At 68.8% G+C, this 57,671-nt stretch carries 44 protein-coding genes, 3 pseudogenes and 1 riboswitch (1 of these 48 running past the window's edge); of the genes and pseudogenes, 23 read left to right on the top strand and 24 right to left on the bottom strand.

The window, feature by feature from the left end:
* Positions 1-306: part of a wax ester/triacylglycerol synthase domain-containing protein coding region (locus A5704_RS01495; RefSeq protein ID WP_067887048.1), annotated on the bottom strand (this coding region is incomplete at its 3' end). Its footprint begins 1,003 nt before the window's first position; the window shows 306 of its 1,309 annotated nt.
* A 164-nt stretch (positions 307-470) separates the two neighbouring features.
* On the opposite strand from A5704_RS01495, the gene A5704_RS01490 reads away from it, so the two are divergent.
* The 3 genes from A5704_RS01490 to A5704_RS01480 all read left to right on the top strand — a co-directional run bounded on the left by A5704_RS01490 (position 471) and on the right by A5704_RS01480 (position 4,982).
* Positions 471-3,749 (top strand): error-prone DNA polymerase, encoded by a 3,279-nt coding sequence (locus A5704_RS01490; protein WP_067759995.1) that lies wholly within the window; start codon positions 471-473, stop codon positions 3,747-3,749.
* A gap of 77 nt (positions 3,750-3,826) precedes the next feature.
* Complete coding sequence (locus tag A5704_RS01485; RefSeq protein ID WP_067759992.1) at positions 3,827-4,174, top strand: hypothetical protein; 348 nt, start codon at positions 3,827-3,829, stop codon at positions 4,172-4,174.
* A gap of 163 nt (positions 4,175-4,337) precedes the next feature.
* Positions 4,338-4,982 (top strand): nitroreductase family protein, encoded by a 645-nt coding sequence (locus A5704_RS01480; RefSeq protein WP_067759988.1) that lies wholly within the window; start codon positions 4,338-4,340, stop codon positions 4,980-4,982.
* Here A5704_RS01480 and A5704_RS01475 read toward each other — a convergent pair whose 3' ends face one another.
* Positions 4,983-5,309: a YciI family protein gene (locus tag A5704_RS01475; protein ID WP_067759985.1), complete on the bottom strand. Its 327-nt coding sequence runs from the start codon at positions 5,307-5,309 to the stop codon at positions 4,983-4,985.
* Between the two features lie 36 nt (positions 5,310-5,345).
* Positions 5,346-5,810, bottom strand: coding sequence for a tRNA (cytidine(34)-2'-O)-methyltransferase (locus tag A5704_RS01470; RefSeq protein WP_067759982.1), 465 nt, complete (start codon positions 5,808-5,810; stop codon positions 5,346-5,348).
* A gap of 17 nt (positions 5,811-5,827) precedes the next feature.
* Between A5704_RS01470 and A5704_RS01465 the strand changes: the two genes are divergently transcribed.
* The 6 genes from A5704_RS01465 to A5704_RS01440 all read left to right on the top strand — a co-directional run bounded on the left by A5704_RS01465 (position 5,828) and on the right by A5704_RS01440 (position 11,336).
* Positions 5,828-6,433, top strand: coding sequence for a bifunctional 2-polyprenyl-6-hydroxyphenol methylase/3-demethylubiquinol 3-O-methyltransferase UbiG (locus A5704_RS01465; protein WP_067759979.1), 606 nt, complete (start codon positions 5,828-5,830; stop codon positions 6,431-6,433).
* 239 nt (positions 6,434-6,672) lie between these two features.
* Positions 6,673-9,423, top strand: a complete 2,751-nt coding sequence (locus A5704_RS01460; protein WP_067759998.1) for a sensor histidine kinase — start codon at positions 6,673-6,675, stop codon at positions 9,421-9,423.
* Complete coding sequence (locus A5704_RS01455) at positions 9,420-9,818, top strand: serine protease inhibitor (RefSeq protein WP_067887045.1); 399 nt, start codon at positions 9,420-9,422, stop codon at positions 9,816-9,818. The genes A5704_RS01460 and A5704_RS01455 overlap by 4 nt, the downstream gene beginning before the upstream one ends.
* 6 nt (positions 9,819-9,824) lie before the next feature.
* The gene (locus tag A5704_RS01450; RefSeq protein WP_067760337.1) at positions 9,825-10,211 is read left to right on the top strand and encodes a DUF742 domain-containing protein; all 387 of its coding nucleotides are present in this window, start codon (positions 9,825-9,827) and stop codon (positions 10,209-10,211) included.
* On the top strand, positions 10,192-10,788 hold the full coding sequence (locus tag A5704_RS01445; RefSeq protein ID WP_067760335.1) for an ATP/GTP-binding protein: 597 nt from the start codon (positions 10,192-10,194) through the stop codon (positions 10,786-10,788). Before A5704_RS01450 ends, A5704_RS01445 begins: the two co-directional genes overlap by 20 nt.
* Positions 10,785-11,336 (top strand): pentapeptide repeat-containing protein, encoded by a 552-nt coding sequence (locus tag A5704_RS01440; RefSeq protein WP_067760333.1) that lies wholly within the window; start codon positions 10,785-10,787, stop codon positions 11,334-11,336. The genes A5704_RS01445 and A5704_RS01440 overlap by 4 nt, the downstream gene beginning before the upstream one ends.
* A gap of 2 nt (positions 11,337-11,338) precedes the next feature.
* On the opposite strand, the gene A5704_RS01435 is transcribed toward A5704_RS01440, so the two are convergent.
* The 3 genes and pseudogenes from A5704_RS01435 to A5704_RS01420 form a co-directional block, all read right to left on the bottom strand.
* Positions 11,339-13,900, bottom strand: a complete 2,562-nt coding sequence (locus A5704_RS01435; protein ID WP_067887043.1) for an ATP-binding cassette domain-containing protein — start codon at positions 13,898-13,900, stop codon at positions 11,339-11,341.
* A gap of 1 nt (position 13,901) precedes the next feature.
* Positions 13,902-16,459 (bottom strand): annotated as a pseudogene (locus A5704_RS01430) (FHA domain-containing protein).
* 128 nt (positions 16,460-16,587) lie between these two features.
* Positions 16,588-17,796 carry an NADH:flavin oxidoreductase gene (locus A5704_RS01420; protein WP_067760327.1) on the bottom strand — a complete coding sequence of 403 codons (1,209 nt, stop codon included), beginning with the start codon at positions 17,794-17,796 and terminating at the stop codon, positions 16,588-16,590.
* 173 nt (positions 17,797-17,969) lie between these two features.
* Here A5704_RS01420 and A5704_RS01415 point away from each other — a divergent pair, with 173 nt between their 5' ends.
* Positions 17,970-18,815 (top strand): bifunctional methylenetetrahydrofolate dehydrogenase/methenyltetrahydrofolate cyclohydrolase, encoded by an 846-nt coding sequence (locus A5704_RS01415; RefSeq protein ID WP_067760324.1) that lies wholly within the window; start codon positions 17,970-17,972, stop codon positions 18,813-18,815.
* Positions 18,812-19,093, top strand: coding sequence for a DUF3017 domain-containing protein (locus tag A5704_RS01410; protein WP_067760322.1), 282 nt, complete (start codon positions 18,812-18,814; stop codon positions 19,091-19,093). Before A5704_RS01415 ends, A5704_RS01410 begins: the two co-directional genes overlap by 4 nt.
* On the opposite strand, the gene A5704_RS01405 is transcribed toward A5704_RS01410, so the two are convergent.
* Positions 19,090-19,596, bottom strand: a complete 507-nt coding sequence (locus A5704_RS01405; protein ID WP_067783514.1) for a DUF732 domain-containing protein — start codon at positions 19,594-19,596, stop codon at positions 19,090-19,092. The genes A5704_RS01410 and A5704_RS01405 overlap by 4 nt on opposite strands.
* Before the next feature lie 294 nt (positions 19,597-19,890).
* Here A5704_RS01405 and A5704_RS01400 point away from each other — a divergent pair, with 294 nt between their 5' ends.
* Positions 19,891-21,321, top strand: coding sequence for an FAD-binding oxidoreductase (locus tag A5704_RS01400; RefSeq protein WP_067887037.1), 1,431 nt, complete (start codon positions 19,891-19,893; stop codon positions 21,319-21,321).
* A gap of 4 nt (positions 21,322-21,325) precedes the next feature.
* On the opposite strand, the gene A5704_RS01395 is transcribed toward A5704_RS01400, so the two are convergent.
* Complete coding sequence (locus A5704_RS01395; protein WP_067887035.1) at positions 21,326-22,621, bottom strand: PPE domain-containing protein; 1,296 nt, start codon at positions 22,619-22,621, stop codon at positions 21,326-21,328.
* A gap of 172 nt (positions 22,622-22,793) precedes the next feature.
* The gene (locus A5704_RS01390) at positions 22,794-24,626 is read right to left on the bottom strand and encodes an NAD-binding protein (RefSeq protein ID WP_082954741.1); all 1,833 of its coding nucleotides are present in this window, start codon (positions 24,624-24,626) and stop codon (positions 22,794-22,796) included.
* Positions 24,627-25,336: 710 nt separating this feature from the next.
* Here A5704_RS01390 and A5704_RS01385 point away from each other — a divergent pair.
* The 3 genes from A5704_RS01385 (at position 25,337) to A5704_RS01375 (ending at position 30,795) form a co-directional block, all read left to right on the top strand.
* Positions 25,337-27,286, top strand: coding sequence for an APC family permease (locus tag A5704_RS01385; RefSeq protein WP_369827079.1), 1,950 nt, complete (start codon positions 25,337-25,339; stop codon positions 27,284-27,286).
* A gap of 28 nt (positions 27,287-27,314) precedes the next feature.
* Positions 27,315-29,306, top strand: a complete 1,992-nt coding sequence (locus A5704_RS01380; protein ID WP_082954740.1) for an APC family permease — start codon at positions 27,315-27,317, stop codon at positions 29,304-29,306.
* 121 nt (positions 29,307-29,427) lie between these two features.
* Positions 29,428-30,795: an HNH endonuclease signature motif containing protein gene (locus A5704_RS01375; protein WP_067887031.1), complete on the top strand. Its 1,368-nt coding sequence runs from the start codon at positions 29,428-29,430 to the stop codon at positions 30,793-30,795.
* Here the strand turns inward: A5704_RS01375 and A5704_RS01370 are convergent, their stop codons facing one another.
* Genes A5704_RS01370 through A5704_RS01360 form a run of 3 tightly spaced genes read right to left on the bottom strand, consistent with a single transcriptional unit; the run spans position 30,796 to position 34,024 of the window.
* Positions 30,796-31,530 (bottom strand): class I SAM-dependent methyltransferase, encoded by a 735-nt coding sequence (locus A5704_RS01370; protein ID WP_067751971.1) that lies wholly within the window; start codon positions 31,528-31,530, stop codon positions 30,796-30,798.
* 5 nt (positions 31,531-31,535) lie between these two features.
* Positions 31,536-32,654, bottom strand: coding sequence for a homoserine O-acetyltransferase (locus tag A5704_RS01365; protein WP_067751956.1), 1,119 nt, complete (start codon positions 32,652-32,654; stop codon positions 31,536-31,538).
* Positions 32,655-32,665: 11 nt separating this feature from the next.
* Complete coding sequence (locus tag A5704_RS01360; protein ID WP_067751953.1) at positions 32,666-34,024, bottom strand: bifunctional o-acetylhomoserine/o-acetylserine sulfhydrylase; 1,359 nt, start codon at positions 34,022-34,024, stop codon at positions 32,666-32,668.
* A 40-nt stretch (positions 34,025-34,064) separates the two neighbouring features.
* A riboswitch (SAM riboswitch) is annotated at positions 34,065-34,185 on the bottom strand.
* 148 nt (positions 34,186-34,333) lie between these two features.
* Between A5704_RS01360 and A5704_RS01355 the strand changes: the two genes are divergently transcribed.
* Together A5704_RS01355 and A5704_RS01350 are read left to right on the top strand one after the other, a co-directional pair.
* Positions 34,334-36,571, top strand: a complete 2,238-nt coding sequence (locus tag A5704_RS01355) for an NADP-dependent isocitrate dehydrogenase (RefSeq protein WP_067751951.1) — start codon at positions 34,334-34,336, stop codon at positions 36,569-36,571.
* 33 nt (positions 36,572-36,604) lie between these two features.
* Positions 36,605-37,831 carry an NADP-dependent isocitrate dehydrogenase gene (locus A5704_RS01350; RefSeq protein ID WP_067751948.1) on the top strand — a complete coding sequence of 409 codons (1,227 nt, stop codon included), beginning with the start codon at positions 36,605-36,607 and terminating at the stop codon, positions 37,829-37,831.
* Here A5704_RS01350 and A5704_RS01345 read toward each other — a convergent pair.
* Positions 37,824-38,621, bottom strand: a complete 798-nt coding sequence (locus tag A5704_RS01345) for an alpha/beta fold hydrolase (protein WP_067751968.1) — start codon at positions 38,619-38,621, stop codon at positions 37,824-37,826. The genes A5704_RS01350 and A5704_RS01345 overlap by 8 nt on opposite strands.
* A gap of 246 nt (positions 38,622-38,867) precedes the next feature.
* Between A5704_RS01345 and trpS the strand changes: the two genes are divergently transcribed.
* Genes trpS through yhjD (A5704_RS01330) form a run of 3 tightly spaced genes read left to right on the top strand, consistent with a single transcriptional unit; the run spans position 38,868 to position 41,906 of the window.
* A complete protein-coding gene (gene trpS / locus A5704_RS01340; protein ID WP_067751945.1) occupies positions 38,868-39,887 on the top strand; it encodes a tryptophan--tRNA ligase in 1,020 nt (339 codons plus the stop codon).
* Positions 39,888-39,894: 7 nt separating this feature from the next.
* The gene (gene yhjD, locus A5704_RS01335; RefSeq protein WP_067778837.1) at positions 39,895-40,881 is read left to right on the top strand and encodes an inner membrane protein YhjD; all 987 of its coding nucleotides are present in this window, start codon (positions 39,895-39,897) and stop codon (positions 40,879-40,881) included.
* A complete protein-coding gene (gene yhjD / locus A5704_RS01330) occupies positions 40,878-41,906 on the top strand; it encodes an inner membrane protein YhjD (RefSeq protein ID WP_067751939.1) in 1,029 nt (342 codons plus the stop codon). The genes yhjD (A5704_RS01335) and yhjD (A5704_RS01330) overlap by 4 nt, the downstream gene beginning before the upstream one ends.
* Here the strand turns inward: yhjD (A5704_RS01330) and nagA are convergent.
* The 4 genes from nagA to A5704_RS01310 form a co-directional block, all read right to left on the bottom strand.
* On the bottom strand, positions 41,903-43,036 hold the full coding sequence (gene nagA / locus A5704_RS01325; protein ID WP_067778839.1) for an N-acetylglucosamine-6-phosphate deacetylase: 1,134 nt from the start codon (positions 43,034-43,036) through the stop codon (positions 41,903-41,905). The genes yhjD (A5704_RS01330) and nagA overlap by 4 nt on opposite strands.
* Positions 43,027-44,376, bottom strand: a complete 1,350-nt coding sequence (locus A5704_RS01320) for a sugar porter family MFS transporter (protein WP_067778842.1) — start codon at positions 44,374-44,376, stop codon at positions 43,027-43,029. The genes nagA and A5704_RS01320 overlap by 10 nt, the downstream gene beginning before the upstream one ends.
* 66 nt (positions 44,377-44,442) lie before the next feature.
* Positions 44,443-44,781: a hypothetical protein gene (locus tag A5704_RS01315; RefSeq protein ID WP_067751930.1), complete on the bottom strand. Its 339-nt coding sequence runs from the start codon at positions 44,779-44,781 to the stop codon at positions 44,443-44,445.
* 32 nt (positions 44,782-44,813) lie between these two features.
* Positions 44,814-46,055 carry a D-alanyl-D-alanine carboxypeptidase family protein gene (locus A5704_RS01310; RefSeq protein WP_067751927.1) on the bottom strand — a complete coding sequence of 414 codons (1,242 nt, stop codon included), beginning with the start codon at positions 46,053-46,055 and terminating at the stop codon, positions 44,814-44,816.
* A gap of 227 nt (positions 46,056-46,282) precedes the next feature.
* Here A5704_RS01310 and A5704_RS01305 point away from each other — a divergent pair, with 227 nt between their 5' ends.
* Entirely contained in the window at positions 46,283-46,507 is a 225-nt protein-coding gene (locus A5704_RS01305) for a hypothetical protein (RefSeq protein ID WP_067751965.1), read from the top strand.
* Here A5704_RS01305 and A5704_RS01300 read toward each other — a convergent pair.
* Positions 46,504-47,865 (bottom strand): annotated as a pseudogene (locus A5704_RS01300) (aspartate aminotransferase family protein); the annotation flags it as partial. The gene A5704_RS01305 and the pseudogene A5704_RS01300 sit on opposite strands and share 4 nt — an antisense overlap.
* Before the next feature lie 120 nt (positions 47,866-47,985).
* Between A5704_RS01300 and A5704_RS01295 the strand changes: the two are divergent.
* Positions 47,986-48,888: a sigma-70 family RNA polymerase sigma factor gene (locus A5704_RS01295; protein ID WP_067887028.1), complete on the top strand. Its 903-nt coding sequence runs from the start codon at positions 47,986-47,988 to the stop codon at positions 48,886-48,888.
* A 20-nt stretch (positions 48,889-48,908) separates the two neighbouring features.
* Here A5704_RS01295 and A5704_RS01290 read toward each other — a convergent pair whose 3' ends face one another.
* From A5704_RS01290 to A5704_RS28140, 4 genes and pseudogenes are all read right to left on the bottom strand, one after another.
* Entirely contained in the window at positions 48,909-51,512 is a 2,604-nt protein-coding gene (locus tag A5704_RS01290; RefSeq protein ID WP_067887025.1) for a bifunctional lysylphosphatidylglycerol flippase/synthetase MprF, read from the bottom strand.
* Entirely contained in the window at positions 51,509-52,813 is a 1,305-nt protein-coding gene (locus A5704_RS01285) for an esterase family protein (protein WP_067887022.1), read from the bottom strand. The genes A5704_RS01290 and A5704_RS01285 overlap by 4 nt, the downstream gene beginning before the upstream one ends.
* 329 nt (positions 52,814-53,142) lie before the next feature.
* Positions 53,143-53,784, bottom strand: a complete 642-nt coding sequence (locus A5704_RS28675) for an aspartate/glutamate racemase family protein (RefSeq protein WP_255396401.1) — start codon at positions 53,782-53,784, stop codon at positions 53,143-53,145.
* Positions 53,781-54,405, bottom strand: a pseudogene (locus A5704_RS28140) (carboxymuconolactone decarboxylase family protein); the annotation flags it as partial. The gene A5704_RS28675 and the pseudogene A5704_RS28140, both read right to left, overlap by 4 nt.
* A gap of 92 nt (positions 54,406-54,497) precedes the next feature.
* Between A5704_RS28140 and A5704_RS01270 the strand changes: the two are divergent.
* Positions 54,498-55,574: a diguanylate cyclase gene (locus tag A5704_RS01270; RefSeq protein WP_067783896.1), complete on the top strand. Its 1,077-nt coding sequence runs from the start codon at positions 54,498-54,500 to the stop codon at positions 55,572-55,574.
* On the opposite strand, the gene A5704_RS01265 is transcribed toward A5704_RS01270, so the two are convergent.
* A complete protein-coding gene (locus A5704_RS01265; RefSeq protein ID WP_067752035.1) occupies positions 55,575-56,375 on the bottom strand; it encodes a succinate dehydrogenase iron-sulfur subunit in 801 nt (266 codons plus the stop codon).
* Positions 56,375-57,671 (bottom strand): FAD-binding protein (locus tag A5704_RS01260; RefSeq protein WP_067887019.1); only part of this gene is annotated, 1,297 nt, incomplete at its 5' end. The genes A5704_RS01265 and A5704_RS01260, both read right to left, overlap by 1 nt.

The following is a 57,671-nucleotide window of genomic DNA, read 5'->3' as shown; positions in this document are numbered from 1 at the left end:
TTCGAGGGCGTGGGCGATGGCCCGGGACAGCTCGGTGTCGTCACCCGGTCGGTTGATCGCCACCCGGCGCACGTGCTGGGCGAGGTCGAAGTCCCGGCAGTCGACCCAGCCCGGGTGCGTCGGGTGCGGCCGCAGCACCTGCGTGCAGCGGGGAATCGATCGAATGCGTTCCGCCAGAAGGGCTTGGAGGCGCTGATGGTCGGGTGCGCCGTCGACGATGGCCACCGCGCCGATCGCCAGGCCGGCGTGCTGGTCGGGGTGGTGGGTCTTCAGGAAAGCCGTATCCAGTGCCCTCACCTGCGCCATGCTCGCCCCCGCCTCATTTTCGCCCTGATACCAGTGTCTGTCGGTCCTTGTTGCCCGCGGTAGGCCCGCGGCGTTAAGAGCGTGTTTAGGAGTTGAAGATCGGTTTAACAACGGTTGTCCTGCACCGGAGGTAATTCGAACAAACTTTCGATATGCTTTCAGGTGTGGGCTGGTTTAATGGCCCGCCGAGCTGGGCGGAAATGGAGCGGGTGCTCGACAGCAAACCGCGCCATGCCGGCGTGCCGGTGGTGCCCGGGGAGGACGCCCCCCTCTCGCCCAAGCGCGGAACGTACCGGCCGCCGGCCGGCGCCCGGGCGGCTCGCTCGTCCGTCCCCTATGCCGAGCTGCACGCGCATTCGGCGTTCAGCTTCCTCGACGGTGCCAGCACGCCGGAGGAGCTGGTCGAGGAGGCTTCCCGGCTGGGGCTGCGCGCGCTGGCGCTCACCGACCACGACGGGCTGTACGGGGCGGTGCGGTTTGCCGAGGCGGCCGCCGAGCTCGAGCTGCGCACCGTGTTCGGCGCCGAACTGTCGCTGGGGCCGGGCGCGCGCACCGAGACGCCGGATCCGCCGGGCCCGCACCTGCTGGTGCTGGCCCGCGGCCCGGAAGGTTACCGGCGGCTGTCGCGGCAGCTGGCCGCGGCGCACCTGGCCGGCGGCGAGAAGGGCAAGCCGCGCTACGACTTCGACGCGCTGACCGAGGCCGCAGGGGGGCACTGGCACATCCTGACCGGATGCCGCAAAGGCCATGTCCGCCAAGCGTTGTCACAAGGGCCGGAGGCCGCGGAGCGGGCGCTGGCCGACCTGGTAGACCGGTTCGGTGCGGACCGGGTCAGCATCGAGCTGACCCACCACGGCCACCCGCTCGACGACGAGCGCAACGCGGTGCTGGCCGGGCTGGCGCCCCGCTTCGGCGTCGGCGTCGTCGCCACCACCGGCGCGCATTTCGCGGGTCCGCCGCGGCGCCGGTTGGCCATGGCCATGGGCGCCATCCGGGCGCGGCAGTCCCTGGACGCCGCCGCCGGATGGCTGGCCCCGCTGGGCGGTTCGCACCTGCGGTCCGGCGAGGAGATGGCCCGGCTGTTCGGGCAGCGGCCCGACGCGGTGACCGCCGCCGCCGAGCTCGGCGAGCAATGCGCGTTCGGGCTGGCGCTGATCGCCCCGCAGCTGCCGCCCTTCGACGTGCCCGCCGGGCACACCGAGGACAGCTGGCTGCGGCAGCTGACCATGGCGGGGGCACGCGACCGCTACGGGCCGGCCGACACCGCGCCGCGCGCGTATGCGCAAATCGAGCATGAGCTGAAAGTCATTGAGCGGCTTACTTTTCCGGGCTATTTCCTGGTGGTGCACGACATCGCCCGGTTCTGCCGGGAGAACAACATCCTGTGTCAGGGCAGGGGATCGGCGGCCAACTCCGCGGTCTGTTATGCCCTCGGTGTCACCGCGGTGGACCCGGTGGCCAACGAGCTGCTGTTCGAGCGGTTTTTGTCGCCCGCCCGCGACGGGCCGCCCGACATCGACATGGACATCGAGTCCGACCAGCGCGAGAAGGTCATTCAGTACGTCTACGACAAATACGGCCGCGACTACGCCGCTCAGGTCGCCAACGTCATCACCTACCGGGGCCGGATCGCGGTGCGCGACATGGCCCGCGCGCTGGGCTTCTCCCAGGGTCAGCAGGACGCGTGGAGCAAGCAGATCAGCCACTGGAACGGGCTCGCCGATTCGCCCGACGTCGAGGGCATCCCCGAGCAGGTGGTCGACCTGGCCAACCAGATCCGGAACCTGCCGCGGCACATGGGCATTCACTCCGGTGGCATGGTGATCTGCGACCGCCCGATCGCCGACGTCTGCCCGGTGGAGTGGGCACGCATGGAGAACCGCAGCGTGTTGCAGTGGGACAAGGACGACTGCGCGGCAATCGGTTTGGTGAAGTTCGACCTGCTCGGGCTGGGCATGCTCTCGGCGCTGCACTACGCCATCGACCTGGTGGCCGAGCACAAGGGCATCGAGGTGGACCTGGCCCGGCTCGACCTCTCCGAGCCGGCGGTGTACGAGATGCTGGCCCGCGCCGATTCCGTCGGCGTGTTCCAGGTGGAGTCACGCGCGCAGATGGCCACGTTGCCCAGGCTCAAGCCGCGGATCTTCTACGACCTGGTGGTGGAGGTCGCGCTGATCCGCCCCGGGCCCATCCAGGGCGGCTCGGTGCACCCCTACATCCGGCGGCGCAACGGGCTGGACCCGGTGGTCTACGACCACCCGTCGATGGAGCCCGCCCTGCGAAAGACGCTGGGGGTGCCACTGTTTCAGGAGCAGCTGATGCAGCTGGCGGTCGACTGCGCCGGCTTCTCCGCCGCCGAGGCCGACCAGTTGCGCCGAGCGATGGGCTCCAAGCGCTCGACCGAGCGCATGCGCCGGCTGCGCGGCCGGTTCTACGAGGGCATGCGTGCGCTGCACGGCGCGCCCGACGAGGTGATCGACCGGACCTACGAAAAGCTGGAGGCGTTCGCCAATTTCGGCTTCCCGGAAAGCCACGCGCTGTCCTTCGCGTCGCTGGTGTTCTATTCGTCGTGGTTCAAGCTGCACCACCCGGCTGCGTTCTGCGCGGCGCTGCTGCGCGCGCAGCCGATGGGCTTCTATTCGCCGCAGTCGCTGGTGGCCGACGCGCGCCGGCACGGCGTGACCGTGCACGGCCCGGACGTCAACGCCAGCCTGGCCCACGCCACCCTCGAGAACGCGGGCACCGAGGTCCGCCTCGGGCTGGGCGCGGTGCGCCACATCGGTGACGACCTCGCCGAGCGGCTGGTCGGCGAACGAAAAGCCAACGGCCCGTTCGCTTCTCTGCTGGACCTGACCACCCGGCTACCGCTGTCGGTGCCGCAGACAGAGGCGCTGGCGACGGCCGGGGCGCTCGGCTGCTTTGCCATGTCGCGGCGCGAGGCGCTGTGGGCGGCCGGGGCGGCCGCCACCCAACGCCCGGACCGCCTGCCCGGCGTCGGCTCGTCGTCGCATGTCCCCGCGCTGCCCGGGATGAGCGAACTGGAGCTGGCCGCCGCCGACGTGTGGGCCACCGGAGTCTCCCCGGACAGCTATCCGACGCAATTCCTGCGGGCGGACCTGGACGCGATGGGCGTGGTGCCCGCCGAGAAGCTGCTCGGCGTGCCCGACGGCGACCGCGTGCTGATCGCCGGCGCGGTGACCCACCGGCAGCGCCCGGGCACGGCACAGGGGGTGACGTTTCTCAACCTCGAGGACGAGACCGGGATGGTCAACGTGCTGTGCACGCCGGCGGTGTGGGCGCGGCACCGCAAACTGGCCAACTCCGCGCCGGCGATGCTGGTGCGCGGCCAGGTCCAAAACGCCAGCGGCGCAGTCACCGTCGTCGCCGAGCGGCTGGGGCGCATCACCCTGGCGGTCGGCTCGAAGTCGCGCGATTTCCGCTAGAAAGCGACATCACCCATCCGTTTGCGTCGTAAACTATCGCCTCATCGCCGCGGGTCAGCCAGAAGCAGGGAGTCGAGATGAGATTCAAACGTAGTCGGCTTGGCGCTGCGATGCTGGGTTGTGTTGCGGCGCTTGCTCTTCCAACCGCGATTGCCAGCGCCGACCCGCCCGACCCGCACCAGCCCGACATGACGAAGGGCTTCTGCCCGGGCGGCCGATGGGGGTACGGCAACTTGGCCGTGTGCGACGGCGAGAAGTACCCCGACGGGTCGTTTTGGCACCAATGGATGAAGACCTGGATCGTCGGCCCACAGTTCTACTACGACTGCGTCGGTGGCGACGAACCCCTGCCTGGCCCGCCCCCGCCCGGTGGTTGCGGTGGGGCGATTCCGCCCGACCAGCCGGCCCCGCCGCCCCCGTCCTGACCTGACCGAGCGCGACGGAGACGACGGCGCCGCACGTGCACTCCGCTGCGGGATTTCGACCCAATTCCCACCGTGGATTCACGCTCGGTGCCTGAGGCGCCGGCCCGTCGGAAACCTCTTGCGCCAGTTCGCCGCTCATGGGCCCGCAGGTAGTCTCCAGCACATGACCCTCAACCTGTCCGTCGACGAAGTCCTCACCACCACCCGCTCGGTCCGCAAACGCCTGGACTTCGACAAGCCGGTCGAACGCGATGTGCTGATGGAATGCCTCGACCTGGCGCTGCAGGCGCCCACCGGATCCAATTCGCAGGGTTGGCAGTGGGTGTTCGTCGAGGACGCGGACAAGAAGAAGGCGATCGCCGACGTCTACCTGAAGAACGCCCGGGCCTACCTGAGCTCACCCGCGCCCGAATACGCCGACGGGGACACCCGCGGGGAGCGGATGGGCAAGGTGCGCGACTCCGCGACCTACCTCGCCGAGCACATGCACGAGGCGCCGGTGTTGTTGATTCCCTGCATCTTCGGCCGGGAGGAGAAGCAGCCGCTGGGCGGCGTGTCGTTCTGGGCGTCGCTGTTCCCGGCGGTGTGGAGCTTCTGCCTGGCGCTGCGCTCCCGCGGGCTGGGGTCGTGCTGGACGACGCTGCACCTGCTCGGTGACGGTGAAAAGCAGGTCGCAGACGTGGTGGGCATCCCGTACGACGAGTACAGCCAGGGCGGGCTGTTCCCGATCGCCTACACCAAGGGCACCGACTTCCGCCCGGCCAAGCGGCTGCCCGCCGAGCAGCTCACCCACTGGAACACCTGGTAGTCAGGTCTGCAGAGGCCAAACCTCGACGACCCCGTGCGCGACCGCACACGGCGTCTGGCTGACGCGCTCGATCGCCGTGTCGAGATCGTCGGCCTCGATGACCGCGAATCCCGCGATCGGCAGAGCCGATCGGAGGAAGGGGCCCGGCTCGATCCGCACGCCCGCGCCGTCCGGGTTGCGCACCTGCACGGGGTTTCCGGCCCGGGCGACGAGCGCGCCGGACGCGCTGAGTTCGTCGTCGCGGGTGTGCGCGGCGTGTCTGCGGTGCGCGCTCAACTGGTGGTATCCGGCCTCGTCGCCGTAACCGATGGTGATGAAGGTAGGCATATCAATGCTGACTCCCGTCGGTCGCAGAACTCATCGCTAGAACGCGCCCGGGTAACCCTGCTGTCGCCAGGCCTCGTAGACGGCGACGGCCGCGGCGTTGGACAGGTTCAGCGAGCGCCGCCCCGCCAGCATCGGGATGCGCACCTGCTCGGTGATGTGCTCGTCGGCCAGCGTCGCCGCGTCCAGTCCGGTCGGCTCGGGACCGAACAACAGGACGTCGCCCGGCCGGTAGCGGACGTCGGCGAACGAGGTGGGCGCGTGCGAGGTGAAGGCGATCACCCGCTCCGGCGACAGCGCCTCCCACGCGGCCGGCAGCGACGGATGCACCGTCACCGACGCCAGGTCGTGATAGTCCAGACCGGCCCGCCGCAGCTTGGGTTCGGACATGTCGAAGCCCATCGGCTCGACCAGGTGCAATTCGCATCCGGTCGCCGCCGCCGTCCGGATGGCGTTGCCGGTGTTGGGGGCGATGCGTGGGGAGAAGAACATCAGCTTGAACACAACGCGATAATGGTCGCATGGTCGAGCAGAGCCTCTGGATGCGGAAAGTCGCTGCCGATCCGGGACATTCGCACTGGTACATCGAGCGGTTCCGCGCCATGGCCCGCGCCGGTGACGATCTGGCCGGCGAGGCGCGCTTCGTGGACGCGATGGCCCCGCGCGGCGCCCGCATCCTCGACGCCGGCTGCGGCCCCGGCCGGCTGGGCGGGTACCTGGCCGCCGCCGGTCACCAGGTCGTCGGCGTCGACGTCGACCCGGCGCTGATCGAAGCGGCCGAGCAGGATCACCCCGGGCCGCGCTGGCTCGTCGGCGACCTCGCCGAGCTCGACCTGCCCGCCCGCGGCATCGCCGAGCCGTTCGACGTGATCGTGTCGGCCGGCAACGTGATGACGTTCCTGGCGCCGAGCACGCGGCGCCGGGTGCTGGGCCGGCTGCGGGCCCACCTCGGGGACGACGGTCGGGCGGCGATCGGCTTCGGCGCGGGCCGCGACTACGGATTCGCCGAGTTCCTCGACGACGCGGCGGCCGCCGGGCTCGAGCCCGACCTGCTGCTGTCCACCTGGGACCTGCGCCCGTTCACCGATGAGTCGGATTTCCTCGTCGCCGTCCTGCGCCACGCCTAGCGGGTTTGCCAGGATCGTCGGCCCGCGCGCCGGTGCACCTTGGAGAGGCCTGTCTGCTCAGTACGGATTCTGGTGACCTGGGCCGCGGGCTGTCATACTCGTCGGATTGCCACGTTGACGCGCTCGCGCCCATCTGGCGTGGCACGGGTGGATAAAGCAGGAAGTCTCATGAGCCTCTCGTTTTCTCGAGCGCTGAGCATCAGCGCAGCGGCCGGTCGCGCGGCCGTGCCGACGTGACCATGTTCGCCCGCCCGGCCACCCCTGCCGAGGCGGTCCCCGAGTCCCCGCCGCCCGGCGCCGCCGAGTCGGCGCCGGCCAAACGCCCACCGGCCTGGTCGCTCAGCAACTGGCCGGTCCGGTGGAAGGTCCTGGCGATCGTGCTGGTGCCGCTGGTGCTGGCAACGGTCTTCGGCGGGCTGCGCATCCAGGGTGCAATGGCGAACTCGGCCGGGCTGCGGCTGGCCGCGGCCCGCGCCGACGTGGTCCCCGTGATCACCAAATACATGTCGGCCCTCGACGTCGCCCTGCTGGCGGGCAGCACCGGGCGCGACGTGGAGGGGGCCAAGAAGAACTTCGAGGCGCGCAAATACGAACTGGACACCCGGCTGCGCGACACCGACGTCAGCCCCGAAGTCCGGTCGGGGGTGACCAACCTGCTCGACGGCGGTCAGATGCTGGTGAACAAGGCGACCGACAACGGCCTGGGTTTGCGGGAGCGGGTGACCCTCTACGCCCCGATCCTGCTGACGGCCGAGGACGTCATCAACGCGTCGGTCCGCGTCGACGACGAGAAGGTCCGCGCCCAGACCCAGGGCCTGAGCCGTGCCGTCGGGGCCCGCGGGCAGATGACGATGCAGAAGATCCTCGTCACCCGGGGCGCCGACCTGCCCGAGCCGCAATTGCGGACCTCGATGATCACCCTGGCCGGAACCGAGCCGTCGACCCTGTTCGGGATGAGCGAGGTCCTCGGCGCCGGCTCGCCCGAAGCCAAGACGCTGCAGCAGCAGCTGGTGACCCGGATGGCGATCATGTCCGACCCGGCCAGCGTCCTCGTCGACAACGCCGACCTGCTGCGCTCGATACAGACCACCGACGACATCGCCGACCAGATCGTCAAGGACGCCACCGCGGCGGTGACGAAAACCGTGCACGCCCAGGCCGCAGACAGGCGCAATGCCGCCATCCTCGACGCCGTCCTGGTGCTGTCCGCCATTGTGATCGCGCTGATCGTGGTGCTGTTGGTGGCCCGCGCGCTGGTGCGGCCCCTGCGCGTCCTGCGCGACGGAGCCCTCAAGGTGGCCCACACCGACCTCGAGGAGGAGATCGCCCGGGTCAAGGCGGGCGGCGCCGAGCCGACGCCGCAGCCGCTGCCGGTGTACACCACGGAGGAGATCGGCCAGGTCGCCCACGCGGTCGACGAATTGCACACCCAGGCCCTGCTGCTCGCCGGCGACGAGGCCCGGTTGCGGCTGCTGGTCAACGACATGTTCGAGACCATGTCGCGGCGCAGCCGCTCGCTGGTCGACCAGCAGCTGTCACTCATCGATCGGCTGGAGCGCAACGAGGAGGATCCCGAGCGCCTGGACAGCCTGTTCCGGCTGGACCACCTCGCCGCCCGGCTGCGCCGCAACAGCGCCAACCTGCTGGTGCTGGCGGGCGCGCAGCTCGCGCGCGACCAGCGCGACCCGGTGCCGCTGTCGACGGTGCTGGGCGCCGCGGTCTCCGAGGTCGAGGACTACCGCCGCGTCGAGATCGCCGGGCTGCCCGACAACAGCACGCTGATCGGCGCCGCCGCCGGCGGCGCCATCCACCTGTTCGCCGAGCTGATCGACAACGCCCTGCGTTATTCGCCACCCGCGACGCCCGTGCGCGTCTCGGCGGCCCGCGGCGGCGACGGCGGAGTCGTGGTGCGGATCGCCGACTCCGGCCTGGGCATGAACGACACCGATCGGCGCATCGCCAACATGCGGCTGCAGGCCGGCGGCGAGGTCAGCCCCGACAACGCCCGCCACATGGGCCTGTTCGTCGTCGGCCGGCTCGCGGACCGGCACGGCATCCGGGTGGGGCTGCGCGGCCCGGCGGCCAACGAGGAAGGCTCGGGCACCACCGCCGAGATCTACCTGCCCCCAACGATTCTCGAGGGCTCGGCGCCGCAGGCCCGAGTCGCCCGGATCCGGGCGGTTTCGGCGCCCGGCGCGCAGCCCGCCGCCGCGGTCGCCGCGCCCGAGGAGGAACGCCGGCCCGAGCCGGCCCGCAACGCCCCCGCCGCGGCGCCGCCGGTCACGTTGCTGCCGCGCCGCAATCCCGGTTCCAGCGGCATCACCGTGGTGCCCGCCGAACCCGCCGAGCCGCTGCCGCAGCGGCGCGAACTGCCCACACCGTGGTGGGAGGGCGGGACCCCGGCGAGCGCCCCGGACGCCAAACCGGAGCCGAAGCCCGTCCGCGCTTCGGACACGTCGGCGTTCTTCGCCGCGCGGTCGCGGGAGGCGGACGAGCCGGCCGCGGCCGCCGACAAGCCGCCGAGCCCGGCGCCGAGCGCGCCCGCCCCGTCGATCCCGGCCGCGCCGAAGAGCGCAGCCGCTCCCGCTGACGACGACGTGATCTACCGGCGGATGCTGTCGGAGATGCTCGGTGATCCGCACGACCTGGTCAACAGCCCCGACCTGGACTGGCAGTCGGTGTGGGACCGCGGCTGGACGCTGGCCGCGGCGGCCGAGGACACGCCCGTCGAGTCGCGCACCGCCGAGCACGGCCTGCCGGTCCGTACGCCCGGTGCCCGGCTGGTGCCCGGCGCCGCCAATGGGACGGCCCGGCCCGACGAGGACGAGAGCCAAGAGCCCAACGGCGGCCTGCACTCCGGCCGCGAACCGCAGCACGCGGCCGCCGCCCGCGATCCCGAGGCGGTGCGAGCCTCGTTCAGCAGCCACTTCGGCGGCGTGCGCACTGGCCGGGTGCACGCCCGCGACACCCAGGGGCCAGAGCAGGAATGACCGCACCCGACAACTCCCTGGACTGGCTGGTGACGCGGTTCGCCCGCGAGGTCCCGGGCGTGGCGCATGCGCTGCTGGTCTCCGTGGACGGGCTGCCCATCGCCGCCAGCGAACATCTCCCGCGCGAGCGCGCCGACCAGCTGGCCGCGGTCGCCTCCGGCCTGGCCAGTTTGGCGACCGGCGCCGCGCAGCTGTTCGAGGGTGGCCAGGTGCTGCAGTCGGTGGTGGAGATGCAGAACGGCTACCTGCTGCTGATGCGCGTCGGCGACGGCTCGCACCTGGCCACGCTCGCCGCGACGTCGTGTGACATCGGTCAGATCGGTTACGAGATGGCCATCCTGGTCGAACGGGTCGGGGGCGTGGTGCAGTCCACCCGCCGGTCCGGCGTCTCGTGAGCCGCGATGGACGAACGCGAGCCCCGGCACCTTGCTGAGCCGACCGCACGCCGAGGGAACCTGGTCCGCCCGTACACCCTGACGTCCGGGCGGACCGGCACCGACGTCGACCTTCCCGTGGAAGCCCCGATCCAGACGCTGCAGGCCGGGCTGGCTCACCGGTGGCCGCCCGACGACGCGAAAGGCAAGATCATTCAACTGTGCGTCGGCAGCCCGTCGGTCGCCGAGATCTCCGCACGGCTTGATCTGCCGCTCGGTGTCACGCGCGTCCTGGTCGGCGATCTGGTTTTGTCCGGCTACCTTCGGGTGCATAGGACGTTGTCCGAGCGTTCGACCAGAGATGAGCGCCACGAACTGATAGGAAGGACGCTGCGTGGCCTTAAGGCACTCTGAGGCGCACTCCGAGGTGTACTCCGATCCCGCCCACGCCTCGACGAAGATCGTCATCGCCGGCGGATTCGGTGCAGGCAAGACGACGTTCGTCGGCGCGGTGTCGGAGATCATGCCGTTGCGCACCGAGGCGATGCTCACCGACGCCTCGACCGCCGTCGACGCGCTGGAGGCCACCCCGGACAAGCGGACCACCACCGTCGCGATGGACTTCGGCCGGATCACCCTGGACGAGGACCTGGTGCTCTACCTGTTCGGCACGCCGGGTCAGCGCCGGTTCTGGTTCATGTGGGACGACCTGGTGCGCGGGGCCATCGGGGCGATCGTGCTGGTGGACTGCCGGCGCCTGGAGGACAGCTTCGCCGCAGTCGACTTCTTCGAGCACCGCAACCTGCCGTTCCTGATCGCGGTCAACGAATTCGACGGCGCGCCGCGCTATCCCGTCGCCGAGGTGCGCGAGGCGCTCACCCTGCCGGCGCACATCCCGGTGATCACGGTCGATGCACGGGATCGCCGGTCGGCGACCGACGCGCTGATCGCGGTGAGCGAATACGCACTGGCCAGCCTGACGGCGAATTGACCGAGCGGTGGGCCGACAAGGAACTCACCGGCCACGACTTCACCGACGAGGACCTCAGCCGGCTGGACACCGAGCGGGCCGTGTTCGACGAGTGCGACTTCAGCGGCGCCAACCTGGCCGAGTCCCGACACCGCGGGTCGGCGTTTCGCAATTGCACCTTCCGGCGAACCTCGTTGTGGCACAGCACCTTTGCGCAGTGCAGCATGCTGGGTTCGGTGTTCGTGCAGTGCCGGATGCGGCCGATCTCCTTCGACGAGGTCGACTTCACGCTCGCGGTGCTGGGCGGTAACGACCTGCGGGGCGTCGACCTGAGTGGCTGCCGGCTGCGAGAGGCCAGCCTGGTGGAGGCCGACCTGCGCAAGGCGGTGCTACGCGGTGCCGACCTGTCCGGTGCGCGGGCGACGGGCGCGCGGCTGGACGACGCCGACCTGCGCGGCGCGACCGTGGATCCCGCGTTGTGGCGGACCGCCTCGCTGACGGGTGCCCGCGTCGACGTCGGGCAGGCGGTGGCCTTCGCGGCGGCGCAAGGCCTGCGCCTGGACGGCTGACGTCACTGCTTGAGCCGGATGCGCCAGCGCACCACGGCGGCGTAGGTGACCGACAGCAGCGCGAGCATCCCCATGTCGAACAGCCAGGTGCCCGAGGTGTGCCGGAAGTGGCTGTCCCGCGGGCTCTGCGGGCCCGGCGCGACGGTCCACAGGTCGACCGTCGACGCCTGCGCGGCGTACCCCCACCGCGAGGGCACCCCCCAGGACAGCTGGTCGAGGAAGATCCGGTTGGTGACCGGCACCATCCCGCCGGACAGCACCATCTGCGCCATCAGTGACACCACCAGCAGCGGCATGATCTGCTCGTTGGAGCGCGCCAGCGCCGACAGCAGCAGGCCCAGCATCGCCGCGGCCACACAGGTCGCCGCGACCGCGACGAACAGTTCCAGGGTCGCGTTCCCGAGCAGCACGGCCGGCCGCTTCGGCGGGCCCTTGCCCACCACCACGATCGCGGTCGCGATCGCCGCCTGGACAACGGCGAACACGCAGAACACCGCGATCTTGGCCAACAGGTACGCGGTGGTCGACAGCCCGACCGCCTGCTCGCGCCGGAAGATCGGGCGCTCCCCGATCAGGTCGCGGATCGTCAGCGCGGTCCCCATGAACGCCGCGGCCATGGTGAGCAGGGTCAGGATCGTCCCGGCCTCGCCGGCGGACTCGCTGGTGGGGTCGGCGTAGCCGAAACCCGTGTGGCCGGGAACGGTCAGCGACAGCGCGCCCATGATGAACGGCAGCAGCGCCAGGAACACGAAGTAGGCGCGGTCGGCGACGACGAGGCGGACCTGGCGGCGGGCGATGGTGGAGAACTGGCGGCGCAGGCTGGTGCGCGGCGGGGCGCCGAGGTCGGCGGGCGCCTCCGTCTGGGCGGGCGGCGCGGGTTTGTTCTGCGCCAGGAAGCGCCGGTTGGCCTCGTCCGGGTCGGCGCCCACCTTCGCGAAGATCTGCGCCCAGTTCGTGGTCCCCATGGCCGCCCCGATCTGGTCGGGCGGCCCGAGGAACGCCGTCTTGCCGCCGGGCGCCATCAGCAGCACCTGGTCGCAGACCTCGAGGTAGGTCAGGGAGTGAGTGACCACCAGCACCACCCGGCCCGCGTCGGCCAGCTGGCGCAGCATCGTCATGACCTGCAGATCCAGCGCCGGGTCCAGGCCCGACGTCGGCTCGTCGAGGATCAGCAGCGACGGCCCGGTCAGCAGCTCGAGGGCCACCGAGGCGCGCTTGCGCTGCCCGCCCGACAGCTTGTCCACGCGGGTCTCCGCGTGCTGGGTCAGCCCCAGCTCGTCGAGCACCTGCGCGACGACCTGCTCGCGGTCGGCCTTGCTGGTGTCGGGCGGCAACCGCAGCTCGGCCGCGTAACCCAGCGCCTGGTTCACCGTGAGCTGGCGGTGCACCACGTCGTCCTGGGGCACCATCCCGATCCGGGTGCGCAGCGACGCGTACTCGGTGTGGATGTTGTGGCCCTCGAAGGTGACCACGCCGGAGGTCGGCGTCGCGTAGCCGGCGATCAGCCGCGACAGCGTGGTCTTGCCCGCGCCGGACCCGCCGATGAGGGCGGTCAGTGTGCCCGGCCGGCCCGTCAACGAGATCTTCTCGAGCAGGTTCTTGCCGTTGACGCTGAAGTCGACGCCGTTCACCTCCAGGCCGCCGGTGCGCGTCGCCGCCTCCTGGCGGCGCACCAGGATGCCGCCGGAGAACACCAGGTCGACGTTGCCGATGGTCACCACGTCGCCCTCGGACAGCACGGCGGACGCGGCCTTCACGCCGTTGACGAAGGTGCCATTGCTGCTGTTGGCGTCCCGGATCTCCGGGCCCGCCGGGGTCGTGGTGAGGAACGCGTGATGGCGCGACGCCAGCACGTCGTGGATGACGATGTCGTTGTCGAGCGCCCGCCCGATCCAGGCGGCGCGCCCCGGCCGCTCGGTCGGGCGGTGGGAATCCGGGCCCAGATTCTTCACCCGCGTGGTGGGGAACTCCGCCACCTGGCCGCTCACGCCGATCTGGGTGGGCGGACTCAAGTCGGGCCGCCCGCCAGATTGCGGCACCGACCGGGTCGCGGCGTCCGGCCGGACGATGGGAACGGCGGTGGTGCGCTGCGGGCCCGCCCAGGGGCGCGCGGGCGGCTGCTGGGCCGGGGGCTGTCGCGGCGGGGCCTGCGGTCGCGGTCCGGTCGACGGCGAGCCCGGCGGCTGCGCGTCGCTGGGCGGCGTGATCACCGGGATCGACTCCGTGGTGGGCGGAAGCATGCCCACGCTGCCTGTGTGGTGGCCGATCTCGAAGGTGATCCGTGGACCGTCGGGCTTGCCGATGTTGATGGTCTGGCCGTCTTCGATGTCCACCAGCGGCACCCGCTGGCCGTTGACGTAAACCCCGTTCAACGAATTGTTGTCAAGCGCAATCCATTTGCCGCGATCGAAGCGCAGCAGCAGGTGCGAGCGGGCGATCAGCGGGTGTGCGACCCGCAGGTCCGCCCGCAGGTCGCTGCCGACGACGACGTCGCGGCCGGCCGCGAAGCTGCCCTTCGATCGGTCGGATCGAACGGTCAGGACGGGCCCGGCGGCTTGGGTCATCTCAGCGTTTCAGCCGGATGTGCCACCGCACGAAGCCGGTGTAGGCGACGGACAGGAACGCCAGCATCGCCATGTCGAACACGAAGATGTGTTTCGAGTGCTGCCAGATCGGGTCGTTGGTCGGGATCTGTTTGACCTTGACCAGCGACGGAAAGTCGATCGACGAGGCACCTGCGGCGTAGCCCCACCGGGCCGGTGTCAGCCACGCGAGCTCCTCGAGGCCGAAGCGCTGGTAGACGGGGATCATGCCGCTGGAGAACACCAGCTGCGACATGATCGACACCACCAGCAGCGGCATGATCTGTTCGTTGGACTGGGCCAAGGCCGACAACAGCAGGCCCAGCATCGCCGAAGCCACGCACGTCCCGGCGACCGTGACGAACAGCGAGAAGGTGGAGTTCCCGAAGAATGGCGGGTGCGCCGTCGGCGCGCCCTTGCCCAGCCGCACGATGATGGTCGCGATCGCCGCCTGCAGCGTCGCGAAGACACAGAACACCGCGATCTTGGCGAGCAGGTACGCGGTGGTGGACAGGCCGACGGCCTGCTCGCGCCGGAAGATCGGGCGCTCGCCGATCAGGTCGCGAATGGTCAGCGCGGTGCCCATGAAGACGGCGCCGATGTTCAACAGGACCATGATGTACTGCGGCTGCGTCGGCGCGGGGCCGAGCGGGTCGGCCGGGCCAAGGCCGGGATGCGGGCCCTTCACGGTCAGCGACAACGCCCCGATGAGGAACGGCAGGATCGCCAGGAAGATGGTGTAGCCGCGGTCGGATACGACCAGGCGGACCTGGCGGCGAGCGATCGTGGACAGCTGCCGCCACAGGTCGGTCTTCGGCGGCTCGCCCAGGTCGGCCGGGCTTTGCGGGGAGGGCGGCCGGGACGAATGCTGATCGCGCTCCTTGAACCGGCGGTTGGCCTCGTCCGGGTCGGCGCCCACCTTGGCGAAGATGTCGGCCCAGTTGCGGGTGCCCATGGCCGCCTCGACCTGGTCGGGCGGGCCGCAGAAGGCGGTCTTGCCGCCCGGCGCGATCAGCAGGATCTGATCGCAGACGTCCAGGTACGAGACCGAGTGGGTCACCACCAACACCGTGCGGCCGGCGTCGGCGAGCTGGCGCAGCATCAGCATGACCTGACGGTCCAGCGCCGGGTCCAGACCGGACGTCGGCTCGTCGAGGAGCAGCAGGGACGGCTGGGTGAGCAGCTCGAGGGCCACCGAGGCCCGCTTGCGCTGGCCACCGGACAGCTTGTCGACCCGGGTCTCGGCGTGCTTGGTCATGTCCAGTTCTTCGAGGACCTGGGCGACGACCTGAGCCCGCTCGGCCTTGCTGGTGTCGGGCGGCAACCGCAGCTCGGCGGCGTAGTTCAGGGCCTGGTTGACGGTCAACTGCCGGTGCACGACGTCGTCCTGCGGAACCATCCCGATCCTGCTGCGCATGGTCGCGTACTCGGCGTGGATGTCGTGGCCTTCGAAGGTCACCGAGCCCGACGTGGGGCTGGTGTAGCCCACGATCACCCGCGACAGCGTGGTCTTGCCGGCACCCGAGCCGCCGATGATGGCCGTCAGCGTGCCGGGCCTCGCGGTCAGCGTGATGTGGTCGAGCAGTTGCTTGTTCTGGTCGACGGTGAAGCAAACGGAGTTGACCTCCAGGCCGCCGGAACGGGTCGCGGCCTCCGTGCGCCGCAGCAACTCGCCCCGGGTGAACACCAGGTCGACGTTGCCGATGGTGACCACGTCGCCCTCGGTCAGCACCGCGGACCCGACCCGCACGCCGTTCACGAAGGTCCCGTTGACGCTGTGCGCGTCGCGGATCTCGGTGCCCAGCGGCGTCTGGGTCAGGAACGCGTGATGGCGGGACGCGAGGACGTCCTGGATGACGACGTCGTTGTCGGTGGCCCGGCCGATCGTCAGCGCGCCGGAGGGCTTCTGCAGCGCCCCGGACCGCGACGGCATGAGCGCCTGGAACATCTTCGTCGCCAGGTTGGCCACCTCGGGCGGCTTGGCGGCCGAGCGGCTCAGCTCGGTCTGCGGCGACGCCACCCCGGCGATCTTGGGCTGCGGCGGCGGGAAGTTGGGCGGCGGCGGCGCGGCCGGCGCGCGCCCGCCGCCCGCATACATCGGTTGCCCGGGCGGGGCGGGACGCGGCCCCGGCGGGCCGGGGTGCGGCCGCCGTGACGGCGACGCCCAGTTGGATGCGCGGCCACCGGGATGCCCATCGATTCGGTTTGCGGGGGGCGCCCCGCCATCCCCTGGTGCCGCCCGACCTCGAACATCAGCTGCGGCCCGTCCGGGTTCCCGATGTTGAGGCACTGACCGTCGTGGATGTCGACGACCGGCACCCGCCGGCCGTTCACGAAAGTGCCGTTGAGCGAACCGTTGTCGATCGCCAGCCACCGGCCCTGGTCGAAGCGCAGCAACAGGTGCGCGCGGGAGATGAGCGGGTGGGTGATGCGCATGTCGGCGCGCAGATCCCGCCCGACCACGACGTCGTGACCGGCGGCAAAGGTGCGTTCTGACCCGTCATAACGAACGGTCAGGACGGGCGGGGCTGGTGCACTCATCGAACCAACTGTATCGCGTGAAACCAAGGCGACCCTGAGCCCCAAATGTGCGTATGCGGGGCCGCTCTCGTCAGCGCGCTGGGTCGGATTGCCCGCTTCCTCCTCACGCCGCTATGCGGCGCGCATCGTCAGCGCGCTAGCAGATCGGGGGCGCCCGTGACCACGCACTGGGTGCGGGTGTAGATGGTGGCCATGCACTTGTTGCAGTGCGTGCACGCGGAATGCACGCTGTGCGCGGCACCATCGGCGGAGATCCGGTTGATCAGGTCGGGCTCGGCCAACAGCGCCCGGCCCATCGCGACGAATTGGAACCCCTCCGCCATCGCCAGGTCCATGGTTTCCCGGTTGGTGATGCCGCCGAGCAGGATCAGTGGCATCGTCAGCTCGGCGCGGAACAGCTTGGCGTGCCGCAACAAATAGGCCTCGCGGTAGGGGTACTCGCGCAGGAACTTCTTGCCCGTCATGCGCATGCCCCAACTCAGCGGCGGCTTGAACGCCGCGGCGAACTCCTTGAGCGGCGCGTCACCGTGGAAGAGGTACATCGGGTTGACCAGGGAGCTGCCCGCGGTGAGTTCGATCGCGTCCAGCCCGCCGTCGTCCTGCAGCCACTTGGCGGTGGTCAGCGATTCCTCGATGGAGATTCCGCCGCGGACGCCGTCGGTCATGTTGAGCTTGGCGGTGACCGCGATCGGCGTGCCCTCCTTTTCCACCGCGCGGCGCACGGCCATGACGATGGCGCGGGCCACCTTCGCACGGTTCTCCAGCGATCCGCCGAACTCGTCGGTGCGGCGGTTGATCAGCGGCGACAAAAACGAGCTGGCCAAGTAGTTGTGGCCCAAGTGGATTTCGACCGCGTCGAAGCCGGCCTCGATGGCCAGCCGCGCCGCGTTGGCGTGCCCCTCGATGACGTCGTCGATGTCCTCACGGCTCGCCTTCTTGGCGAACCGCATCCCGATGGGGTTGAAGAACCGCACCGGGGCCAGCGCCCTGGCCTTGTTGGTCTTGGCGTTGGCGACGGGACCGGCGTGGCCGATCTGCGCGCTCACCGCCGCGCCCTCGGCGTGAATCGCGTCGGTGAGCCGGCGGAATCCGGGCACCGCCTCCGGCCGCAACCAGATCCCGTTGCCCTCGGTGCGGCCGCCGGGGGAGACGGCGCAATAGGCGACGGTCGTCATGCCCACGCCGCCCGCGGCGGGCAGCCGGTGGTATTCGATCAGGTCGTCGGTCACCAGGGTGTCGGGCGTGCGGGCCTCGAAGGTGGCCGATTTGATGGTGCGGTTGCGCAGCGTGATCGGGCCGAGCTTGGCCGGGCTGAACACGTCCGGAGGGGTTGACATATCCGGAGCTTAATGGCGGCCGCAAGCCCGGCGAAGCCACCTTCCCGCTCCGCGACACATAACCAGTGGCGACGACTCGCCGATTCCGCTCGCACTGGGTTATGTCTCGCGATGCGCCTGCAGGACGGGTTGCCGTCGACGTAGGAGTCGCCCGCCGTGCCAGACTGTCAGGCGTGGGCGCAATCACACTGGACGGCAAGGCCACCCGCGACGAGATCTTTGTCGACCTCAAACAACGGGTCGCCGCCCTGACCGCGTCGGGCCGCACCCCCGGGCTGGGCACCATCCTGGTCGGTGACGATCCCGGGTCGCAGGCCTACGTCCGGGGCAAGCACGCGGACTGCGCCAAGGTCGGGATCACGTCGATCCGCCGGGACCTGCCCGCCGACATCAGCACCGCGACGCTGGAAGAAACCATCGACGAGCTGAACGCGAACCCAGACTGCACCGGTTACATCGTGCAGTTGCCGTTGCCGAAACATCTCGACGAGAACGCGGCCCTGGAGCGGGTCGACCCGAACAAGGACGCCGACGGTCTGCACCCGACGAACCTGGGCCGGTTGGTGCTCAGCGTTCCGGCGCCGCTGCCGTGTACCGCCCGCGGGATCGTGCACCTGCTGCGCCGCTACGACGTCGAGATCGCCGGGGCGCATGTGGTGATCATCGGCCGCGGTGTGACGGTCGGCCGCCCGCTGGGGCTGCTGCTGACGCGCCGTTCCGAGAACGCCACGGTGACGTTGTGCCACACCGGGACTCGCGATCTCGCCGCGTACACGAGGCAGGCGGACATCGTGGTGGCCGCCGTCGGGGTGCCGCACATGCTGACCGCCGACATGGTGCGCCCGGGCGCCGCGGTCGTCGACGTGGGCGTCAGCCGAACCGAGGACGGGTTGGTCGGCGACGTGCACCCCGACGTGTGGGAGGTGGCCGGGCACGTGTCGCCGAACCCCGGCGGTGTCGGCCCGTTGACCCGGGCGTTCCTGCTGAGCAACGTCGTCGAGCTCGCCGAACGGGCATGAGCGCGCGGTCCGTGGTCCGGGCCCAGTGGCCAATCCTGCTGGTGGGCTTGACTTTCGCCACCGCACTCGCACTGGTCGGGGCCAACTTCTGGCGGCGCGGTTCGCTGCTGATCGGCATCGGCGTCGGCCTGGCGGCCGCGCTGCGGCTGGTGCTCTCCGACGAGCGGTCCGGCCTTCTGGTGGTGCGCAGCAAGGGAATCGACTTCGTCACCACCGCGACCGTCGCCGCGGCGATGGTCTATATCGCGTGGACCATCGACCCGCTGGGCACCGGTTAGATACCCGGCACGGCCGGGATCTGCCGCGGCAGTCCGGGCACTTGCCCGGCCATTCCGGGTAGCTGCCCCGCCATGCCGGGCAGTTGTCCCCCCATGCCGGGCATGCCCGGCATCTGCGGGACGGACAGATTGCCACTGGCCAGGTTCGCCATCTGCTCGGGACAGTAGGTCTGTATCGCGATCGTGGTGAACATCCGCGCCATGGCGGGTGACATGCCCCGGCCGGAGACGCTGGACGCGGCCGCGGCGAAGTTGCCGCCCGGCTGGGAGAGCATCGGGCAGATGGACTGGCCCACGGACATCGCGTTCCCGGGTTCGCCGAAGTCGATGCCGGCGTGGTTGAGCGCGTCGATGAAGTTGTCGTCGGGATTGTCCGCCCGCACCGGCGCGGCCAGCGCCGACGCCGCGGTGAGCAGGGCGGCGGCCGCGGCCAGCAGACGAACGGTCAGGGGCTGGTTCCGAAAGACCCCGATCCAGCGGTTCGTTCGTCCCGGTGCCTTCATGCGGCCTCCCCCTCGGTCGTGGAGTGCGCCGGATGCACTCGAATCACGTTGTGAACTCTGAGCTATCACTGTCACGTTTGCGACACGGTGGGGTAAAGGTTCGCACAAATAAGCGTTTTGTGGCCCGGTGGCGGCCGCGGCGTCGATTATTGCGCCGCGTGCCTCGTCAAGCCGCTCGACGGATCGATTCCACACTGTGATCTGACACGGGCGCCGGTGCCGCGCTTTTGCGTGAGAAATGTTTAAGAATCTCCGCACATGACGACTAATCGCAGCCGTCCCCTGGACCCGTCCTTGCAGCGCGGCATCTCGCGCCACGCGTTTCTACGCAGCGCCGTCGGAATGTTGGCCACCGGCGCCGTTTTCGGCACCTCGCGCGCGGCCGCCGACCCCCCGGCCGGTTGGGGCGGCCTGGCGTCCTCCATCGGCGGCAGCGTCGTGCTGCCCGCCAACAGTGCCCAATTCTCAACCAGCAAAAAGGTTTTCAACTCGTTTTACGACAGTTCCTCTCCCGCTGCGGTGGTGACGGTTTCGTCACAGGCGGATGTGCAGAAGGCGATCGCGTTCGCGACGGCCAACAACCTCAAGATCGCGCCCCGCGGCGGCGGCCATTCCTACGTCGGTGCGTCCGCCGCGAACGGCACGATGGTGCTCGACCTGCGCCGACTTCCCGGTGGCGCCAACTTCGACGGCAACAACCTCACCGTGACCCCCGCGACCACCCTGTACGCCATCCACCAGGCGTTGACCGGTGCCGGGCGCGCGATCCCCAGCGGCACCTGCCCCACCGTCGGCGTCGCGGGGCTCGCTCTCGGTGGCGGCATCGGGCCCGACACCCGGCACGCGGGCCTGACCTGTGACGCGCTGCAGTCCGCCACGGTGGTGTTGCCCAGCGGGGACGTGGTAACGGCTTCCGCCAACGACAACCCGGATCTGTTCTGGGCGCTCCGGGGCGGCGGCGGCGGCAATTTCGGCGCGACGACGTCGATGACGTTCTCCACCTTCGCCACCTCGGACAGCGATGTCGTGCGGCTCGACTTCCCGCCCGCGTCGGCCACGCAGGTGCTGGTCGGGTGGCAGTCCTGGCTCAACGGCGCGGACCGAAACACCTGGGGCATCGTGGATCTCATGATCGGCTCCGCCCCGAACTGCCACGTGCTGGCGACCTGTCCCGCGGGAGCGGGCTCGGGCGTGGCCGACGCGATCAAGTCCGCGGTGGGGGTGGCGCCGACCGCCGTGTCGAACAAGACGATGAACCGCACGGATCTGGTGATGTTCCTGGCCGGCGGCAGTTCCAACCCTCCGGCGCGCTCGTTCGTGGCCGGGTCGGACGTCATCGGCCCGGTGGATTCCGCTGCGGCGCACGCGATTGCCACCGCGATCGGGCAGTGGCCCGCCGGCGCCGGACAGGCGTCGGTCCTCGTCGACCCCCTCGGTGGTGCCGTCGCCGACGTGGCCCCGGGCGACACCGCGTTCCCGTGGCGCAATCAGTCGGCGGTTCTGCAGTGGTACGTCGAACCCACGGGCAGCCAGGTCGCCGCCGCGAACACCTGGCTGACCTCCGCACACCAAGCGGTGCAACAGATCTCGGTCGGGGGATACGTCAATTACCTGGAGGCCAACGCCGCCCCGGCGCGTTACTTCGGCTCGAACCTGTCCCGGCTGACGACCGTGCGGCAGAGGTACGACCCGAACCGGATCATGTTCTCCGGGCTGAACTTCTAACGGTTCAGCGCCCCAGCAGACGATTTCTCTGCTCGATGTATTCCTCGTCGGAGATCAACCCCTCGTCGCGCAGCCTGGCGAACTCGCGGATCTCGGCGGCGATCCCCGTCACCACGGTGCGCGGCTCGTCCTCCGCGGGCCCTTCTTCCGCCTTTTCCGCGCCAGTGGACTGGCGGCCGACCGGTTCCGCGGCGAACGGCACGCGGACACGGTTACCCGCGAACGCCTCGCGGATGGCGCGTCCGGCCGTGCCGGCCAGGGCGATCTCGCCGAACGTGCTCTCGAGGCTCGGCGCCGCGACGGCCGCAGCGGCGGGCGCGGCCGGGAGCGCCAACGCGATCGGGCGTACCGCCGGGGTCGCCGCCGCCCAGGTGGGTGGAACGGAAAGGCGGCCGATTGAGTCGGACTCGCCGAGACCGGCGGACACCGTGCGCGACAACACATTCGGCGTGGCCACCGCGTCTGGCGGCGTCACTGACCTGACTATCGACAGGGGCGCGCCGTTCGCATCCCAGTCGCTGACGATGTCGTCCGTGTGCAGACCGGTTTCCGCGCCGACGAGGTCGATGGGCATCGACACCGCTCCCAGTGGGGCCAGCGGGGCGTCGACACCGTAGGCGATCGCGTCGGCGCCGACGTTGATCAGGTCCAACGGTGTGTTCACCCCCAGCGCGGACGCCGCGCCGCCCGCCGCCCCGGTCGTCGAGGCCGCCGACCCGGCGGGCAGCTCGGCGGCCTGGCTCAGCGCGCTTGCCTGCGTAGCCGATCCGACGGGGTCGGTGTTCTGCTGGGGCGGGGTGAATGGCGTCAGCTGGGTGGCCGCCGCCGCTGACCCCGCGTAGCCGTACATTGCCACCGCATCTTGCGCCCACATCTCGCCGTATTGGGCTTCGGTGGCGGCGATCGCGGGGGTGTTCTGCCCCAACAGATTCGTGGCGACCAGCGCCGCGAGCAGGCTGCGGTTGGCCGCGACCTCCGGCGGCGGCACCGTCGCCGCGAACGCGGCCTCGTAGGCGGCGGCGGCCGAAGTGGCTTGCGCAGCGGTCTGCTCCGCCTGCGCGGCGGTGCCGCTCAACCACGCCACGTAGGAGTTGGCGGCGGCGGCCATCATCACCGATGACGGCCCCAGCCACGGTCCGGCGGTAAGACCCGAAACCACCGATTCATACGAGCTGGCCGTCGAATGCAATTCCGCCGCAACCGCTTCCCATGCCGCGGCGGCGGCAAGCATCGGCCCCGACCCCGGACCGGCATACATCAGGCCCGAGTTGACTTCGGGCGGTAGCGTCGCAAAATCCATTACGGGTGCCTATTCAGCCGACCGGAGGATGCCTGCACCGATGCCGATCGTGCGAATTGTGGACGACAAAGCCTTTCCCCCTGCATGATTTGCTGTTGATGCGCGGCGGCCCTGCGCCGCGCGGTCGCGACCCGGGCTTGCGGCCCGCGGGTCGACCAACGTTGTGCTGTGGTCAATGGCTGGCTATACCGCGCGCTCCTCTGATCGGTTCCAGGCGGCGAACGTTGTCTTCATTCGAAACCGCTGCTGGTTCGTCGCAACCGCAATCACGATCAGCCTGTTGGTCATCCGTGATCGGCTGGGGCGCGGGCTGCCCCTTGCGGAGGGTAGCGATGAGCTCCCGGTACGGACCGACCAGGTAGACGGTGTCACCGGCGCTTAGCCGGGAATCGCGGCGCGGGTGCAGCCGAACCGGGGCGTCGTCGCGGGTGACCGCGATCACCCGCGTTTGCGTAGACACCTCGAACATCTGCAGACCGTCGAGTTCGCTACCGGCCTGCACATACATCCCGCCGATCAGAAAGGACCGGTTCCCCACCGAGAACGTCCCGAGCACCTGCAGGCCCATTGCCGCGCCGATGAACCAGGGCGCGGCCAGTTCGACTGTGGAACGGACGTTTTCGAATCCGAACCGCTGCGCGACCGCCGAGCCCAGGTCGTGGTCGTACACCCTCAACACGAGCGGAACCTTGCTCCACCGGTTGCCGACGGGTGCCGGTTCGGAACCCAACATCTCGCGGACCACGATTCCCGTCTCGATGTTGACCATGTCGTCTCGGGTCAGCACCGCCACCGCCCGAGCGGTGTCCACCCGGGCGGCTTCCATCGTCTGGCGCAATGTCGCGTCCCCGAAGATAACCGGCACGTCGAGGTCGGCCGTCGTCGACAGGAAGGGGTTGTTCGGGTCGCGCTCGATCACCGCCACGTCGTAGCCCGCGTCGGTCAGGTCGGTCACGACCCGGACCCCCAGCGCGCTCAACCCCACCACGATGATGTGGTTGCGCAGGTGTCGCGCCCGCGGGCGGGCGGACAACGTGAGGAATCGGCGCGACAGCAGCACATCGGCGATGAAGGCGACCAGCAATGCGGTGGTGGTGACGCCGGCCAACATCAGCACTGCGGCGTACAGGCGCAGCCAGGTCGGCTGTTTGGCGAAGCTGAAGTCGCCGTATCCGGTCGTGGTGATCGTCTCGTTGGTGAAGTAGAAAGCGTCGGTCCAGGACATGCCTGGGTGGGTGTAGGAAAAGTGCAGCAGGGTCGTCGAGCTGATGATCAAGAGGACGAGGGCGGCTATCAGCGGGTAGAAAGCGGGATTGACCTCGTTGGGCAGGGCCCGCACCGCGTAGAGGACACGGCGCAGCCGGGATTGGCGCGACCGCATCTTCGGGTTACGTGGCACCTTGACGCCGCAGGCGGCCGCCTCCTCGGTGGTGCCGATCATTGCCGTCCAGTCGCCGGCGTTGACCCGCAAATCGCGCCCGGGGCACACCACGACCTCACCGGGGTGGTCGGCGTCCTCGTTGTGCACCATCGCTACCGGGGCGAGGTCGCCATAGATCTCGCGCAGCGACGCGTCGAACGGCGCCTCGGCGCCGAAGACCACGAATTCGATACCTGCCACTTCGAAGGGATGTGTGGTGCGTGCCAGGCACGCCTCGACGACCGCGGCCCCCGCCAGATCCGCGACGCCCAGGATGGAGCTGGGCCCCTCGTCGGCAGCGACCGCCTCGCGCAACACGTCGTTGGCCACCCGCGCCACCACACGGATGTCCGGGTTGGCCTTCCGCGCCAGCAGCGCAATCTCCAGGTTCGTCGCGTCGTCGTCTCCCGCGCACACGACGGCGGACGCCGTGGTGACGCCCGCCCTGGCGAGCTGGGTCTTGACCCGGGCGCCCGCGAGTTCCGAATCGAGAAGCCTGGCGACGCGCGCGCCCGCCCGCTTCAGCTCATCGACGATCGTCGACGCGAGCGCGTCATCACCGCTGACGATGATGCACTGGCTCATGAGGTCCTATCCCTCCGCGAAACAATTACTACCCTCCGGTGAACGTCGACCTGGATTGGTTTTCTCCATGCGTCCGGTGGTGCAGAGACGCGAAACCCATGTGGCACAAGCACTTATTTCGCTTAGGCGGGTGTCACGCGCTACTCCAAGGAAATGGAGATCTAATTCGATGCTAACAGACAGATTTGGAGTGCGGTGAGACTGAACGCATCCACCGCGCAAGAGCAGAGGCCCGGAGCGTACAAATACGCCCTCCGATTGCGCTGGAGCGCAACAGAACTCAATTAATACAACCACGACTTGTGTGAATTGCTATATTAGTGGTGGCGGTCAGCCGTGTTAGAAGATTTGCTGTACAACACCTTTGACGTTCCTGTGGTGATGCTGGTCATCGGCTCCTCGGCGCGGCGGGCTGGGTGTCGGCTACCAAGTGCCATACATCACAACGGGTTTCGCGTCGGACTTTTCGAGCCGTCCCGGGTGCCAGAGAAAGGCATCTGCATTACCGATTGGCGCTTGTTTGTTACATCCAGGTCACCCCGCTGGGAGTGTCCTGGCAATTATTCTGCCAATCTCCTGTGTTTGTTCTTCTAGGTCGCGGACGGTAGGGCGACAAAAACAATTGTGGCAGATACTCTTTCGGCGGGTTCCCGGATCGAAGGGGGCAAATGTCATGCTTGGGGGAAGGAATATCGCCTGTGGCAACACCTTTGGCTGAGCGACGGACCGTTGATCACAAGGCATGGTCGTCGTCGTTCTCCGACGTCTGCAAACGAGGCTTGCTCGGTAAACCCCTGATCAACTCGCAGCTCGAGCACGAGAAGTTGTCCAACCCGGTCGCGCTCGGCGTGCTCTCACCCGACGCGATCTCATCGACCGCCTACGGCTCCGAGCAGATCATGATCGAGCTGCTGCCGGCGGCGGGGATGGCCGCGTTCGCCCTGTTGCTTCCCATCACCGGGGTCATTCTCTTGATCCTGGTGCTGGTCGCCGCGTCCTACCGCCAGGTGGTGATGGTCTATACGCGGTCCGGTGGGTCCTACGTCGTTGCGCGAGAGAACTTCGGTCCCCGGGTGGCGCAGGTCGCCGCGGCCGCCCTGCTGATTGACTACGTCGTCACCGTCGCGGTGCAATGCGCGGCGGGCACGGTGGCGGTGGCCTCGGCGCTACCGGTCCTTGGCCCCTACAGCCTCGAGATCACGGTCGGCATGGTGCTGTTGATGTGCTTTGCCAACCTGCGCGGGTTGCGGGAAGCCGGCGCGCGTTTCGCGTTGCCCACCTACGCCTTTGTGGCCATGGTCTCGCTGACCATCGTGGTCGGCGTCATTCGTGAACTGATCGGCAACCTGCCGGTCTACGATCCCCAGCACATCGCCGGAGCGGTGCCCGTCCACCAGGGCAGCGGCCTGGTGATGGGCGCGACGCTGTTGATCGTGTTGCGTGCGTTTGCCAACGGCGGCTCGTCACTGACCGGGGTGGAAGCCATCTCGAATACGGTCACCACCTTCCGCAAGCCGGAGGGCATCAACGCCCGCCGGGTGATGACGATCATGGCCTGCATTCTCGCGTTCCTGCTGGCGGGAGTGGCCTGGCTGACACATGTGACCCACGCCGTCCCGTACTCCGACGGATACCCGTCGATGCTGTCCGAGATCGCCCGGGCGGTCTTCGGCCACGGAGCAGTCGGCAACGTCTTGTACATCCTGGTGCAGGCGTCGACCGCGGCCATCCTCTACACCGGTGGTAACACCAGCTTCAACGGCTTCCCCGCGCTGGCCAATTTCGTTGCGGGAGACCGCTTTTTGCCCCGCCCGTTGATGAAGCGCGGCCATCGACTGGTCTTCTCCAACGGCATCATCGCCCTGACCGCGCTGTCGGTCGCGCTGCTGCTCATCACCGGCGGCTCGGTTGACGCATTGGTGCCGTTCTACGCGATCGGTGTGTTCACCGGCTTCTCGATGGCCGGCTACGGCATGACCAAACACTATCTGTCCGAGCGCGGCCCGGGCTGGCGGCGCAAGGCGGCGGTCAACCTGTCGGCCGGGATCCTGTCGACGATCGTGGTGGGCATCTTCGCGGTGGCCAAGTTCACCGAGGGCGCGTGGCTCATCGTCGTCGTATTCCCGCTACTGGTGTTGGGGTTGATGCGACTCAACCGGCAGTACCGCGTGGAGGCGTCCGTGCTGGAGATGTCGCGCACGGAAAAGCCGGTCCTCTCCCGATACACGCGGCACCGGGTATTCGTCTTCGTGGATTCCGTCGACCTCGCGGAGGTCGAGGCCATGCGATACGCGAACGGACTTCACGCCGACGAGCTCACCGTCGTGCACTTCGTGGTCGACTCGGATCACGCAGCGCGGTTGTCGCGGCGCTGGGAGGTTTTCGAACACGACACCCCGCTGCGCCTGATCGACTGTCCGGATCGGCACCTGAGTCGGGCCGCCCATGAATTGGTCCTGCGGGTGCTCAACGAGCATCCGGATACCAAGGCGACCGTGCTGCTGCCGCGCCGGACCTACTCGCCGCTCGTGGGCCGCCTGTTGCACGATCGCACCGCGGACAAGATCGCCCGGGCGGTCAGCCGGATCCCGGGCGCGGCCGCGCAGATCGTGCCTTATGACATCGAGTCCCGCATCGCCGAGGTCACCCGCGCGGGATGAGGCAATCCGGTCTCGAGAAAGGGATGTTGTGACGCAACCGAGTGGCGAGATACCGCTCTCCTTCACCGACAAGTGCAAACGGCTTTTCCTCGGGGAGCCGTTGACCACCGACCAGCTGGACGGCGAGAGACTGCCGAATCACATTGCCCTCGGCGCGCTTTCGCCGGACGCGATCTCATCGACGGCGTACGGCACCGAGCAGATCATGGTCGAGCTGCTTCCGGCGGCCGGCATGGCGGCGTACGCGTTGGTGCTCCCGATCACCGGTGTCATCTTGGTGATTCTCGCGCTGGTGTGCGCGTCGTACCGGGAGGTCGTGATGGCCTACACGCGGGCCGGCGGTTCCTACACGGTCGCGAGGGAGAACTTCGGTCCGCGGGTGGCGCAGGTTGCTGCGGCGGCGCTGCTGATCGACTACGTGGTGACCGTGGCGGTGCAGCCCGCGGCGGCGACAGTGGCGGTGGTGTCGGCGATTCCACCGCTGCGGCCCTATCACTTGGAGATCACGTTGGCGGCGGTCGTGCTGATCTGCCTGGCCAACCTGCGCGGGCTGCGGCGGTCGGGCCGCACGTTCGCATTGACGACCTACGCCTTCGTCGGGATGATCACCGTGACGATCCTGACCGGGTTTGTGCGTGAAATGTTCTGGGGGTTACCGCGATACGATCCGCAGCACATCGCCGGCGCGGTGCCGGTGCATCAGGGCGGCGGCTTGGTGATGGGTGCGACGGTCCTGATTCTGTTGCGTGCGTTCGCCAACGGCGGCACCTCGTTGACCGGCGTCGAGGCGGTGTCCAACACCGTCAACGTCTTCCAAAAGCCGCAGGGCCCCAACGCGCGTCGCGTGCTGACGTGGATGGCCTGCATCCTCGGGTTCTTGCTCATTGGTGTGGGCTGGCTGACCCACGTCACGCACGCCGTGGCCTATCTCGACGAATACCCGTCGATGCTTTCGGAGATAGCCCGGGCGGTCTTCGGCCACGGCGTGATCGGCAACGTCCTGTACTTCCTGGTTCAGGCGTCGACCGCGGCGATCCTGTTCACGGGTTGCAACACCAGCTTCAACGGCTTCCCCGCGCTGGCCAGCTTCGTCGCCGAGGACCGTTTCCTGCCCCGCCCACTGACGAAACGCGGCCATCGCCTGGTGTTCTCCAACGGCATCTTCGTGCTGACCGCGCTGGCCATGGTCCTGCTCGTCATCACCGAGGCGAAGGTGAGTGCGCTGGTGCCCTTCTTCGCGATCGGCGTCTTCACCGCGTTCGCGATGGCCGGCTATGGCATGGCCAAGCATCATCTGACCCGGCGCGAGCCGGGCTGGCGTGCCAAGCTGGCGGTCAACCTGTCGGCGGGGGTCATGTCGACAATCGTGGTGGGGATCTTCGTGGTGGCCAAGTTCACCGAGGGCGCCTGGCTGATCGTCGTGATCTTCCCGCTCCTGGTGCTGGCCTTGACGAGGCTTAACCGGAAATATCGCGACGAGGCCTCCGTGCTGGAGATGTCTCGCGCCGAGGACCTCGACCTGGCGCGGCATCCGCGACTTCAGGTATTGGTCTTCGTGGACACGATCGATCTGGCCGAGATCGAGGCGGTGCGCATCGGATATGGCCTACATGCCGACGAGCTGACCGCCGTGCATTTCGTCATCGACGTCGATCACGCGGTGCGGCTTCGCGAGCGGTGGGATCGCTTCGAGCACGACACCCCGCTGTGGTTGATCAACTGTCCCGATCGCCATTTGAGCCGGGCCGCACACGAATTGGTGCTGCGGGTGCTCAAGGACCACCCGGACACCAGGGTGACGGTGCTGTTGCCGCGCCGCACGTACTCGCCCCTGTTGGGCCGGCTGCTGCACGACCGCACCGCGGACAAGATGGCCCGCACCGTCAGCCGGGTCCGCGGCGCGACCGCCATCATCGTCCCGTACGACATCGAGTCGCGGATCGGACGGCTCGCGCCCAACGGTTTTGACGCCGACGAGGCGGTAGTGGTGACCCCGATATCGAGTCTCGTGGGCGACTGACCCCGGGGCGACCGGCGCCGAGGCGACGCTGGCCGCAAGAATTCGAACTAAGTTGCGCGAGTGTGCATCCATGGCGATTTTTGGGGCCGTTTTTGTCGGTGGGGGTGGCTAGTTTGGCGGTATGAGTCCAGATGGTCATCCCGACGCCGAGGCGGTGTTCGATGACCTGGATGCAGTTTTGGCCCGCGCCCGCGCGCTGCCGGTGGACGCGATGACGGTGCGGCAGCAGCTGGCGATGCTGGAACGCTGCGAGCAGGCGCGCCGCCAACTGCCCGCACTCGAACACCCGGTGATCAACTCCCTGGCCCATCAGGCCACCCCCGAAGAGTTGGGCGGCACCTTGGCGCATGCGATCGCCGAGGCGACGTTGGTCAGCCGCGCGGAGGCTTCACACCGCGTCAAGGAAGCGGTGGATCTCGGCCCGCGGCGCGGGCTGACCGGCGAACCGCTGGAGCCGATTTTGCCGGCCACCGCGGCCGCCCAGCGGGCGGGGAAGCTCGGTGCCGGGCAGGTGGCGGTGATCCGCCGGTTCTTCCGTCAGCTGCCCGGCTGGGTCGATGCCGCCACCCGCGCCGCGGTCGAGGCCGACCTGGCCACGCACGGAACGCAGTACCGCCCCGAACAATTGGCCGCGCTCGCCGATCACGTCGCCGATTGCCTCAACCCCGACGGCACCTACCGCGACGAGGACCGGGCGCGGCGCCGCGGCCTGGTGTTGGGCAAGCAAGCCGCGGATGGCATGTCCGAGCTGCGCGCCCTGCTCACCCCCGAGGCCCGCGCCACCCTCGAGGCGGTGCTGGCCAAACTCGCCGCGCCCGGCATGTGCAACCCACTCGAGGACACCCCGTGTGTGGACGGGGCCCCGAGCCAGGAGGCCATCGACCGCGACGCCCGCTCGGCGGCCCAACGCAACCACGACGCACTGCTGGCGGCCAACCGCGCGCTACTGGCCTCGGGAGAACTCGGCCGCCACAACGGGTTACCGGCCTCCATCATCATCACCACCACCCTGGCCGACCTGCAGGCCGCCGCCGGTCACGGCCGCACCGGTGGTGGCACCCGGTTACCGATCAGCGACGTGATCCGCCTGGCCCGCCACGCCCACCATTATCTGGCCGTCTTCGATCACGCCAAACCCGTGGCCCTCTATCACAGCAAGCGGCTGGCCTCCCCGGGGCAACGCATCGTGTTGTACGCGAAAGACCGCGGGTGTTCGGCGCCGGGCTGCACCGTGCCCGGCTACCTCTCCGAGGTCCACCACGTCACCGACTACGCCCAATGCGGCCGCACCAACATCGACAACCTCACCTTCGCCTGCGGACCCCATCACCGCCTGCTCAAACCCGGCGGCTGGACCACCCGCACAAACACCAAAGGCGACACCGTCTGGATCCCACCCCCACACCTGGACCGCGGCCAACCCCGCACCAACACCTTCCACCACCCCGAAAAACTTCTCCACGACGACGACGATGACGACGCGGCATAGTCACTCGGTCAGCGTCGCGCGGATGCACTCGGTGACGTAGGGGAGCGCCAGCCCCGTCGAATTCGCCAGCGCCGGATGGGTGGCCAGCAACTCACGCACCTGGTCCAGCGTCCTGGTGCGTACCTCGGTCGGCGAGGTGATGCAGTAGCTGCGCGACGCGACCAAGTCGATCAGCGCTTGCGGCGTAAGGTAATTCGTCCACTCGACCTGGTGGCGCTCCGGCTCGGTGAACGACTCGGACAGCGTGACGTCGAAGCGGCCGCGGTCGCCGTCGGAACCGATGATCTCGCCCAGCTCCCGCACCCAGCCCAGCCGCTCGTCGCGGGTATTCCACACCAGGCCCAGCCGCCCGCCGGGCCGCAGTACGCGGGCCACCTCGGGGATGGCGCGCTCGGGATCCACCCAGTGCCACGCCTGCGCGACCAGTACGACGTCAACGCTGTTGTCCGGCAAGGGAATCCCTTCCGCGGTGCCCAGGAGCGCGCGGGTCTCCGGCAGCGAGGTGCGCAACACCTCCAGCATGTCGGGAATCGGGTCGACGGCCACGACGTCCAGCCCGCGTTCCACCAGCCGGGTGGTCAGCTTGCCGGTGCCCGCCCCGAGGTCGAGCACCTGGCGCGCGCCGCGCGGCAGCAGCCAGTCGATGGCCTCCGGCGGGTAGGACGGGCGTCCCCGCTCATAGGCCGCCGCCGCGGAACCGAACGACAGGGAGCGGTCGTGGCGAGAACGGGTCACCGCCGTCACGTGCCTTCGTTGGCGGCGAGATCGAGCGTCTTGCGAATCAGTTCCCCGACCGCCTCGGATTCCACCAGGAAGCCGTCGTGCCCGCAGATCGACTCGACAACTTCCAGGCCGCCGCAGCCCGGCAGCAGCTCGGCGAGCTCCTCCTGCAACCGCAGCGGGTAGAGCCGGTCGGAGGTGATGCCGCCAACCACGGCGGGCACCGGGCAACCGGTCAGGGCCTTGCGCACCCCGCCGCGACCGCGGCCGACGTCGTGGCTGTTCAGCGCCTCGGTCAGGGTCACATAGCTGCCCGCGTCAAAGCGGGCCAGCAGCTTGTCGCCCTGGTGTTCGAGGTAGCTCTGCACGGCGTAGCGGCTGTCCTCGCCACCCTGCTTGTCGTTGCCGAACCGGGTGTCGAGCTCCGTTTCCCCGCGGTAGGTCAGGTGGGCGAAGCGGCGGGCGATGGTCAGGCCGGTGTTCGGGGTGCGGCCGGTGTCGTGGTAGTCGCCGCCCTGCCAGTTCGGGTCGGCCTTGATGGCCGCGATCTGTGTGGTCTGGGTGCCGATCTGGTCCGCGGTCGCCCGCGCGCCGACGGCCAGCAGCAGACCGGCCCGCACCCGGCTCGGGTGACCGACCATCCACTCCAATGCCCGTGCGCCGCCCATGGACCCACCAACAACGGCGGCGACCTCGTTGATTCCCAGCGCGGCCAGTGCGGCGATGTCGGCCTCCACCTGGTCGCGCACCGAGACCATCGGAAACCTTGAGCCCCAGGGCTTTCCGTCGCGGGCCAGCGAGCTGGGCCCGGTGGAGCCGCGGCAACCGCCCAGCACGTTGGTGGCCACGGCGCACCAGCGGTCGGTGTCGATCGGCGCGCCCGGCCCGGCCACCCCTTCCCACCAGCCGCCAGTGGGATGACCCGGTCCGGCGGGCCCGGTGATGTGCGAGTCACCGGTCAGCGCGTGCAGCACCACCACCACGTTGTCACGACTCGGCGACAGCTCACCCCAGCGCTGGACGGCGATGCACACGTCGTCGATCACCGCGCCACTCTCGGTGGTCAGCGAGCCGATGTGCACCAGGCCGATCTCGCCTTCGGCGGGCAGCGCCTGGGTCGGAACGTCGGAGATCGTCATGCCCGGGCTCCCTAGAACGCCGCCACGGCTTGCGGGTCGGACGCCTCGGCACCGTACTTCCGCGCGGCGGCGAAACCGAGTTCCAGGTCGGCCAGGATGTCGTCGATGCCCTCGATCCCGACGGCCAGCCGCACCAGGCCCGGCGTGACGCCGGTGGCCAGCTGCTCGGCCGGGCTCAGCTGGGCGTGCGTGGTGGACGCCGGGTGGATCACCAGCGAGCGCACGTCGCCGATGTTGGCGACGTGGCTGTGCAGCTTCAGCGCGTTGACGAACGCCTTGCCGGCCTCGACGCCACCGGCCAGCTCGAAGGCCAGCACGGCGCCGGTTCCCTTGGGCGCCAGCTTCTTCGCCCGCTCGTGCCACGGCGAGCTGGGCAGGCCCGCGTAGTTCACCGACAGCACGCCGTCGTGACCCTCGAGGAATTCGGCGACCCGCTGCGCGTTGGCGACATGCCGCTCGACGCGCAGGCTCAGGGTCTCGATGCCCTGGGCGACCAGGAACGCGTTGAACGGCGAGGCGGCCGACCCGAGGTCGCGCAGTAGCTGCACCCGCGCCTTGAGCGCGTACGCCGGCGGCCCGAGCTCGGCGAACACCACGCCGTGGTAGCTCGGGTCGGGCGTGGTGAAGCCGGGGAAGCGGCCCTGCGTCCAGTCGAAGGTGCCGCCGTCGACGATGACGCCGGCGATGGCCGAGCCGTGCCCGCCGAGGTACTTGGTGGCCGAGTGCACGACGATGTCGGCGCCGTGGGCGAACGGCTGGATCAGGTAGGGCGTGGCGATGGTGTTGTCGACGATCAGCGGTATTCCGTTGGAGTGGGCGACCCCGGCCACCCCGGGAATGTCCAGCAGGTCGATCTGCGGGTTGGAGATCGTCTCGCCGAAGAACGCCTTGGTGTTGGGCCGCACCGCGGCCTGCCAGGAGTCCAGATCGTCCGGGTCGTCGACGAAGCTGACCTCGATGCCGAGCTTGGCCAGCGAGTAGTGGAACAGGTTGTACGTGCCGCCGTAGAGCCGCGGGCTGGAGACGATGTGATCTCCGGCACACGCGAGGTTCAGGATCGCGAAGGTCTCCGCGGCCTGCCCGGAGCTCAGGAAGAGCGCGGCCACGCCACCCTCGAGGGCGGCGATGCGCTGCTCGACGACGTCGGTCGTCGGGTTGCCGATCCGGGTGTAGATGTTGCCCGGCACCTCAAGCCCGAACAGGGCGGCGGCATGGGTGGTGTCGTCGAACGTGTACGAGGTGGTCTGGTAGATCGGCAGGGCGCGGGCGTTGGTGGCCGGGTCCGGGTGCTGGCCTGCGTGCACCTGCCTGGTCTCAAACGACCAGCCGGCGGTCGGATCGGTGTCGTCGTTGCTGGTGGCATCGCTCATGGAAAGCTTCCCCTGTCTGGCTCAGGGGCCCGTCATGGCGGACCCGCGCTTGCCGGATAGCCGGTGCTTGGCTACTCAACCTGGTCATCACCCGGGGCACCCCACCGCGGTTGGAGGGTTGCCGGCCAGCAAGCCGGGGCTTGATGCTGGCGCTCATGACCAATACGAAGATTAGCTTACTGTGCCGACTGGATGCCAATGGCAGGTCGACACCTGCCCAAACGCCCTTGATAACGTGGCAGGAAGAACGCTGAGCCCCCCAGAGATCTGACCGAATATTCGAGGATTTTGACGCCGGGAAGAAGGACCGTGAGCGCCGAACAGCCGACCGTCATCTACACACTGACCGACGAAGCGCCGTTGCTGGCGACCTACGCCTTCCTGCCGATCGTGCGCGCCTTCGCCGAGCCGGCGGGCATCGAGATCAAGACCAGTGACATCTCCGTGGCCGCCCGGATCCTCGCCGAGTTTCCCGACGATTTGACCGAAGAGCAGCGGGTTCCGGACAACCTCTGCGAGCTGGGCGAGCTGACGAAGCTGCCAGACACCAACATCATCAAGCTGCCGAACATCAGCGCCTCGGTGCCCCAGCTGATCGCCGCCGTCAAGGAGCTGCAGGACAAGGGATACAAGATCCCGGACTTCCCGCAGAGCCCGAAGACCGACGAGGACTCCGAAATCCGCGCCCGCTACGGCAAGTGCCTGGGCAGTGCGGTCAACCCGGTTCTGCGGCAAGGCAACTCGGACCGCCGCGCGCCGAAGGCGGTGAAGGAGTACGCGCGCAAGCACCCCCACAGCATGGGGGCGTGGTCGCCGGCTTCGCGCACCCACGTCGCCACCATGCGGCACGGCGACTTCTATCACGGCGAGAAGTCGATGACGCTGGACCGCGACCGCAACGTGAAGATGGTGCTGGAGACCAAGAGCGGGAAGACCCTCGAGCTCAAGCCCAAGGTGGAGCTGCGCGACGGCGACGTCATCGACTCCATGTTCATGAGCAAGAAGGCCCTGGTCGAGTTCTACGAGGAACAGATGCAGGACGCCTACGAGACCGGCGTGATGTTCTCGCTGCACGTCAAGGCGACGATGATGAAGGTCTCGCACCCGATCGTGTTCGGCCACGCCGTCAAGGTCTTCTACAAGGACGCGTTCGCCAAGCACCAGGAGCTCTTCGACGAGCTCGGTGTCAACGTCAACAACGGATTGGTCGACCTCTACAACAAGATCGAGTCGCTGCCCGCGTCGCTGCACGAGGAGATCATCCGCGACCTGCACGCCTGCCACGAACACCGTCCGGAACTGGCGATGGTCGATTCGGCCAAGGGCATCACCAACTTTCATTCGCCCAGCGACGTGATCGTGGACGCGTCGATGCCGGCGATGATCCGCGCGGGCGGCAAGATGTGGGGCGCCGACGGGCGGCAGAAGGACACCAAGGCCGTCAACCCCGAGTCGACCTTCTCCCGGATCTACCAAGAGATCATCAATTTCTGCAAAACCCACGGCCAGTTCGATCCGACGACGATGGGCACCGTCCCCAACGTCGGTTTGATGGCGCAGCAGGCCGAGGAGTACGGCTCGCACGACAAGACTTTCGAGATCCCCGAAGACGGCGTCGCCAACATCGTCGACCTCGACACCGGGGAGGTGCTGCTCAGCCAGAACGTGGAGGAGGGCGACATCTGGCGGATGCCGATCGTCACCGACGAGGCGATCCGGGACTGGGTCAAGCTGGCCGTCACCCGGGCGCGCAACTCCGGCATGACGGTGGTGTTCTGGCTGGACACGGAACGGCCGCACGAGGTGGAGCTGCGCAAAAAAGTCAAGGCGTACCTGAAGGAACTCGACACCGAGGGCCTGGACATCAACATCATGCCGCAGGTGTGGGCCATGCGGTACACGCTGGAGCGCGCGATGCGCGGGCAGGACACCATCGCCGCGACCGGAAACATCCTGCGCGACTACCTCACCGACCTGTTCCCCATTCTGGAGCTGGGCACCAGCGCCAAGATGCTGTCGATCGTGCCGCTGATGGCCGGCGGCGGCATGTACGAAACCGGGGCGGGCGGTTCGGCGCCCAAGCACGTCCATCAGCTGCTCGAGGAGAACCACCTGCGCTGGGATTCCCTCGGTGAATTCCTTGCTCTGGGAGCCTGTTTCGAAGACATCGGCATCAAGACCGACAACGAGCGCGCCAAGATCCTCGGCAAGACGCTGGACGCCGCGATCGGCAAGCTGCTGGAGAACAACAAGAGCCCGTCGCGCAAGGCCGGGGAGCTCGACAACCGTGGCAGCCAGTTCTACCTGGCGCTGTACTGGGCGCAGGAACTCGCGCAATCCGACGACGAGGAGCTGCGCGAGCACTTCGCCGCGCTGGCCGACGAGTTGGGCCGCAACGAGGACACCATCGTGGCCGAACTCGCCAAGGCACAGGGCGAGACCGTCGACATCGGTGGTTACTACTACCCGGACAGCGAGAAGACGACGGCGGTGATGCGGCCGAGCAAGACGTTGAATGAAGCGCTGGCCGCTTCGCAAAGCTCGTAAGCTTCAAGGGCCGCTAGATAGGGAGTTGACCCGATGTCCACCGACAAGATCAAGGTCAAGGGCCCGGTTGTAGAGCTCGATGGTGACGAGATGACCCGCGTCATCTGGAAGTTCATCAAAGACCTGCTTATCTTGCCGCACCTGGACATCAACCTGGACTACTACGACCTCGGCATCGAGAACCGCGACCGCACCAACGACCAGGTGACCATCGACGCCGCGTACGCCATCAAGAGGCACGGCGTGGGCGTCAAGTGCGCGACCATCACCCCCGACGAGGCCCGTGTCTCCGAGTTCAACCTGAAGAAGATGTGGCTGTCGCCCAACGGCACGATCCGGAACATCCTGGGCGGCACCATCTTCCGCGAGCCCATCGTGATCTCCAACGTGCCGCGCCTGGTGCCCGGCTGGACCAAGCCGATCGTCATCGGCCGGCATGCGTTCGGCGACCAGTACCGGGCGACCAACTTCAAGGTCGACAAACCCGGCACCGTGTCGATCACGTTCACGCCGTCCGACGGCAGCGAGCCGATGGTGCACGAGGTGGTGTCCATTCCCGACGACGGCGGCGTCGTGATGGGGATGTACAACTTCAAGGAATCCGTCCGCGACTTCGCCCGCGCCTCCCTTTCGTACGGCCTGAACGCCAAGTGGCCGGTGTACCTGTCCACGAAGAACACCATCCTCAAGGCCTACGACGGCATGTTCAAGGACGAGTTCCAGCGCATCTACGACGAGGAGTTCAAGGACAAGTTCGAGGCCGAGGGGTTGACCTACGAGCACCGGCTGATCGACGACATGGTGGCCGCCTGCCTCAAGTGGGAGGGCGGGTACGTGTGGGCCTGCAAGAACTACGACGGCGACGTCCAGTCCGACCTCGTCGCGCAGGGCTACGGCTCACTGGGGCTGATGACGTCGGTGCTGATGACCGCCGACGGCAAGACGGTCGAGGCCGAGGCCGCGCACGGCACCGTCACCCGGCACTTCCGCCAGTATCAGGCCGGCAAGCCGACCTCGACGAACCCGATCGCCTCGATCTTCGCCTGGACGCGCGGGTTGGCGCACCGCGGCAAGCTGGACGACACCCCCGAGGTGATCGAGTTCGCGCAGACGCTCGAGGACGTGGTGGTCTCCACGGTCGAGAGCGGGAAGATGACCAAGGACCTGGCCATCCTCATCGGCCCCAAGCAGGAATGGCAGCAGAGCGAGGAGTTCCTCAACTCGATCGCCGAGAACCTGGAAAAGAAGCTGGTCAGCTAGCCGACGGGTTGGCGCCGCGGCTCGCCGCGTTGCACTCGTCGAGGAACGCGATGACCAGTCCCGCGACGCGGTCCGGCGCCTCGAACATCGGGATGTGCCCCACGCCGTCGAGCTCGGTGACCTGGTGGTCGTCGGGCAGGTGGGTGGTGAAATGCCTGCTGAACCGGGGGGCGGGCACGATCCGGTCCTTTTCGCAGATCACCAGGTGCGCCGGGACGGCGTTCTCGGCCAGCTCCTGCAGGCCGTGCAGCAGCAGCGACTTGACCAGCAGCTGGAAGTAGGCGGGGCAGTGGGCGACGTCGTCGATGCAGCCGAGCAGCTGCTCGTCGGTGACCCCGTCGGGCCGCGCGCTGATCGCGTAGGTGGCCAGCTGGCGGCTGAACGGCAGGCGCATCACCTTCGGGCCGAACAGCCAGGCCAGCACCAGCAGCGGAATGCCCAGGATGAACTTGGCGATCACCTCGAACTTCGCCGGGCTCCAACGCGTCCACCCACCGGCCGGGGCGATGCCCATGACGCTGCGCGCCCGCCCGCGCCGCTCGAGTTCGAACGCGACCCAGCCACCCAGCGAGTTGCCCACGATGTGGGCGGTGTCCCAGCCCAGCTCGTCCATCTGCTGTTCCACGTGGTCGGCCAGGACCGCCGAGGACAGGAACCAGGTCCCCGCGGAGGGGCCGCCGTTGTGGCCGGCCATCGTCGGGGCGAACACCTCGTACCGTCCGGTGTCGGCCAGCCGCCGGGCGACGTCCTCCCAGACCGCCTGGGACAGCAGGAACGGGTGCAGCAGCAGGACCGGCTCGCCCGAGCCGAGATGGATCGGTGGCCGCGTCCCCGTGTTGCTGTTGATCCTCTTGCTCCCCATACCGCCGACATTAAATGCGGTACCGCCGGTACCGCAAGCGAGCGCCCGGCCGGCCGGGCGCCGCGCGCTCGCGAGTGTGCGGCTGGCCGCATACTCGGCGGCGAGGGTGAAGCCAGCCGCGCACTCGGCGGCGGCGCATGCCCGGCAAGACCCGCGTGAAAAGATCGGTGCATCATGAGCACCGCTACCGGATCCGGCCGGATTTTCTCCGGCGTGCAGCCCACCTCCGACTCGCTCCACCTCGGGAACGCGTTGGGTGCCATCACCCAGTGGGTCGCGCTGCAGGACCAACACGAGTGCTTCTTCTGCGTCGTCGACCTGCACGCCATCACCATTCCCCAGGACCCCGAGGCGCTGCGCCGCCGGACCCTGGTGACGGCGGCCCAGTATCTGGCGCTGGGCATCGACCCCGCCCGCAGCACCATCTTCGTGCAGAGCCACGTGCCCGCCCACTCTCAGCTGGCCTGGGTGCTGGGCTGCTTCACCGGGTTCGGGCAGGCGTCGCGGATGACGCAGTTCAAGGACAAGTCGGCCCGCCAGGGCGGCGACTCCACCACCGTGGGCCTGTTCACCTATCCGGTGCTGCAGGCCGCCGACGTCCTGGCCTACGACGCCGAACTGGTTCCGGTGGGCGAGGACCAGCGCCAGCATCTGGAGCTGGCGCGCGACGTGGCGCAGCGGTTCAACAGCCGGTTCCCCGACACCTTCGTGGTGCCCGATCTGCTGATCCCCAAGGTCACCGCCAAGATCTACGACTTGCAGGACCCGACGTCGAAGATGAGCAAGTCCGCGGCCACCGACGCCGGCTTGATCAACCTGCTCGACGACCCCGCCGCGTCCGCGAAGAAGATTCGTTCGGCGGTCACCGACAGCGAGCGCGAGATCCGCTTCGACACCGAGGCCAAGGCGGGCGTGTCGAACCTGCTGACCATCCAGTCGGCGGTCACCGGCGTGGCCATCGACAAGCTCGTCGAGGGTTACGCAGGACGGGGTTACGGCGACCTGAAGAAGGACACCGCCGAGGCGGTCGTCGAGTTCGTCAGCCCGATCAAGGCGCGCGTCGACGAATTGCTGGCCGACCCAGCCGAATTGGAGGGCGTGCTCGCGGTCGGGGCCGAGCGCGCCGAGGATGTCGCAGGCAAGACCGTTCGGCGGGTCTACGATCGGTTAGGGTTCCTTCCGCAGCGAGGATGAGTTCACCATGAGCGAGCCGGCCAAGGCAGGCCTCCTCGGTCGGCTGCGGGCCCGGCACGGCTGGCTCGACCACGTCATCCGCGCCTTTTTTCACTTCAGGGATTGCAGTGGCAACCTGCTTGCGGCCGGCCTCACCTACTACACGCTTATCGCGTTATTTCCCTTGCTGATGGTCGGTTTCGCGCTGGGTAGCTTCGGATTGTCGCGTCATCCTGAGCTACTGGGCACGATCGACGAACACGTCCGGTCCTGGGTGTCCCCCGAGTTGGGGCAGCACCTGGTCAACCTGATCCATTCGGCGATCGCGGCCCGTGCATCCGTTGGTGTGATCGGGTTGGTAGTCGCGGCCTGGCTGGGCCAAACGTGGATGTATCGCCTCCGGGAGGCGCTGGGCCGAATATGGGAGCACCCAGTGGACTCCGTGGGTTTCGTCCGCACGATACTGTCCGATCTGGCCGCCGTGGTGGGGACGTTGGTAGTGGTCGTGATCACCATGGGACTGTCCGCGCTGGGACACGAGAAGCCAATGCGAGCTGCGCTGAAATTGCTTGGTATACCGGAACTTTCGGTGTTTCACTGGGTATTCCGAGTTATTTCGGTGCTGACGGCGTTCGCGGTGTCGTGGCTGGTGTTCAGCTGGGTGATCGTGCGATTGCCGCGCGAGTCGGTCGGCATCGTCACGTCGATGGAGGCCGGCTTGATTGCGGCCGCCGGGTTCGAGTTGTTCAAGCTGTTGGGATCGCTCTACCTGAAGATCGTGCTGCGCAGCGCCGCCGGGGCCACCTTCGGTCCGGTGCTGGGTTTGTTGGCGTTCGCGTACGTCACCTGGCTCTTGGTGCTGTTCAGTACCGCCTGGGCCGCGACGGCGTGGGACGGCCCCCGCGCCCGGCAGGCAGACCCGCCGGGGATCATCGCCCCGGGGGTGCAGCCGGCCGCCGACGCGCCGCCACAAGCTGGGATCCCTGCGGTGGCGCGGGGTAAGAACTCCTCATGACCGAACCTGCAAAGCCCGGAATCCTCGACCGGTTGCGGGCCCGGCACGGCTGGCTCGACCACGTCATCCGCGCCTACCAGCGCTTCGACGACCGCAACGGGGGGTTCTTCGCGGCCGGCCTCACCTATTACACGATCTTCGCGTTATTCCCTTTGCTGATGGTGGGTTTCGCGGCCTTCGGGTTCATCCTGGCCCGGCGCCCGGAGCTGCTGAAGACGATCGACGACCATATCCGGTCCCAGGTCACCGGCGCGCTGGGGGACCAGCTGCTGGATCTGATGAACTCCGCGATCGCCGCGCGCACGTCGGTGGGTGTCATCGGCCTGGCCACCGCCGTCTGGGCGGGCCTGGGCTGGATATCGCATCTGCGGCAGGCGCTGACGGAGATGTGGTGGGACGAGCGCATCGAGTCGCCCGGCTTCGTCCACAACAAGTTCTCCGATCTGTTGGCCATGCTCGGGACGTTCGCGGTGATCGTGGCCACCGTCGGCCTGACCACCATTGGCCATGACGCGCCGTTGGCGGCGTTGCTCAAATGGCTCGGCATACCGCAACTCGTGGTGTTCGACTGGTTCTTCTGGCTGCTGTCGATCGTGATCTCGACGGCGGTGTCGTGGTTGTTGTTCGCCTGGATGATCGCCCGGCTGCCGCGCGAGAAGGTCAGCCTGACCGATTCGATGCGGGCCGCGCTGATGGCGGCGGTCGGGTTCGAGATCTTCAAACAGGTGGGATCGCTGTACCTGCGGGCGGTGCTGCGCAGCCCCGCGGGCGCGACGTTCGGCCCGGTGCTGGGTCTGATGGTGTTCGCCTACGTCACCTCATACCTGGTGCTCTTCTGCACGGCGTGGGCGGCGACGGCCTCCGGTCACCCGCGCACCCGCCACGTCGCCCCTCCCGCGCCGGCGATCATCGCCCCCCGTGTGCAGCTCGACGACGGCATCGGCACGCGCCAGACGTTGACCGCGATGGCGATGGGAGCCGTTGGGGCGCTGGCCCTTTCCCGCATCACCCGGCGGCTTCGTTAGCGGCCTACCCGCCAACGGCCGGCGACCATGACCGCCGTAACCCGCAGATCACCGTCCAGCACAACCAGATTCGCGTCATAGCCGGAGCGCAGGAAGCCGATCCGCTCGAGGCCGAGCGCCCGCGCCGGGGTACCCGAGGTCGTCAGCGCCGCGGCGGCCAGCCCCGCACCGGCGTTGACGTTGCGAAAGAGCGCGTCCATCGTGGCGGTGCTGCCCGCGATCGTCGACGTCCCCCGCACCCGTGCCACCCCCGAGACGACGTCGACGGCCACCGCGCCGAGGCGAAACGGCCCGTCCCCACGGCCGGCCGCGGCGATGGCGTCGGTGACAAGGGCGACCCGGTCGGGCCCCGCGGCCGCGATCACCGCGTCCACGACGGCCGGGTGCACGTGCACGCCGTCGGCGATCAGCTCGACGGTGACCCCCGGGTCCCGGAGCAGGGCGAGCGCCGGCCCGGGCTCGCGATGGTGCAGTGGCGGCATCGCGTTGAACAGGTGGGTGCCGACCGTGGCGCCCTGCGCGATGGCGCGTTCGACCTGCTCGTAGGTGGCGTCCGTATGCCCCACCGCCACAACGACTCCGGCGTCGCGGAAGCGGCGGATCGCTTCGTCGGCGCCGGGCAGCTCCGGGGCGAGCGTGACCATCCGGATCGCGCCGCCGCCCGCGGCCAGCGCGGCGTCGACCTCCGCCGGATCCGGGGCGCGCAGGAGCGCGGGGTCGTGCGCCCCGCAGCGGGCCCGGCTCAGCCACGGCCCCTCCAGGTGGATGCCCGCGACGATCCCGTGCCGGGCGGCTTCGGCCAGCGCGCGCACGCCGGCGAGCAACTCCGCCGGCGAGGTGCTCACCAGGCTGGCGAGCGTGGTCGTGGTGCCGTGCCGCAGGTGGAATTCCGCCGCACCGGCGATGCCCTCGCCGTCGGTGGGGCCGTCGGTGTAGGACGCCCCGCCGCCGCCGTGCACGTGCATGTCGATGAAACCGGGGACCACGGCCCCATCGGGGAAGGCGTCGTCGGCCGGGCGGGGCGGGGCCCCGGCGCCGCACGCCACGATCCGCGGCCCGTCCGTCTCGAGCCATCCCGGCCGGCGGACCCATCCGTCGAGCACCATCGTGCCCGCGGCGATCAGTCCCATCGGCCGCCGTTTTCCCAGAAGTAGCGGATCTCCTCGAGTTGGCGGCCCTTGGTCTCCGGCGCGTACCGGTAGACCACGACGAACGCGACCGCAGCCAGGGACGCGAACACCGCGAAAGTTCCCGCGCCGCCGAGGGAATGGAGCATGGTGAGGAAGACGGCGGCGACGATCGCGTTGGCCACCAGGTTCGAGGTCAGCATCGTGCTCGACCCGATGGAGCGCAGCCGGGACGGGAAGCTCTCGCTGGCGTACACCCAGCCCAGGGAGCCGAAGCCCATCGTGTAGCCGAAGATGAACAGCACGATGCCGGCGAATCCGAGGACCGCGCCGCCGATGCCCCGCCCGAACACGGCCATCAGCACGACGTCGGCGGCGATCATCATGGCGATGCCGGACAACAGGATTGGGCGCCGGCCCAGCCGGTCGACCAGCAGCAGCGACGCGCCCACGGCCGCCAGCCCGGCGACCTGAACCAGGGCCGGCAGCGCCAGCAGCGCGAAATTTCCGGTGAAGCCCATGGCCTGGAAGATCCGCGGGCTGTAATAGATGATCGCGTTGATGCCGGTGATCTGGATCAGAAAGCCGAGCGTGATCACGAAAGCGGTGGCGCGCGAATACGGCGGCCGCAGCATCTCCGACCAGCCGCCCTTGTGACCGCGGGAGCCCTCGCCGAGCGCGCGGCCGATCTCGGCGAGTTCCTCGTCGACGCGGGCGTTGGGCTCCACGCGCAGCAGCGCCCGGCGGGCCTCCTCGAGGCGGCCCTTGAGCACGTACCACCGCGCCGTGTCGGGCGCGCGAATCAGCAACGGCAGCAACACGATGGCGGGCACGGCGGCCAGTCCCAGCATCCAGCGCCAGCTGTGCGACCCGGCCAGCAGGTAGCCGGTCAGGTAGCCGACGATGAGCCCGCTGACGATGGCAAGCTGGTAGGCCGTCAGCAGCGAGCCGCGCACCGCGGTCGGGGCGGACTCCGCCACGTACACCGGCACCACCACCACCGCCACGCCCAGCGTCAGGCCCAACAGGAGCCGGGCCGTCAACAGCATCGGCAGGGACACCGACAGCGCGCCCAGCAGAGCGAACACCGCGTAGGCGACCAGGAGCAGCACCACCGACTTCTTCCGCCCGATCGCGTTCGCCAGCACGCCCGCGCCGAGCGCCCCGGCGATCTGCCCGATCACCACCATCGTCGTCAGCAGTTCTTGTTGCCGCGTGGACAGCCCGAAGTCCTCGGTGACGTACAGCTGCGCGCCGGCGATGATGGACAGGTCGTAGCCGTAGATCAGGCCCACGCTCGCGGCGGTCAGCGCGACCGCCAGGCCGCGCCGGGCGTTGGTCATCTGGGTGAGTTTAGTGTCGCCGCCGACGGGATCGACGCACTCGCCGTCGGCGCTGTCAGCTAATCGCTATGGGGACTTCGCAGTCCGCAGCCGATCGCGCAGCACCTCGATGACACGCTCGGGGTCGTCGGGGCTGATGCACGGGCGCACCCGGCGTCCGAGGTGGAGCACCAGAAGCGTTCGCTTGCGGCCCCGGCGGACGTCCAGCGGGAACCAGTACCGCGGGTCGCCCGCGCCCCAGATCCGGCCTTTGCCGCTGTTCCACGTCATCTGCTCGGCCTTGACGCCCTGGATCCTGCCGTACGGGATGCGCTTCGGGTTGGCAAACGGGAAGTAGTAGCGCCGGATGGTGATGCCGTCCTCGTCGAGCCGGAGGCCGGGGTCCTCATACAGGGCTTCGCTCATCCGCAAGACGGTGCCACAGCAAACTTCTACGGTCAACGATGCTGTGGCCGGCGGTTCATCGCGCGCGCCACCATGATCAGACTGAACACGATGATCGTTCCGATGACGGCGACGCCCACCCGGATCGGCAGCGCGTCCGCGGAGGGAATCAGCCCGGCTGCCTCGGCGCCGTTGGCCTGCCGGTCGGCGGCGCTGTCGCGTTTGGCGGGCGCCAGCGAGGGGTCGGGTTCGATGAGGTTGCCGACCTGGGTGCCCTGTGGCGTGCTGAAGCCGTAGTCCAGCAGGTGCGCGGCCTGCTCCCACGGGGCGATCGGCACCCGCGTCCCGTGCAGCAACACCGCCATCAAGCGTCGCCCGTTGTGGTTGGCGGCGCCCACGAACGTCTGGCCGGCGTCGTCGGTGTAGCCGGTCTTGCCGCCCAAGGCGCCCGGGTACTTGTAGAGCAGCTGGTTGTCGTTCTCCAGTTCGTAGCCGGGATGGTCGCCGTGGCCGGGGAAGTCGAACGTCCGCGTCGCGACGATGTCGGCGAAGGTCGGGTTCTGCCAGGCGTAGCGGTAGAACAGGCCGATGTCGTAGGCCGACGTGCTCATGCCGGGCCCGTCCAGCCCCGACGGCGTGGCCACCCGGGTGTCCTTGCCGCCGAGCTTGGCGGCCAGCACGTTGATCTTCTCCACGGCTTGCTGCATGCCGCCGAGCTGCATGGCCAGCGCGTGCGCGGCGTCGTTCCCGGAGTGCATCAGCAGGCCGTGCAGCAACTGGTTGACGGTGAAGACCCCGCCTTCCTCGACGCCGACCTTGGTGCCCTCGGCGGCCGCGTCGTCGGCGGTGCCGGGCACCGACTTGTTCAGGTTGAGCGCGTTGATGGACGCCATCGCGATCAGCACCTTGATGATGCTGGCGGGCCGGTGCCGGCCGTGCGGGTCCTTGGCCGCGACCACCGCGCCGCTGTCCAGGTCCGCCACCAGCCACGCGTCGGCGGAGACGTCGGTCGGCAGCGGTGGCGTATCGGGCGCGGCGACGATGCCGCAGCTGCTCAGCGCCTCGCCGCCAACCGGCTTCGGCGGCACGGCCAGCGGGATCGGCGGATCACCGGCTTGCGGGACCTCCGACGAGTCGACCGCGGGCGGGGTGTTCACCTTGAAGGGGCAGTTGGCGGTGGCGGCGTTGGGCTCGGCGCCGGGCTCGGCACTCGCGATCGGCGCGGCGACGGCAACCGGAGCGGCGGCCACGAAAAGGGCCGCTGCCAGGCATGACGCGGGGCGTAGGAAGTCCATTGCCTGTGCACATTAGGCGATCGCGGGCGCGATTCGAGGGAGCCGCGCTGTGACTGGTGAGACGGAAGTTGCGACGCCGTCGGGCGGCGGCAACGCGGGGGAGCCACTACGCTGAGCATGCCGCCACCGTGGCGGCGCCGAATCTTCCGCCGAACCGCGAGGGCCAAGACATTCCCAACGATCGATTCTCGTTTCGTCGGCGGCGCAAGAGCGACGCTCCGCGGTCGCTGCAACAACTGCTCAGGGAGGTCGAGAAGGCGTCGCAGGTCCGGCGCTCCGGCCTGGAAAGTGTGCTGATCGAACTGCAGCACCATCGAGACGCGACGCCCGACGCCGGCCTGCGCGAGGCGCTCACCTGGCTGTGCAACGCGGTGTCGCGGATGGTCAGCAACCCGAACGCCGCGCATTCGCGTGAGGTGCTGATCGCCGCCGACGCGGTGAAGCGCGTCTAAAGCTTTCCAGGCACCTCGCCGAGCACGCCGCGCAGGATGGATTCGATGGTGTCGAATTCGGCCTGACCGCTGATCAGCGGCGGCGCCACCTGAACCACCGGATCGCCGCGATCGTCGGCGCGGCAGTACAGGCCCGCCTCGAAGAGCGCCGGCGACACGAAGCCGTGCAGCACCCGTTCGCACTCTTGCGCGCTGAACGTTTCCTTGGTCGCCTTGTCCTTCACCAGCTCGATGCCGTAGAAGAACCCCTCGCCGCGGACGTCGCCGACGATGGGCAGGTCGTAGAGCTTCTCCAGCGTGGCGCGGAAGGCCGACGCGTGCTTCCTGACGTGGTCGTTGAGGCCCTCACGCTCGAAGATGTCGAGGTTGGCCAGCCCCACTGCCGTCGAAACCGGATGTCCGCCAAAGGTATAGCCGTGCGGGAAGACGGTGGCGCCGTCGTTGAACGGTTCGAACAGCCGCTCGTCGGCGATCATCGCGCCCAGCGGCGAGTAGCCCGACGTCAGGCCCTTGGCGCAAGTGATCATGTCGGGCACGTAACCGAGGTCGTCGCAGGCGAACATCGACCCGATCCGGCCGAACGCGCAGATCACCTCGTCGGACACCAGCAGCACGTCGTAGGAGTCGCAGATTTCGCGCACCCGCTCGAAATAGCCCGGCGGAGGGGGAATGGCGCCGCCCGCGTTCTGCACCGGCTCCAGGAACACCGCGGCGACGGTCTCGGGGCCCTCGAACTCGATGGCCTCCGCGATCCGGTCGGCGGCCCACCGCCCGAAGCCCTTGGGGTCGTTGGCAAACGGCTCGGGCGCGCGGTAGAAGTTCGTGTTGGGCACCCGGAAGCCACCCGGTGTCACGGGTTCGAAGGGCGCCTTGTACGCGGGCAGGCCGGTGATCGCCAGGGCTCCCTGGGTGGTGCCGTGGTAGGCGATCGACCGCGAAATCACCTTGTGCTTACCGGGTTTGCCGGTCAGCTTGAAATACTGCTTGGCCAGTTTCCACGCGGTCTCCACGGCCTCCGTCCCGCCGGTGGTGAAGAACACCCGGTTGAGCCCGCCCGGGGCATAGCCTGCGAGGCGCTCGGCGAGCTCGATTGCGGTCGGGGTGGCATAGCCCCAAAGCGGGAAGTACGCCAGTGTGCTCGCCTGCCGGGCGGCGACCTCGGCGAGTTCGGTGCGACCGTGGCCGACCTGAACGGTGAACAGCCCCGACAGCGCGTCGAGGTAGCTTTTGCCCCGGTCGTCGAAGATGGTCACGCCCTCGCCGCGGACGATGATGGGCGGCGTGATGCCGGCGCCGTGCCGGGCGAAGTGCAGCCACAGGTGCTCTGTCATGGTGTCTGTGAGACTAGCCGCCGGCTCTGATGGCGTGGCTCCTTACTCGCGCCGTTTCGGCGCTCGCCGTCGCCGCGCTGGATTTGATGGCGTGGCTCCTTACTCGCGCCGTTTCGGCGCTCGCCGTCGCCGCGCTAGGCTCGCGATATGACCGGGACCGAACAGGTCTCACAATTCGAAGCCCTGCGACCCCACCTGATGGCGGTCGCCTACCGGCTCACCGGCACGGTCGCCGACGCCGAGGACATCGTGCAGGAGGCGTGGCTGCGCTGGGACCGGCAGGGTGCCGAAATCACCGACCTGCGGGCCTGGCTGACCACGGTGGTGAGCCGGCTGGGCCTGGACAAGTTGCGCTCGGCCGCGCACCGGCGCGAGACCTACACCGGGAACTGGCTGCCGGAGCCGGTGGTGACCGGCTTCGACCGGGCGGACCCGCTCTCGGCGGTCGTTTCCCGCGAGGACGCCCGGTTCGCGGCGATGGTGGTGCTGGAGCGGCTGTCGCCCGATCAGCGGGTGGCCTTCGTGCTGCACGACGGGTTCGCGGTGCCGTTCGCGGAGATCGCCGAGGTGCTCGGCATCAGCGAGGCCGCCGCGAGGCAGCTGGCGTCGCGGGCCCGCAAGGCCGTCAGCGCGGCCCCGCCGCCCAGGCCCGACCCCTCGCACGACGAGGTGGTCGGCCGGCTGATGGCCGCGATGGCCGCCGGCGACCTGGACACCGTGGTCTCGCTGCTGCATCCCGATGTCACCTTCACCGGCGATTCGAACGGCAAGGCGCCCACGGCCGTTCAGACCATCCGCGGCCCGGACAAGGTGGTCCGGTTCATGCTGGGCCTGGCGCAGCGGTACGGCCCGGGGATGTTCACCTCGTACGAGCTGGGGCTGGTCAACGGCGAGCTCGGCATCTACACCGCCGGCCGCGCTGCTGCCGACGGGTATCGGGAGATGTTGCCGCGGATCATGGCGGTGACGGTGCGCGACGGAAAGGTCAGCGCGCTCTGGGATATCGCCAACCCGGACAAGTTCGGCGGCTCTCCGCTGCGCCGGCCCTGACACCCGACCAGCGGGCGTGACTATCTTCGGGCGAGCTTGCGCGCCAGCCGAATCCCCTGGCGCGCGGTGAGGTGCGGTAGGTAAGCGCGGCTGATCGCGTTGGCGATCGCGGGCAGCGTCGACGGGTCACGGTAGGCCATGTACAGGGGCCGGTACTCGGGCTGGAACTTGGCCTTGAAGCTGAGCAGCGAGCGAAACCCGTACACCGGCTCGAGCGCTTTGCCGGTGACATCGAGGATGCGGTCGAGCGCCGTGACCTCGTTGCCCCGCGCCAGCCGGGCCAGCGGGGCCCCGGAGAGGCTGAGGAACTCCGCGCCCTCCTCCCGAAAGCTCTGTGCCGCAGAGGCAATCAAGAACTCCATCACGCCCTTGAAGGGACTGCTGCCTCGCCTGCGCATGAAGTCCAGCGTCCAGCCGACCGTTTGCCCGTCCCGGTAGACCGGCAACCAGCTGGTGATGCCGTGCACGATCCACTGCTCGTCCACGGCGATCAGGCAGCGCACGGTCGGGTCGTCGAGCTCGTCCAAACCGCCCAGCGTCCAACCCATCTCGGGCATGCCCTTGTCGGCCACCCACTCCTCGGAGATCACCCGCACCTGGTCGCGTATCGACAGCGGCGCCTCCGGGTAGCTCGTCCACTCGGCGCGGATGCCCTCTTTGGCCGCCTTGTTCAGCGCGGTGCGAATGTCTTGCCACTTCTTGCCTTTGAACTCCAGCTCGGCCAACGGCACCACGGTGTCCTCGGCCACCTGCACCGCGTACCACCCCAGCTCCACCGCGCGGTCGCGGACGTCCTCGGTGATGCTGTACATGCACGCCGTCCAGCCGTTGCGGTCGCAGAACCGCTCGAAGCCACGTAGCGCGTCCGCCCGCGCACCCGGATCGCCCAGCGGGCCCCCGGTGGTCAGCGCCACGGCGGCGACAACGCGGTAGGCGAATGCCGCGTGCCCGTCCTCGGTGAACCAGTACACGTTGCCCGGCCAGGTGCTCATGTAGGCCAGCGACGATCCGCTGTTGGCCACCATCAGGTTCCGCGCCCGGGTCCGTGCCTCGTCGTCGACGACGACGCTGGCCCGCCAGAAGCTGACCAGCAGGCCGGCCAGCAGCATCACCCAGAACACGGCGCCGCAGAACTCCCATGCCAGCAGCGCAAGCCCGCTGTTGGGCAGGAACTTTGCGCTGTGCGCCAGTTCGTAGGCCGGCGGCAGATAGCGGGTCGGCAGATCGGAGATCAGCTGAGAAAGGTTGGGCGGGGGGTCGAATTCCTTGCGCTCCCAATAGGCGATCAACAGGTAGCCGCCGGCGGTGAGCGCGGCGGTGGCGGCCAGACCCAGCCCCAGCCGCAGATAGGTGGCCCGTGGTGCGGTCACCGTGAACAACGGCCGGGTGAACAGCAACAACGCGATCATCAGGCAGGGGACCACGATCGGCGCGATGAGAATCAACGTGTCGTGGGCGAACGAATAGGTGTCGTCCGCGTCGTGCACGACGGATCCCGCGTCGGCCGCATCGCGGGTCCACAGCACGGCGAACCAGGCGCTGCCCGCGACCAGGGCGGCGTTGAGCAGTAGCGCCAGCCACCACGCGAAGCGGCGCCCGCGGCGCAACCCGACCGCGGCCGCCAGCAACAGCAGCGCCGGGCCCACCGAGGTGATCGCCGAGCCCACACCCGTCCCCAAGGTCTGCGAGACCGCCAGCCGGCACGCTTCACTCAACCCGGGGTCGGCGCACAGCTGATGCATGCGCTCGCTGTCCTCGGCGGGCGAGGCGAACAGCGATTGCAAGATCCGCAGCGGGCCGTAGCCGGGGTAGGCGAGCCAGGCGCCGGTGGAACCGAGCAGGGTCAGCAGCGGGCCGAACGCCGTGGCCGCGACCACGGTGCCCACCAGCACCCTGGACTCCGAGCGTGAGGGCGGCGAGACGGCGGCGCGCGCTTCCGAGCGGTAGAGCAGCCAGCCCAGCAGCAGTCCGACCACCGCGCCGAAAACCCGCAAGACGTCGAGCAGGGTGCCCGAATACAGCGCGAACACCACTACGCCGCTGAACATCACCAATCGCAGCCGGCGTCGCCAGAGCGCCGACAGCTTGAACGTCATCACCACGGCGAGGCAGACCAGCGCCGGCGTGGTGCCGACCGCGACCTCCTTGTCGAGGTTGGTCAACCACGAGTCACCGGTGTGTGCCAGCAGCGCGACGGCACCGACGCCGAGCAGGCTGCTCAGCACCTGGCCGGTCACCAGGAACAGCGCGGTCCGGCGAGGACCGAGCAACCGTTCGGCGGAAACGCCCACGGCCAGGGTGAACAGCGTGGCGACCACGTAGGCGGCCAGCGACACGTTCCACAGCCCGGCGGTGAACGGGGTCCACCAGAAGCCGCGCTCCAGCTGGGACGTGCCGACGGCGACTTTCGAAACGAGGCCGTGGGGCATGCCCGGCGAGTTCTCGGTGTTGTTCGACCACACCGACCACGCGTGGGTGATCGCGCCGAGCACCCACAGCGCGACGACCAGCCCGACGGTTACCGGCGACTGCCGCAGCAGCGCGAGCGCCCGCCGCGCGTTGTGCTGCACGACGGCGCGCTTGTCGAGCACCGCGGTCGGTGCGTCGAGCACCGCGGCGGTCATTGGGTCAGCCCCGTGCGCGTCGCCAGCCAGGGAATCGCCGCTTCGAACGAGGCCCGGAACACGGCGAAGGTGTGCCCCCCGGGAAATTCCTGCCACTGCGCCTTCATGCCGGCCTGCCGGCAGGCCTCGTAGATCTCCCGCTGCTGGGGGTTGTAGACCCGGTCGTCGGAGCCCGCCGTGATCAGCGCGTTGGTGTCGGGATACTGCCGCTTGGCCATGATGTCCTTCGGTGTGACGTTGTTGTAGGCGGCCTCGTCGCCGTTGAACAACTTGGCGACGATTTCGGCGTGGCTGGTCAGGATCGGCTCGCGCTGCCCGGACATGTCCACCAGGTTCGGAAAGGTCTCGGGGGCGCGAAGGGCCACCAGCAGCGAGCAGGTTCCTCCCGACGACAGGCCGCCGACGCCCCACTGCCGGTGGTCCCGGCTCACTTGCAGGTTCGCCGACACCCAGCGCGGAAGGTCCTCGGCGAGGTAGGTCTGCGGCCTGCCCCAGGCGGAGTCGACGCAGCTGGGATTGTTTTCCGCGACGCCCTGTTGGTCGGCCATCACCACCACCGGGGCCAGCCCCTTGTGCTGCGCGGCGAACTGGCCGAGCGCGTCGTCGATGTGCACCTTGTCGATCCAGTCGCGCGGCGCCCCCGGGTCGCCGGGAATGACCACGAGCACCGGCAATTCGGGCCGCGGCGTCGCCAGGTATGCCGGGGGCAGGTAGATCAGCGCCTCACGCGGGGTGAACCCTCCCGAAGCCGGAATCGACGCCTTCACCACCTTGCCGTCCGTGGGCATGTTCGCCGGCGGCTGCCACAGCTGTTCGAGGGTGCCGCCCGCCGAGGCGCGCACCGCGCTGGCCTGGCTCGGCGTGACCGAGGACAGGTCGCCGACTGGGTGCAGCAGCGGGTTGACCAGCTTGCGTGCGGTGGTGAACGCCGCGTAGTGGATGTTGGCCTGCGCGGCGATCACGACCACCGACCACAGCACGCCCAGCACCATCAGCGCGCGTGCCGGCCAGCCGGACCGACGCATCCTGACGGCCGACAGGCACGACACCAGGGCGGCGAGCCCGCCCCACGCGAACAGAGTCCACGGGATGATGTCGGGGTAGGGATGCCAGCGGTAGTTCACTATGAAATAGCAGGCTGCCGCGACCGCCGCCGCGATAGCCACGCACAGCGGCACCGCCCGTAGCCACCACCGGCGCTCGCGCCGCCACAGCAGCGCGACCACGAGGCCGACCACCGAGACCGCGATCAGCGCCTGCGCCGGGAAGTCGATCAGCGACCAGTCCAAGGGTGACTTCATACCCCTCCGTTTGGCTTCGCACCAGTTCCGCAACCTGTATGCGCCGGCAAGCCGGCCCCCGGTCCGCCGTGGCCGATCCCGTAGTGACTAGCGACGAGCCCAGGAGTAATCGCTGTATATCACGACGTTCGAGCGGTTTTCGGATCTCTGCGAAAAGATTCACCCGCCGCTCTTTTCGCGCGCGAACAACGTTGCGGTGGGCGCTGATGCCTTCAATGTCGCACCGACCGGACGGCGGCGGTTGCTGAGGCCGCCGTCGGCGACGACCGGCGTCAAGACACGCCGATGTGATTTTCGCGATCGGCGTGTGCAACGAAAAGACTTGCGCCCTAGGGGATATCGCCGAGGCGAACGAGTTCGCCGGCGCTGGGCTGCGGCCGGCGTGGCCGCCAACGCGATAGCGACCAGCGGTGGGACGGGCGTTTAGCGGCAATGGATTCAATGTCGGTCACCGCGGGGGTGGGGGCGACCGGATTCACCAACAAGCGTGCGGATTCCTCGACCAGCGCGGTCACGCTGTCGACGACGGGCTTGCCGGCCATCTCGGCGTCGACGACACCGAAGAGCTCATTGCAGTCCAGCAGCAGCGCGTCCACGTCGTCGCCGATCGCGGCGATCGCCCGGAGGAATTGCCCCGGGACGGGGATCGGAGTCCGGGACCGCCGAAGCGATTCGATGAACCGGTCGATGATCTCCTGATCGCACGGGGCCGGCGCCACGACGGTGATGCCCACCTCGGCCAGGCCGCGCTCGTAGGCCGCGGACGACACCATGATGCTCGACGCGAGCAGGCCGACCCGGCGGACGTCGAGCCGTCGCAGCGTCCGAGCCGTCGCCTCGACCATCCCGACGCATGCCGGTGCGCCCGCCGCGCGTTCGATCGTGGTGGCGTTGCATGCGAGGGCGATCACGTCCGCGCCGCTGCCGGCGAGCGATCGAGACGTCCGTTTCCGGCGATCGGGGGATGCTATCCCCCGACTTCGTCCGCCCAGGGCACGCGGCAGGCGTCGCCGGAACTGAAGCCCTGCTCGGTGATGCCCAGCGCGGTGTTCATCCGGGCCCGCATGTTCTCCACGCCGATCTGGTAGGTCAACTCGATCACGCCGGCATCGCCGAACCGGGCGCGCAGGTCGGCGACCTGCTCGTCGGTGACGGCGTGCGGATCGGTGCTCATCGCGTCGGCATAGCGGATCGCGGCGCGCTCGTCGTCGGTGAAAAGTGGTGAGCTGGCGTAGTTGTCGATGTCTTTGAGCCGTTCGATGTCCAGGCCGTCGAGGCGCTGCAGCATGGACCCGAAGTCGACGCACCACGAACAGCCGATGCTGCGCGCGGTCCACAACACCGCCAGCTCACGCACGCCGACCGGCAGCGCCTTGGACGCCCGGTCGATCATCGTCTCGTGCACGGCGCCGGCGACCATCAGCTTGCGGTGGTGGGCCGTCACGGTGAACGGTTCGGGGACCTGGCCGTAGCGCCGCTTGGCGATCCGGTACATCGCGCGGGTCAGCAGGCCGGCGCGCCGGGGGGACAGGGGCTCGATGCGGGTTCTCTGTGTCATACCCCTGAAGACGGGATGGGCCGCCAAAGTGTGACGGACGGAATGCGCCTCGCGTGGCGCCGGAGAGTCGTAGCATGCGGCTAGCCTTTCGACGTCGATGAGCGGTGGTGTGATTGCGAGTCAACGATGACCGCGGTGTCTAGCCGGCGGGCCGATCAGTACGACTGGCTCTCCGGCTACCTCGCTTCGCGAGGCCTCAGCGGCGCCACTCGGGCCGTGATGGCGTTCATTTCGGCATCGATGGTGTTGTGCCTGATCGCCCTGCTGGCCGGCTCGGACGGTCCCCGCGGATCGGTACCGGTGGCGATGATGTGGGTGGCCGTCGCGGGCGGGGTGGCGGGGGTGTTCCTGTGGGCGTGGCGCTGGCCGACTCGCGGCCAGTCCATCGCGTTCGGCCTGACGTGCAACACCGCCAGCGCGCTGGCGTGCCTCGCGCATCCGAACCCGCTGGCCGCGCTGATCGGCTGCATCGCCTTTGCGACCTTCGGCGCCTACATGGCGTTCTTTCACACCACCGGATTGGTGCTGTACAACTTCGCGGTGGCCGCCGCGGTGGGATCCTGGGAGGCGTTGTCGCTCGCGAGATCCGGGCATCCCAGCCTCGCCGGGGTGGATCTGTGGCTGGTGATCGAAGTCAACATCGCGCTACCGCTGGCCATCCGGATCCTGATGCGCGCCTTGACCGGAGATCTGCTGCAGGCCGACCGGGATCCGTTGACCGGCCTGCTGAACAGGCGCGCATTCCAGCACGAGGCGCTCGGGATGATCGTGGCGCGCCGGGGCATCGACTCCCACCTGGTGGTCATGCTGATCGACCTCGACCATTTCAAAGCGATCAACGACAGGCTCGGTCACGCCGCCGGGGACCGGGCGCTCGTTCAAGTCGCCCAGGCCCTGTTGGCCGCTTGCGACGACCAGGCGGTGGTGGCGCGCAGCGGCGGTGAGGAATTCCTGCTGGTCGGCACCGCCAAGACCTGCAACGCCGAATCGTTGGCCACGCAGGTGTGTCGGGTCATCGCCGCGTCGGCCGCGGGGGTGACGGCCAGCATCGGCACCGCCTGCGCCCAGATCGACGACACTGGAGCCGAACCGCAATCGCTGCTGGCCGAGTTGGTCACCGCCGCCGACACCGCGATGTATGAGGCCAAGCGGTTGGGCGGCAACCGAAGCAATCATCACGAGCTGTGCGACCCGCGCAGATGATCAGCGGGTGAACATCAGCGCGCGCTTGACCTCTTGGATCGCCTTGGTGATCTGGATGCCGCGCGGGCAGGCCTCGGTGCAGTTGAACGTGGTGCGGCAGCGCCACACGCCGTCGACCTCGTTGAGGATGTCCAGGCGCTCGGCGGCGGCCTCGTCGCGGCTGTCGAAGATGAACCGGTGCGCGTTGACGATCGCCGCCGGGCCGTAGTAGCTGCCCTCATGCCAGAAGATCGGGCAACTGGTGGTGCAGGCCGCGCACAGGATGCACTTGGTGGTGTCGTCGTAGCGGGCGCGGTCGGTGGGGCTCTGAATGCGTTCGCGCGTAGGGGGATTGCCGCTGGTGACCAGGTAGGGCTTGACGGCGCGGTAGGCGTCGAAGAACGGCTCCATGTTGACCACCAGGTCTTTTTCCACCGGCAGCCCACGGATCGGTTCGACCGTGATGGTGAGTTGCTTGCCCTTCTTCTCGGGCAGCAGGTCGCGCATCAGCACCTTGCAGGCCAGCCGGTTGACGCCGTTGATGCGCATGGCGTCCGAACCGCACACGCCGTGGGCGCAGGAGCGCCGGAAGGTGAGCGTCCCGTCCAGGTAGCTCTTGATGTAGATCAACAGGTTCAGCAGCCGGTCGCTGGGCAGGCAGGGCACCCGAAAGCTTTGCCAGCCACCGGTTTCCGCGAAGGCGTCGGGGTTGTCGGGGTTGAACCGGGCGATCTTCACGGTCACCAGGACCGCGCCATCGGGGATCGGCGGTAGTGGCGGCTCGGGTCCCCGCTCGATGTCTGCCTCGACCGTGTCGGTCATCAGTACTTCCGTTCCTTCGGTTCGTAGCGGGTCTGCACGACGGGCTTGAAGTCCAGCGCGATGTCGCTCAGCAGGTCGCTGCCCTGCTTGTAGGCCATGGTGTGGCGCATGTAGTTCACGTCGTCGCGGTTCGGGTAGTCCTCCCGGGCGTGCCCGCCGCGGGACTCCTTGCGGTTCAGCGCGCCGACCACGGTGACCTCGGCCAGCTCCAGCAGGAAGCCCAGTTCGATGGCCTCCAGCAGGTCGCTATTGAACCGCTTTCCCTTGTCGTGCACCGTGATTCGCGAGTACCGCTCCTTGAGCGCGTGGATGTCGGTCAGCGCCTGCTTGAGCGTCTCCTCGGTGCGGAACACGGCGGCGTTGTTGTCCATCGACTGCTGCAGCGCGCCGCGGATGTCGGCCACCCGCTCGTTGCCGTGCTCGCTCAAGATGTCACCGACCCAGCCGACGACCATCGCCTCCGGGTTGGGCGGCATGTCGACGAAGTCGTGCCCGTCGGCGTAGTCCGCGGCGGCTATCCCGGCCCGACGGCCGAACACGTTGATGTCCAACAGCGAATTGGTGCCCAGCCGGTTGGCGCCGTGCACCGACACACACGCGCACTCGCCGGCCGCGTACAGGCCCGGCACCGTGGACGTGTTGTCCCGCAACACCTGTCCGGTGACGGTGGTGGGGATGCCGCCCATGACGTAGTGACACGTCGGGTATACGGGGACCAGCTCGTGCACCGGGTCGACGCCCAGGTAGGTGCGGGCGAACTCGGTGATGTCGGGCAGCTTGGCCTCGAGCACGTCCTCGCCGAGGTGGCGCACGTCGATGTAGACGTAGTCCTTGTGCGGGCCGGCGCCGCGGCCCTCCAGCACCTCCAAAACCATTGAGCGGGCGACGATGTCGCGGGGCGCCAGGTCGACGATGGTCGGCGCGTAGCGCTCCATGAAGCGCTCGCCCTCGCCGTTGAGCAGTCGCCCGCCCTCGCCGCGCACCGCCTCGGAGATCAGGATGCCCAGCCCCGCCAGGCCGGTGGGATGGAACTGGTGAAACTCCATGTCCTCCAACGGAAGTCCCTTGCGGAACACGATGCCGATGCCGTCGCCGGTGAGCGTGTGCGCGTTGGAGGTGGTCTTGTACATCCGGCCCGAGCCGCCGGTCGCCAGCACCACGGCCTTGGCGTGGAAGACGTGGATCTCACCGGTGGCCAGCTCGTAGGCCACCACGCCGGTGGCGACCGGGCCGCTCGGCGTCTGCGTCAGAACCAGGTCCAGTGCGTAGAACTCGTTGAAGAACTGCACGTCCTGC

The sequence above is a fragment of the Mycobacterium sp. E735 genome (assembly GCF_001666955.1).
In the GTDB taxonomy this organism is placed as follows: Bacteria; Actinomycetota; Actinomycetes; order Mycobacteriales; family Mycobacteriaceae; genus Mycobacterium.
Note: the sequence above shows the minus strand (reverse complement) of the source record. Positions and strands in the feature narration are given on the sequence as shown.

Excerpts from the sequence above, each read along its gene's own strand:
- A5704_RS01290 (WP_067887025.1), bottom strand. The coding sequence starts at position 51,512 with ATGACCGCCGCGGTGCTCGACGCACCGACCGCGGTGCTCGACAAGCGC.
- A5704_RS01375 (WP_067887031.1), top strand. The coding sequence starts at position 29,428 with ATGAGTCCAGATGGTCATCCCGACGCCGAGGCGGTGTTCGATGACCTG.
- A5704_RS01270 (WP_067783896.1), top strand. The coding sequence starts at position 54,498 with ATGACCGCGGTGTCTAGCCGGCGGGCCGATCAGTACGACTGGCTCTCC.
- A5704_RS01480 (WP_067759988.1), top strand. The coding sequence starts at position 4,338 with ATGACCCTCAACCTGTCCGTCGACGAAGTCCTCACCACCACCCGCTCG.
- A5704_RS01410 (WP_067760322.1), top strand. The coding sequence starts at position 18,812 with ATGAGCGCGCGGTCCGTGGTCCGGGCCCAGTGGCCAATCCTGCTGGTG.
- A5704_RS01475 (WP_067759985.1), bottom strand. The coding sequence starts at position 5,309 with ATGCCTACCTTCATCACCATCGGTTACGGCGACGAGGCCGGATACCAC.
- yhjD (WP_067778837.1), top strand. The coding sequence starts at position 39,895 with ATGAGCGAGCCGGCCAAGGCAGGCCTCCTCGGTCGGCTGCGGGCCCGG.
- A5704_RS01350 (WP_067751948.1), top strand. The coding sequence starts at position 36,605 with ATGTCCACCGACAAGATCAAGGTCAAGGGCCCGGTTGTAGAGCTCGAT.
- trpS (WP_067751945.1), top strand. The coding sequence starts at position 38,868 with ATGAGCACCGCTACCGGATCCGGCCGGATTTTCTCCGGCGTGCAGCCC.
- A5704_RS01450 (WP_067760337.1), top strand. The coding sequence starts at position 9,825 with ATGGACGAACGCGAGCCCCGGCACCTTGCTGAGCCGACCGCACGCCGA.
- A5704_RS01265 (WP_067752035.1), bottom strand. The coding sequence starts at position 56,375 with ATGACCGACACGGTCGAGGCAGACATCGAGCGGGGACCCGAGCCGCCA.
- A5704_RS01365 (WP_067751956.1), bottom strand. The coding sequence starts at position 32,654 with ATGACGATCTCCGACGTTCCGACCCAGGCGCTGCCCGCCGAAGGCGAG.
- A5704_RS01455 (WP_067887045.1), top strand. The coding sequence starts at position 9,420 with ATGACCGCACCCGACAACTCCCTGGACTGGCTGGTGACGCGGTTCGCC.
- A5704_RS01460 (WP_067759998.1), top strand. The coding sequence starts at position 6,673 with ATGTTCGCCCGCCCGGCCACCCCTGCCGAGGCGGTCCCCGAGTCCCCG.
- A5704_RS01390 (WP_082954741.1), bottom strand. The coding sequence starts at position 24,626 with ATGAGCCAGTGCATCATCGTCAGCGGTGATGACGCGCTCGCGTCGACG.
- yhjD (WP_067751939.1), top strand. The coding sequence starts at position 40,878 with ATGACCGAACCTGCAAAGCCCGGAATCCTCGACCGGTTGCGGGCCCGG.
- A5704_RS01465 (WP_067759979.1), top strand. The coding sequence starts at position 5,828 with ATGGTCGAGCAGAGCCTCTGGATGCGGAAAGTCGCTGCCGATCCGGGA.
- A5704_RS01315 (WP_067751930.1), bottom strand. The coding sequence starts at position 44,781 with ATGAGCGAAGCCCTGTATGAGGACCCCGGCCTCCGGCTCGACGAGGAC.
- A5704_RS01310 (WP_067751927.1), bottom strand. The coding sequence starts at position 46,055 with ATGGACTTCCTACGCCCCGCGTCATGCCTGGCAGCGGCCCTTTTCGTG.
- A5704_RS01405 (WP_067783514.1), bottom strand. The coding sequence starts at position 19,596 with ATGAAGGCACCGGGACGAACGAACCGCTGGATCGGGGTCTTTCGGAAC.
- A5704_RS01485 (WP_067759992.1), top strand. The coding sequence starts at position 3,827 with ATGAGATTCAAACGTAGTCGGCTTGGCGCTGCGATGCTGGGTTGTGTT.
- nagA (WP_067778839.1), bottom strand. The coding sequence starts at position 43,036 with ATGGGACTGATCGCCGCGGGCACGATGGTGCTCGACGGATGGGTCCGC.
- A5704_RS01295 (WP_067887028.1), top strand. The coding sequence starts at position 47,986 with ATGACCGGGACCGAACAGGTCTCACAATTCGAAGCCCTGCGACCCCAC.
- A5704_RS01395 (WP_067887035.1), bottom strand. The coding sequence starts at position 22,621 with ATGGATTTTGCGACGCTACCGCCCGAAGTCAACTCGGGCCTGATGTAT.
- A5704_RS01420 (WP_067760327.1), bottom strand. The coding sequence starts at position 17,796 with ATGTCAACCCCTCCGGACGTGTTCAGCCCGGCCAAGCTCGGCCCGATC.
- A5704_RS01435 (WP_067887043.1), bottom strand. The coding sequence starts at position 13,900 with ATGACCCAAGCCGCCGGGCCCGTCCTGACCGTTCGATCCGACCGATCG.
- A5704_RS01285 (WP_067887022.1), bottom strand. The coding sequence starts at position 52,813 with ATGAAGTCACCCTTGGACTGGTCGCTGATCGACTTCCCGGCGCAGGCG.
- A5704_RS01360 (WP_067751953.1), bottom strand. The coding sequence starts at position 34,024 with ATGAGCGATGCCACCAGCAACGACGACACCGATCCGACCGCCGGCTGG.
- A5704_RS01320 (WP_067778842.1), bottom strand. The coding sequence starts at position 44,376 with ATGACCAACGCCCGGCGCGGCCTGGCGGTCGCGCTGACCGCCGCGAGC.